This window comes from Halogeometricum sp. S1BR25-6 (genome assembly GCF_031624495.1).
Lineage (GTDB): Archaea > Halobacteriota > Halobacteria > Halobacteriales > Haloferacaceae > Halogeometricum > Halogeometricum salsisoli.
Genome location: NZ_JAMQOP010000001.1, coordinates 385406 through 441196 on the forward strand (window position 1 = coordinate 385406; position 55791 = coordinate 441196).

Sequence of the window (55791 nt, forward strand, 5' to 3'; positions counted from 1 at the left end):
ACGAGTTCGGCCACTCGCTGGTGGCGATGCGCTACGGCTACGAGATAGAGTCCATCACGCTGTGGCTTCTCGGCGGCGTCGCCAGCTTCGTGGAGATGCCGGAGGACTGGAAACAGGAGTTCGTCATCGCCCTCGCGGGACCCCTCGTGAGCGTCGCCGTCGGCGCGCTCTCACTCGTCGGGTTTCTCGCGCTTCCCGCCTCGCAGGGGCCCGTGAAGTTCGTCCTCGGCTACCTCGCGCTGACGAACGTCATGCTAGCGGCGTTCAACATGCTCCCCGGCTTCCCGATGGACGGCGGGCGCGTCCTCCGGGCGCTCCTCGCCCGCACCCGCTCGCACGCGCGAGCGACGCAACTCGCCGCCGAGGTGGGCAAGGCGTTCGCGTTCCTCCTCGGCATCGTCGGTCTGTTCACCTTCCAACTCCTGCTCGTCGCCCTCGCCTTCTTCATCTACATGGGCGCCTCCTCGGAGGCCCAGCAGACGGTGATGAAGGCCGCCTTCGAGGACGTGACTGTCCGGGACATCATGACCGACCGGGACCGACTCGACGTCGTCGACGTGCGGACGAGCGTCGCGGAACTGCTCGACCGGATGTTCCGCGAGCGACACACCGGCTATCCGGTGCTGAAGAACGGTCATCTCGCGGGAATGGTGACGCTCAACGACGCTCGGTCGGTGAACGAGGTCGAACGCGACGCCTACCTCGTCGGGGACGTGATGTCGGACGAACTCACCACCATCGGCCCCGACGCGGGCGCGATGGACGCCATCACGGTCATGCAGGCGAACGGCGTCGGCCGACTCCCCGTCGTCGACGAGAGCGGCGAACTCGTCGGACTCATCTCGCGCTCCGACCTCGTCACCGCGCTCAACATCATCCAGTCGCGCGGGTCGCTCCCGGCGGTCCGACGCGGCGACCAGACCGAGGTGGTCGACCCCCGGTAACCGTCGACTCCCGGCGTTCTACTTCGCGCCCTCGACGCCTTCTTCGTCGATTTCGGTCCCGGCCTCGACCAACTCCCGACCCGCGTTCTCGACCAGCCACGACGACGCCTCGGCCAGCACCGACGGGTCCGTCGCGGTGAGTTTGATGCGCGTTCGGGTCCCCTCGCGGTTGGGGTAACTGCCGACCCGGATGTTGAAGCGCGTCGCCGCCTCCGCGAGGGGGTCGGCCATCGCGCCCTCCGGTTCGGGCGTGTAGAACGTCTTCGTCGCCACGGTGCCGCCGAAGTCGTCGGCGACGTTGCCGAAGACGGCCCGCATCTCCTCGGGGATGCCGGGGAGGACGTAGACGTTCTCGGCGACGCACCCCGGTGCGAGACCCTCGGGGTTCGGAACCGACGTCGCTCCCGCGGGCATGGAGGCGTACCACGGCACTTCGAGGTCGAAGTCGATGTCGGGTCGGCGTTCGAGGATTCGCTCGATGGTCGCCTCCACGTCGGCGGCGGCGACGGGGTTCACCTCCAACTCGCGGTCGAGTCCGGCGGCGACGCCGTCCATCGTCAGGTCGTCCGGCGTCCCGCCGAGGCCGCCGGTGACGAGGACGGCGTCGAACGCCGCCGCCCACTCGCGGACCGTCTCGGCGATGACGGACTCCACGTCGGGGACCGTGAGCACGCGACCCACCTCCGCGCCGCGTTCGGTCAGTTCGCGCGCCAACCACGTCGCGTTGGTGTTCTCGATGTCGCCGGCGAGCAGTTCGTTGCCGACGGTCACGATGGCGACGTTCATATCCCGGCTACGAAGGCCGGACGGATAGCCCTACTGCGAGACGGCGTGGCGAACGCCTCCCGGCCTCTCCGCTTTCGACGACGGCGTTTCCGTCGCTCCGAGTGAAAATCTCATATAACAGTGCCGTCAACGTCGCCCATGAACCGGTGGTCACTCGGTCTGCGCACTCAACCGGAGACGGTAGCCGACGCCGAGTTACGAGTCGAGGGGACACTTCCCGGGTGGTTGGATGGGTCGTTCGTTCTGAACGGTCCGGGGCGGTTTGACGTCGACGGTCGGCCGTTCGCGTACTGGTTCGACCCGTTCGCGATGCTCCGACTGCTCGACGTGAGCGGTCCCGACGGAACCGTGCGCTACACCAACCGGTACGTCGACTCGCAGGACTATCGGTGGGCGCTCGACCGCGGCGGCGTCCGCACCGCGTTCCCGGGCACGCCCCCCGACCGGTCCCCGCTCGTTCGCTTCGGCCAACTGCTGACCGGGCGGTTCACCGACAACACCTCCATCGGCACCGTCCGCGTCGGGGGCGAGTGGGTGGCCGTCACCGAATCCCCGTGGGGGCACGTCATCGACCCCGAGACGCTGGAGACGGGCGAGCGTATCGACCTCACGCGCGGCCTCCCCGTCGACGCGACGCTCGGGCACGTCCACGCCGACCCCGAGACCGACGATTTCTGGGGACTCGGACTCTCCTACGGGCCGAAGACGGGGTACGTGGTGTTCAAGCGTCCCGCGAACACGCGCGTCCCGACGATGGTCGCGCACCTGCCGTTCCGGGACATCCCCTACGTCCACTCGTTCTCGCTGACGGAGCGGTACGTCGTGGTTCCGGCCGTTCCGTACGGTCCGAACCCCGTCTCCCTCCTCGCCGGGTCGCTGTTCGACTCGACGACGTTCATCGAATCCTTCGAACGGCGCGACGACCCGACCCGCTTTCACGTCGTCGACAGACGGACGGGGGACGTCGTCGCGACGCCCGAGACGGACCCGCTCTTCGTCTACCACCACGCCAACGCCTTCGAGGACGGCGACGAGGTGGTCGTCGACGCCGTCGTCTACCCCGACGACCGGGCGATAACCGGTCTCTACCTCGACAACCTCCGCTCGGGCGACCCGGACGTTCCTCCGGGCCGTCTGGTCCGCTTTCGACTCCCGTTGGACGGGCGAGACGCCGTCTCCAGCGAGTTGCTCCACGACGGCCCCGTTGAGTTCCCCACTATCAACTACCCCGGCTACAACGGCCGCCCCTACCGCTACGTCTACCTCGCGGAGATGAACGACGGGCCGTTCCCCACAGGACTCCTGAAGTTCGACCTCGAGACGCGGACGGAGACGGCGTGGACGCCCGCGGCCGCCGACGGCGGCGACGCCTATCCCAGCGAGGCGACGTTCGTCCCTCGCCCCGACGGGACCGGTGAGGACGACGGCGTCCTGTTGACGCTGATGCTCGACCCGGCGGCCGAGCGGTCGGTGCTCGTCGTGGTGGACGCCGAGACGATGACCGAACTGACGCGGGCGACGCTCCCGCACTGGACGCCGTACCCCTTCCACGGGCAGTTCTACGACCGCGAGAACCCGACGCGGACGATGCACTGAGGTCGAACGCCGGACGCGGCGCTCCGACGAGAAGTAGACGTACTGGAACGGAAACTGTGCAAAGAGAACCCGAACTCCGTCGGGCGTTCGACGATTTCCACCGGCCGAGCGGCGTCTGCCATGGACACGATTTTGGTATACGTGCCGCTCGGTCGCGGGTCGTCGTTCTCGCCGTAGCGAGAATGCGTGTTGGTGGTCGTCGCGCGAGGGCTTTCCCCCGAACCCCCCGACGACGACCTGTGAAGGGCCGCAGCAGGGACCGATACCGATCGACTCGCTATTCTGCCTGTCGTGACGAACTTGTGCTATCCGATCGCCCACCCGTCCCGGTCCCCCCCGGGACCGTCGTGGCTTCCCCCCTTAGGGTTCGATCGGAATCGAGACGGTCGACTGGATCCACGCGCTTTCGTTGTCGTGGTCCTGGATGACGACGACCGTTTCGTCGTCAGACTCGTACTCGATGTACTGATACTCCCCGTTCGTTTCCCCCTCGTCTGCCGAGTTTGTTGGTGTCTTCATCGTTTGTGTCGACCTCCCCACCGTCTCTGTGGCACGTCGTTCGACACTCTCACCAATGGGGTATGGTCATATACCGGTACTGCCTATCTGTATAGCTATCCGGAACGACCGGTACTATAATGCGTAGAACGTCCGCTCCTAATAGTATAATTGAGCTACAGTCACTAAAGTATTACTATACACTAAAATTACACTTCTTGGGCAGGTATCAACCGGGGTAGCCACCTGTCGGATAGAGGGAGGGAACCTCACATATCCTTCTGCTGGCCGAACACTCGGCGTCTTATTTTTGTACAGTCATACAGTTATCTCTTCAGAATCGCACGAAATAATCGGCAAGATTCAACTCGAATAACTGTCATTTGTTAACTGGTGTCATACTATGAACTCCGACCGACGGACGTTCCTGCACGGTCTCGGTGTCGCCACCGCGGGAAGTATCGCCCTTAGTTCCACCACGGCGGCGAAGAGAGGTGGATTTCCGCCTTCCGGCACGACCGCGTGGGGAGAGTCCTACGAAATCGGCGAGGGAGAGATCAGCACCTTCTCGACGGTGACCCCGTCGGGAAATCCGAAGTATGTGGGCATCCACCTCTCCGACGGCGCTCTCGCTGACCTCCCGTACGCGGATGCCTTCGAGGACGGTGAGGTCGAAGACGGTGTACAGAATCACGGCTTCTGGTCGCTGCCGTTCGATCTCGACTTTCCGGACGACGTGCCGGCACCGTTCGAGTACGCCGGTCTCGGGTGGAACCCCCAGGGTCACACGCCCAAGGACGTCTACACGAAACCTCACTTCGACGTCCACTTCTACTTCGAGAACCGGAACACCATCGGCGATATCGGAATCAATCCCGAGACCGGCGAGCCGTACGTTATCGACGCCGAGGACATCGCGGACGGTCAGATTCCCGACGGATACTCCCTGCTCGAGGGCGGACTCGTCGTCCCCACCATGGGCGCCCACCTCGCCCCGACAGACGCTCCCGAACTCGACGACGAGGAGTGGTTGGAGACGCTCATCTGGGGTGTGGCCGACGTCGACGGCGACGACGCGTACGAACTCAACTTCATCGAACCGATGGTCACTGTCGACTACCTCGAGAACCACCTCCGCGGCGTCGTGCGTGATGCGGTCGCTCAACCGGACGCTTATCCGCAGGACGGTCACTATCCGACCAGATACGAGATTCGTGATCTCGGGGGCGGCGGCGACGTCATCGCGCTGACCGACTTTGCGGAACGGCGGGCGTAGCGGCGCCTCAATCGTTTTTCCGCCTTTAACCGTTATTCGGCCGGGCGGTCAACGACCAATGGGGGCCGAAGAGAGAATCGAACCTCACTCGCTCACTGCGTTCGCTCGCTGGTCCATCTCGCCGTACGGACTTTCCGCTCCTCACTTCGTTCGCAGACAGAAAGGTCCGGGTGCGAGAATCGAACCCGCGTCTCAGCCTCCACAAGGCGGGTTCAAAATCTGACCATATATGCTTAGGTCTGTCTCTCCCACAGATGAGATTCTGTAGGCTGCTGAACGAGACTTATCCGCGTATACGTTATAATCCCGCGGTCGACTGAGCATATATGTATCGGCCTACGATTGCGCCGCTTCTATGACCTCATCGTCGACATCAAGGAAAGCTTCCCCTTTTGGCCCAAGTCGATATATCGCAGACTGAGGTGAATCTTTGACCACCCAACCTTTGTCCTGCATCTCACGTAAGACTCGACGTACTGTGTGCCTCTCGGGGGGCTGGAAGTGCAGCTCTCGCAGCTTAAATTTACCACGATTAACGAGCATAGTTAGAACCTCGTCCCAAGCGTCGTCACGAAGGGTCATTAGCTGCGTTTAGGTTACGTCCGGTATTATCGTTTATTGAACCATCGTCGCACTCCCGGAGTGTCTGTTTGGACATACCGCAGCGCTGTCTCAACACGGTTAATCCGTAACTGTGTCATCAGTGCACTAATTCCTGATTCATTTGCGATGTGAGTACCAACCCCCCGTCTTATCATGTACCAGCCATTCTCGCGATTCTCTACATCAATACCTGCTTCTCGCTGTAGAGGTATCATGACGCTACGTCTGAGCGTACTCTTGTTGTAAGGATTGCCCCTGTTGTTCAGCCAGATTTCTTCTCGCTCTTGCTTTTCGCCGTTTTCGTCTTCACAGTAGTACTCTGAACGCTCTGCTCGCTCTTCGAGCCAATGATTGAGCACCCGTACAGTATCTCGGGACAGCTCACATCGCCAGTTGTTTTTCCCGTCTTTGGTGTCCTCTGTATGAGGTATGCTGAGGAAGGCGTCATCGGGGTCCTCAATATTGAGCCACGACATTTTCGACTCCCTGATTTCGTTCGGTCGGAATCCAACGTCGCAACTGACGTAGACGAGACTTGGTATTAACCACGAATCTGCCCCATCCCAATCTTCATCTCTCAGTTCGTACTTCGGTTTTCCAAGCCTCTGAGAGAGATGCACTGCCCATTCCTCGGCCTCCTCTGGGGACAGGCTCTCTTCAGATGGAACAGTGTGTATCTTCAACGAGGCTGACTTGAGCCTCTTCAGCTCTGTTGGCGTGTTCCAATCTGTGAACTTCGAATTCTTCTTCTGCTCGTTGATTCTCTTGTAAATCTTCTCACTCTTCGGGATACTCCACTCTATACTCTGGTATTTGAGAATGAGAGCAACGTTGTTAACTGTCCTTCTATTTGTACTAAGCTGGTTATCATTCTGTAAGAGCTCGAACCAATACTCATTGAGGTGGCTCTTGCTGAACTTGGTGGTAAAGCTGTACTTCCCGTAGAACCACTCACAGAACCGGTCAACACGATTGATTATATCTCGCATTGAATTCGGCGAGTAACCTTCTCGGAAGTAAGGTTCTTTACCCCGGTCGTAGGCCCAACACGCAAAGTCAAGCCGCCACTGTTTGAACAGCTCTAACTCTTTGCGATTGAGATTTTTCCTTATCTCTTCACGGACTGGGGGAAGCCCCAGTTCTTCTTCGGTGTATTCCGGCACCGGAACATCCTCGAACGGATTGTCTTCGTCAAACGGGTTCTCTTCGTCGAATGGATTGTCTTTGTCGACTGCCATCTGTTTCTTACCTCACCACTGCGATGAGGCCTGACCAAATATGCTTTACTATCTACCCCGCGACTATATAGATGGCGTTTTCATGACTCTGGAGGCTTGTGAACGCGCTATACAAAATCTACTGTATTTTAAAACCACTCATATTTGCATGGGTGGGGGTACTGAACCTCGGGTCAACTGTGTGATGGCTGGGTAACACAGCGACGACATTTTGCCAGATGCCACTGTCAGTGACAGTATGACTGGAAAGAGTGGGAAGAGCCCTGAAGAGATAGCTGAGATTACTGGCGGAGATATCGAGGAGATTCGCGCAGCGTTTGAGTCTGTCCGGATAATTCGAGCTCCGGAAAATACGGATACTGAGGACATTGCAACCCATGTCCGCTCAATAGCCGCTCGGAACGACCTGACTCTCGACAAGGTCATTGTCTACGGCTCGGTCGCTCGGCAGGAGGCAACTTCTGAGAGCGATGTTGACCTCGTCGTTGTCTCTGCTGACTTTGTTGATGTGGGTTTTCACGAGCGCGCAGGCGGCATCTACTGGGAATGGGATACTGACCGCTATCCGGTTCCGGACCTTATCGCACTGACGCCGGAAGAATTCGAGCAACGGAGGATGCGGGAAGGAGATGTGGTTCAAATTGCCGCTCAACAGGGACTACACTTCTGAATCGCCCATCTGAAATTTCGTGTTCTTTCAGTAGACGCTTCAAGTGGTCGTGGGCACTGAGGCTCTCAACCCTTTCATCCATCACCTGTTCCGAATATCTCTTCAAGTTCTCTGGTCGAATACCCGTACTTCTGGTTGCTTTCGCGGGCGAGTCGAATTGATTCGATTTGCTTCTGGGTCTCGGTTTTGCCGTCAGTCATGTGCGTCAAGCTCTGTTAGGATTTCGTCGATACTGTGGGATATATGTCTTCTTTCGTTCACTCAGTTCGGGATGTGTACGCGAGCAGATGCTGTTGAAGACGAATGCTATCATAGTCCAATGGCTCTGTCGATGATAGTTTGTTGAGGCCGTGCTGAATAGAGAGCGCGAATCGGTCAGCGGTTCCGCGCTCGACGTGACCGAACTGAATCGCTCAGTAGAGAGGGTGTATTGAGCAACAGGGCTTGAAAGAGAAACTATATTTATCCAAGAATTCTTATACTTTATACTATGGAAATTGACTATCGGGATGGGGTTACTATCGCGGCTTCCTCGATGGGTATGTTGCTCGGGGCGCTTGTTGCGTTCGCTTTCGAGTCCGAGCTTGTTCTTGTCTGGATGGTTGCAGGGCTTGTTGCTGGTGCAGGTATTAGCGCGTATCTCTTTTACATCGACGAAAAGTCTCTCTAACCAACTTGCATCCTCTAGTCAGCACAAATACAGACATCACTGAGACCAGATAAAACGTTCAGCGATAGATTCGCACGTCCCTATTGAACGGCTATTTCGCAAACAACGGCGTGAAACCAATCCAGTCGTGTGCTGAATACACCCTCTGTAGTCAGCACGCAACTTCTATCAGTATTTGAGGGTTTCAACAGAGCCGCTTTGTAGTACCCAGAGAAAACGCTAAGGTGCAGTGAGGTTGGGGCCGTTACAGCGGAAATGCGCGCTCATCATCGGGTAGATTCGAGTCAGTTGGAACCCAACTGGAGACCATGCAAAACGCCTCGAATACTCCACAGTTCATGGATACTGCTCAGAGCTTCTTTGCCGTTGGAGAGTTGCTAAGCAAGTCCGACCTCCCTCGCTTGTATACTGACTTGCTGATTAACTCGCCAACGACACTCGCTGCTTCACAAGAGAGATTAGAGCTCTCAGAGAACACTACTCGCAGTTGCGCGACGACACTGTTCGAGATTGGTCTTGCTGAGCAGACAGAGGGCGAGTGGACTGTATCTACTGTAAGCGGCAGTTGGACTATAGAGGCTACTATCGAGATTGGGCCAGTCGTTATCGCGGCCTACGGCGCAACGAACGTCGATGATGACCTCGGTCGCTATACCGACCGTCACGGACGAGCAGCTCTCATTCCGGCTGTCCAAGCGACTGTCGATTATCTCAAAGGTGACCTGACGCGCCGGGGAGCGGCAGAGAAACTCGGTGTTTCGACGGTAGAAGGGATTGCAGTCACACAGGCAATTGAGCCAATTGTGGCTGTGGTACGGGACGTTGACCCGCTATTCAGAGACGTTTTGTTCGAGGTCGACGTGCATGAGCGAGCGCTTGATAAAGCACCGTACCACGTTGTGAACTGAGATAGTTCGCGAAACGCGTACGTCGGTAGTCTTCCGACGAACTCAAAGCTTGAACAGGCTTCAACGCGTATTTCTTGGAACAACTTCCCTCAGGAATGGCATTAAGATGTTTTCAGGGTCAATGTACCCTTCGACGAGCGTCCCAGTGCGAGGCTGGTTGCATGCTGATGTTAGTGTGTAGGAGTTGTTCTCCAGAGTGGCACCGATAATGCGTGCATAGAGTTCTCCCACCGTGACCCTTGCCGAGTTGTCTGGTTCGAATAGAATTTCTGCTGTCTCAAGCCTACAGCTGGTAAACGTAGTCGTTTGGGAATCTATCTCGTAGTTGGTTTGCAACTTCTTTCTCAGCTCTCATCGCTTCTTGGAATGATGGCCACCACGATACGTCAAGCAACCGTACAGGGCGGAAGACCGTCGTGAAATGTGCTCCCGCGTTACCGGGTGAGTTCAGATGCTGATTGAGACGATTCAGTAGGTTGACCGTCATTCCGACGTAGATGAGCCTGTTCGCCTCATCCACGTGGCCCTCCCAAGGCTTGCCAACTCGTCCGAGATAGTTCAACGCAGTCTGCCTGTACGATGAATTCTTGAGACACTCCAGCACGTATACCGCATCTGTTCTAGGCTCTCCTGTACAGAAAGGGAGGCATTCGGCAACGATAGTAGAGGGACTGGTCTCGTGAATGAATGGTGCGGGGACTCCTGACTCTTCATAGCTGTCTGAAGGAATGCGGTTGACCACATCTTGGACGAGGTCAGTGAGAGCCTCACGCCGGTGAGACGGAACAATTGGGGACCCATCGGCGCAGTAGTGCATATGTATCTTTGTTCCTAACTGTATCTCTGTATGATAAGTATTCTGCTCACTCCGACCTCTGTCTGGTGTCTACAGACTCCAACTGGAGTAAACGTCTGAGCTTAGCTCTTTGTGTTATCTGACAGGAAGCCAGTCAACAGTGGCTACGGCAGGCCACTCGTGCTTGTTCGAGGTACGAAGTCAAATTCTCGCGGTTGTACTACGCAGCTACTCAGCAAGTAGACCGTTTGACCGTAGGCTGCCGAAAAATTGAGCCCGGTTAGTTCAGTTCGCGTCTGCCCCGAGGACGCCCGTACCGGTTGCCGTCGCGCCTTGGTTCGCCGCGCTGACCGTGACCTGCGTTTTTTCCATCAGCACCGCCGGATGGTCGTTGGCGATACGCTGGAGTCCGGCGTATCCGACATTCTCTTCGGGCCACGTGGTCGGGTCGCCATTCGCATCGTAGAACGGGTAGCCGTCCTCGCCGTTCATCGCGAGCGGGTCGGCGTTCACGCTGTCGTCGTTGTGGCGGAGCGACACCGTAAATCGCAGACCGATGTGCGACTCCACTGTACTCCCGTCGTCGCTGCTGTCAAGGAGCGACGTGCCTCCAGCAGGACCGTAGGTGCCGTTCAGGAAGTTCCCACCACCGCTGACGCTGATGCCGCTGAGGTACTGTCCGGGGTTCTCTTGCCCTTGACTGTCCACGTCATCATTGCTCTCGGGGAGCCCCGCATATTCGGGTCGCCCGTGTTCGTCAGAGAACAGCATGATGGGCGGAATTTCCGAATCGGGGATGGACGTGCCTTTGAAGTAGTCGCCACTCCGATTCGTCAGTTCCGACGACCGACTGTACACGGGAGCCCTCCCGCTGTTGGGGTACGCACCGTGCGTTCCAGAGTCCGTGAGCGTCTCGGGGTAGTACTCGTTGTTGAACAGCCACGGCGTCTCTCGGAATACGGGGACGTAGCTGTCGTCGAGAAGCGGGTAGCCACCGTAGTCGTTCCCGAGTGCGTCGTAGATATCCTGCCGCAGGCCATCTATCTCAGCTTCCCAGTCGGGGTGGACTACACCGCCCGGTCCCTGTTCGAGACGTGCTTCGACGAGGACACGCAGTTTATCGACAGACTGGTCGAAGCCGTCCCACGTAACGCGCAGCTTCGGCTTGATGAAGACGTTCGAGATGTTACCCGTGTCGTTGGGGACGACACCCGCGTCGTCGCTGTCGATAGTGAGCTCAGACGTAGCCGCGCTCGCGGAGAGCGACCCAACACCGATACCTGCAGTTGCGATTCCAGCCGCACCGATTCCTTTGATGAAAGTTCGTCGTTCCATGTGTTTTCAGATTCGGACCCTCACCACCCCGTCACCCCAAACCGAGTGAGTGTGGCGGATGTCCGATATATCCCGATAAGAGGTTGTCAGTATAGTTACAAGCAGAATCACGAAGCTCATCGCACGAATTAAGCACTCTTAACGAGTAATTGAGCGGTTCTGGGTAATCTTGGCAATGCGGTTAACTACGAGCTTCACTCTATCAGGGACAACCATACCACAACCATCTAGACTTCCAAACTTCACCCGCACTCCATAATCAGCACTCCCACAACAAAACATCAAAAAGGGTTTCAATAGGGTCAAGCATGGACTCGGGATGCTCAACGACTAATAGATGATTCACTCAGAAATCCTATTATCGGGAGTCAATTGATGGGGTAGGCGAATTCTGTTCGATGTGTCGCGAACGTCGTAATGTGTAGTAGTAACTGAATCAAACCAGCAGATACAGATTCGAGAGAGCACCAGATACTTCTCAGGTATCCTCGTAGAACTCTTGCGTGAGGTCTACGCCAGCGCGTGACCTTTCTCGAAACTCGGCTCGCTTTGTTTCCATTACCTCCTTCGGTACGTCGCATTCGTGCAGAAGATAGCGAAGCGTTGCGACCTCGTAATAGATGTCCTCTAGCACGAAATCGGACATCCTCTGATACTTATTAGCAATGTCTTCAACCTCACCTCTGAGCTCTTCTAGTTGCCCTCTGAGAGCAGACAGTGATTCCGCGAAATCATCGAACTGCTCTTCATCAAGGACAATCTGCGCGGTTTCGTCTTTGTCGTCGTCGAAGAAACCGTGATAGATTGTATCATGGGCGTATTGAGTTAGCTCCATGATTTTCGGCGGGTTGGCGTAAGCAGTCGTCTCATCATATCCTGCGAGTTCCACAAGCCCGGCTCGTACGAGAATGCCATCTGAGCGAATTCTCTGTTCGACCTTGTGTTTCGGTAGACCCGTTTCACGTCGAATGACAGCAGAGTTCGCTTGGCGACGACGGTTGAGTACCTGAAGAATTGCTACCGAGGCACTATCGTAATCAGAGGCCGTCAATTTGGATGGGTCAGATGGGACGTTTGTCTTATTCGCCTTCATAATTTTCAATCGGTGAACAACTGCAAAGATATTGTCCGCACCATTGTGCGTGGTATGTCTGGTACCTTGCACCGCCAACATAGAGACGCAGTATAGAACAGCATATAATGAGCTCCTCGACTTCCCTCTGTGGGGGCACCCCCGTCTAGAAGAGAAGTCACACGTTATGGACTGGTCTCTCTACCGGTTCAACATCTCTGGATGCTACGATGACAAATACGATTATTGGTGTGCGACTCAAGAAACTAATATGGACTCGGACGACCGTGTGGAGGCGACAACCGAAGACGCCAACGTTCGGTCAAATACAGTCCGACCGTGGCGGTATTCTCTCTTCCAGATACTCCGACGCTGGTTCGGAGGAGAAAACTAGTTCTCATTAGTGGCGCTCCCGCTGGTACCACAGTTTGACACCCAGCACGGTGACCGTGGTCTAAGCAAGTGGATTCTGCTCCCGGGAACCGAATGACTGGAACAACAGCAGCCCGAGAGACACAGACATAGCAAACAGAGTAATGGCTGTCACGAGTTTGCCAGTCAAGGCACCAGACATAGCAGAGAGACTCAGACTAACCGTGAGAGCGGCAGTAGCAACGATGAGCATAGAGATTGGTCCCCTATTATCCATACTGGAGAGGACGAACTCCCCACCAAAAATATCGACGACAGAGGGAATCCGTTATTGATGTAGAGCTCACGCCACACAACTAGTCTGGCGCTTCCAAAGACAGGCCGCGGCACGAATCTATAGAGTTGGATTGAGCGCGAGAATTTTGAGGATGGCTCTGTTGAATCCCTCAGATACGGACAAGAGTTGTGTGCTGAATATAGAGGCTGTATGCAGCACGACGAGTTCGTTTATTTCAGGGGCTTCGTTCTGGACTATCCGTTAGGAAGTTCGTGCGAATCTCTCATGCACTTCTGTCAGTTTGCATTTCTCACCCAAATCTACTGAAGTTCACTTGCTCCGGGCCTGTCGTGACTGGCTCTCCGTCAGTAAGACAGGGTGAATCAACGCCTCGGTCGAACTGACCGTTTGAATTCCCATCGTGATACAGCACGACCTCTACGGTGTGTTCGCCCGAATAATTCGCGTTCAGGTGGATTCCCGCTCCGTCGGTTTCAACACCATCACCGTCCGTATTGTTTTCGTACTTAGCTCCCTCTGGAGAGCCATCGATGTGCGCGACCACGAGGAAACTGGTGTTTGGAGGGACGTAGTAGCCGACACGGACGAGATTCTGGTCCCAAGCCCCCGGTGGTTGAGATTGACCCCAAAACCCGACCCAAAGGTCATCTCCGCAGGGTACTCCGCCCGACGTTAGATTGAGCGAGGGTACCGGGGTACTGGCCGGTGATTCGGTGGTTTTGGTGGGTGGTTCTGTCGTAGGTGGTTCGGTAGGGGACGTGGCTGGACTATTCGTGGAGACACAGCCAGCGGTTACCACGATTACGACCAACACCACAAGGAGAGCAAGACGCATATCGGTAAACTTGACTTGCAGACGAAATGATAAATGCTTTGTCTGTACCTATCGCTCTGTTCCCTCCCCAACCCACAACTGGGGAGTGACCGATACGCGCTCTCTATTCAGCACGGTCTCAACAAACTATCATCAGTAGAGGGTTTCAACAGAGCTGTGAGGACGAGAGTCAAGGTCACTTATTCCCCTCCTGTTGAAGATTGAGTGCTGCGCGGGCAAACACAAGATTTCTCCGCGTTGTTTCGTCTGGTTCGTCCATCGCCTCCATCTCGTGAACTCGCTCCAGCAGGACCTCGCGGTCGTCAACGCGGTCTAAGATGTCACGAGCCTGCTCGTCGACCACTGACTCCCAGTTTCGCGTCCACTCGTCTTCGTCAACGTGGTCAATAAACCCCTCCTCCTCCATCTTAGTGAGATGCTCCTCGGTCTTTGACTCAGAGACGTGGGCTGTCGCTGCGATGTCTGAGAGAGGTCGCGGTTCGTACGAGCGACGCATCACCTCGCGGACGCGGTCGTACGGTGTAGTCTCGTCAACCCATTCCGAAATGACCTGCTCGTTCACGTCCATTTGAGTAGAAATCAACCGCGTGGATAATTAGCATGGGGGTGGCTTGTGAAGGTGAAGTGTTGTTCTTCGTTGAAGTCGTCAAATCCCAGCCGAGGTTTAGCTGGGGACGAATCCGACACTACCATTCACTCATTGACGCTACCGTGCAAAATCATACTGTAGATGGTGTCGAACCCGCCTGTTCGGTGGGTAACGATACTGTTCTGGAGGATTTCCCGTAGGTCTTCTACGTAGTTCGGCACGGCTTGCAAACCCTCAACATCAATGTCGAAGGCATATCGATTGCCGTCAAAAGTGTTCTCTTCAAGGGACTTCCTGACTTGATTCGCCCGCCGCTGATTGCTCATCCTGTTTTCACGCACTAATACCCAGATGTCAATATCACTACGGCGGTCAGCTTCTCCATGGGATACACTCCCGTAGAGGACAACGGCAAGGACACCATTGAGTTCCTCTATCAGTGCTTCTGTCGCAGCCTCTACCGGAGCATGAAACTCTGACTGAGGGATTTGGAGATAGGGACTATCTGGAATGGTCAATCGGTTCCGATTGATTTGTACGAGACGACGCGAACCATCGCGCTCCTCAACAACAAGGTCGTTATTTGAGAGGCAATCGACTGCTTTGGTAATTGTCGGTCGTGTGTAGTTGACTGCTTCAGCGATGCCTGTCATTGAGAACGATTCGTTGTGATGTCGGGCTAAATAGAGAAGAATGTCATCAGCGGCTTTTCCTCTGAATAATCGACTATCTTGAAGAGGAATATCAACCGCTATTTGAGCCCCATTACTGGAGTTGTCGTTCGTATCTGTTTCCATTGTAAAGCGAGTCCACACAGAAGATTTTAAAGTTTATATGTATCAGAGCGGCTCTGTTGAAATCCGCTGCCGGTGATAGTTTGTTGAGGCCGTGCTGAATAGAGGGCGCGAATCAGTCACGGGCTCAATACCCAGTCTGAGAAAATTGCATCACTCAGAACAGGGCGCGTATCTTGCATGGAAATCTCCAAAATTAATCAACTCAGATTGGAAACATAGCAGATATAAAGAATACAACTGTAATAGTTCGAGGTTGTACGAATTGATATTTTCACAGACATTCTTAAGTGTCTACCCTAATGTTCTCTCGGTAATGGGTCCGAAAGTGGAGGGAGAGGACTTTGAAAAACTCATTACACATACTGTCGATATATTAACTGTATTAGATGGTGAGGGCGTCATCCAGTATGAAAGTCCGTCTGTCGAGCGTGTTATCGGCTATAAACCGGATGAGCTTGAGGGCGAAAATGTATTTGAGTACATACATCCCGACGACCGACAGAAAACCATCGAGACGTTCTATGAGGTAACTGAAGCAGATGTAGGTTACACTACTGGGGGCGTCGAATTACGATTTCGACACAAGGACGGGTCGTGGATTTGGTTTGAGGCCCGAGGGAGTAATCAGACGGCGAGTGTGCTTGAGGGGTACGTGATTTCTTCTCGTGATATTTCTACCCGGAAGGAGTATGAACAACAACTAAAGCGAGAACGAGACCGTCTTGACCGATTTGCCGGTGTTGTCTCTCACGACCTCCGTAATCCTTTGAATGTGGTCCAAGGACGATTAGAACTTGCTCAAGAAGACTGTGAGAGTGAGCACCTTGATAAGATGAAAGGGTCTGTCGATAGAATGGATGAGTTGATTGATGACCTTTTAGCATTATCACGAGAGAGTGAGTCCGAACCAATCTTAGACGCTGTGAGCATCCACGAAATAAGTGAGAAGTGCTGGCAGAATCTTTGTACCAAAGGGGCGACCCTCAATATCGAGACAGGAGAGAACATCATAGCTGATGAAAGCCAATTAAAGCAGGTGATTGAAAATCTCTTCCGCAATGCGATTGAACACGGGGGAGAAGACATAACAATCACAATAGGTGTGTTAGATAATGGGTTCTACGTCGAGGATAACGGTCGGGGTATCCCTGAAGACGCCCGTGACTACCTTCTCGAATTCGGATTCTCAACGGAGACTGACGGGACCGGATTCGGTCTCAGTATCGTGAACGAAATCATTGAGAACCACAACTGGGCCCTGAATGTTGCGGAAGGGAGGGAGGGTGGTGCGAGGTTTGAACTTAGAAACGTTACGTTCGCCTAATGATAGGCCGACAAATGAGTAACAGCAATTGGGACGACCATCGTCGGATTTGTCGGCCTCACGGCTGGTTGAGTCCTTCGTCATCGCTTCCGTCGTCATGCTCGGCGCACTTGTCGTTGGATTCTTAATGTTTACTGGCTCCTCAATGAAGATGTCGCGTGCGACTGAACGACCCACCCTACAAGCTATCCAAATAGGATGCTGATTGACATGAACCACGTGACTATTAGATGAGACATCCGTAATTCGGGAGTTGTCGTTTTAGAGATTCTTGCGATTGGCCACTGATTGGTTATCAGTATTTTGGGGAGGAAGCGTAACGTTCGCACCTCCCTGCTGAACGGCTGTTTACAACCAAAGGGACGAAACGAACAGCAATGACGTGCTGCATACACCCTCTGTATCTTGCACACCACCACTGACAGTGGTTGAGGAGTTAGCTGACCGCCTGCAGAATACAATCCAGCAAGTAGCAGTGGGGGGTCTGCACATGAAGCGGAAGTCCGCAACAATCTCTCGTCACAATAGAACGGATTTCTATCCAACCGGAACGGGCAACAAAATAGACCCGGCTATTTACTACCGAGTGACCGAGTATGAGCATGGCGACAGATATCGCTATAGCGACCGACAAGGACCACGCCGATATTCTCGCAGATGTCGTCGGCCACCCGGCAGGAGCACCGACTGTCGAAGAACTCGACTATATGTGCCCAAACTTCGACGCAGAAGAGATTCGTCGCCATCTGAGTACGCTTCAACGCGCGGGTATCGTTCAAATTAGCGAACTTGAGTCGGTCTCTTCGCCTTCAGGTTCCCCGACTCAATTCGTCAAGCTGACCAATGACGCGCGTGAGCGACTCAACGCCGAGGGTTTGTTCCCTCAGGAAGCGTGGCAGCGACAATACACCGCCGTTGAGAAGCCACCTCGAATCAAAGAGCTTGAAGCGTTACCACGGCCCCAGTCGTGACTTTCCTCCGTACAAATTCTGGCCTCGTCCTCCCACTAAGACCTCGTTACGGGTCGCTCTCGTGACTGCACCGTTGGAGATGAAGCTTCTCGCGTATCTCCCGTGCTGAGACCTTAGTCCCACACTTTTCACACCGATAGAACTCATCTGATTCGTGTTGATATACGAGGGAACCATCAGTCAGTTCCCGTGGCCATGTTGTCATAAGAGACCAGAGACAGGCAAACTGCAATGGTTTTATTCAGGACAAAATCTCTGGACCAAAATGTCTACTTCAAATATGCACCCGTAGAAAAGAGGACTGAAAATCAATGACTCTGCGTGATGAGGCTTGGAACACCGTTCTAGAGCAGATTGTCCGAACTGGAAAATTCAAAATCACAGACCTCCCATTCAGAGAAAATGAGCGAAGCACTGTCAGACGAGTTCTCAAAGAAGCCGAAGCATTTGACTGGCTAACAAGAGACTCCTGTGGGAGCTCTATCTGGCGGGCAGGTCCCAAAGCCGAGATGCTGATGAATCTCAGCGAGCACAAACTGGAACAAGCACGGCAGTAAATGAACATCAAGAGACGGAGCGCCGAAGCTGCGCTGAACATCCCACCTCCCGGCAAACACGAAAATAGCCGACTGAAAAGTTTGATAGAGAGAGAGTATCTCTCATTGGAAACCGCAACCTTCCAGTTTAATGAGATTCCGACATCCGAATTTGCGCGTGCTCGTCGAGCAGTGGCCGGGTCTGTCGTACTGACTCCCCTCCACGCCGACCTGAAGGCAGTGGCGACATGGTATCTACAGCGACAAGGCGTCTCCAACATCGCTTATGAACCCTGCTACCCCGGTAGTTCTCGACGTGCAGACGTTGCAGAAATCTCACAAGGATTTTACGCCGAAGTAGGACAGGTTGAGGACTTATCGCGGGTCTATGAGCAGTTGGGCATAGATGTCGTGATGCGCGGGAGCTCTGTTTCCTCGGTTCTCAGGAGATATCCCACCGACGAAGACCCAACCGATGACGTGAACGCCATCCTGTCCATTCCGTTTCCAGTGGCTGATTCCTACGCCCGAGCATGGACACTCGACGAGCTCTCAGTTCATACCTTTACTCGGGGAGCGAAGGTTCCGACAACCCCAAATCGGCGAAATCCGTGGTGGGGAAAAGAATCTATCTGAGACCTCTGCCCGAAAGGAAGACCATACGGTCAGATACGGAACTGGCAACTGAGCGACCGAGATATGTTCTTCTCGCCCGCCGCGACCGACGGCGTGGACCTACCGGGCGACGAGTGCCGCTGGCAGGCGCTCGTGAAGGTACCCTACCCGCAACCGAGCGACCCGCGGGTACGATTCCTCTTAGACGAACATAGCGCGTGGAACTGGTACTACGAGATAACGTCGCAGGACGTACAGCAGGCCGTTGGACGCGGCGTACGAAGCATGGAAGACGAGTGCTCTTTCTACGTCCTTGACGCGTCGTTCTTCGACGTACTCGGTCGTGCGTCCGTTCCGAGTTGGTTTGAGGAGGCAATTGTCGAAACATAGCATACTGCTACTTCCCCGAGCGCCACCTTACGTCAATAAGTCTATTAGCATACTGTGTGAACGGTTTCTTAAATTGGGAATATTCGACATTACGGTAGAGAATATCGGAGGCAGCGTCGAAGGAATGCGTAGTATAGTCAAGCATCCGCATGTGGTTCTCTCGTTCGTTCCGCCGATTCTATCTGCATACGTCTATTATGAAAGCCAGTATTCACCAGTCCTAACATGGGGTCTATCATCTGTTACCTATCCTGCGTATATTATTGTCATGGAGTATCGAGTAGACCAACAAGCTACTCGCATGAGCGTCGGAGAACTGAGCGTTACATTCTCGACGCTTGCTAGAGTCTTCAATATTATATCTATTATATTCAGAGGAATTTGGATGATTTCCATATTACTAACTACGATTGTATTATTTCAACATGTTGGCTCAGAATCTCCATTTCTAGTCGGTGTCTTGTTCTTTTCAGCGTTCTTCACAGCATACGTTATAATTGACCAGATTGCATATTTATCGTTACTTGCAGCACCCCAGAATGACGAGTAGAGTCTTCAGAACCTATATATTCAGTCGAAAGACACTCTCCCGGTACTTCCTCTCTATCCGGTCGTAGTGCGGATGTAGATACTCGTCCATCGCCGCTCGGTCCTTCATCTTCTCGACCCTGTCGCCCCGCATATACTGAATCTCCTCGTACTCGAACGCGTCCACGTCGAACCGCCAGAACGACGTGAAGAAGTGACGCCCGAAGCGCGACGTAACCGGCCGGTACTCCGCCGTCTCCTCGTACTCCGACTGGAAGTGGCGCTTCCAGACCTGATTGATAGCGTCCTTATCCTCATGCTCGTGCATGGTTTCCGAGAGAACCCACAGCTTCCCATCAGAGGCCCGGACGAACAGGTAGTCACAGGCATCCGTCGCACTTCGTCATTGACTAGGTGTACCACCGGAACCTCCCTTGAACTCAATCTGGATGAGGAAGCGCCCCCGTCTAACTGTAATACTCAGGCGAGTAGATAGTCACGAGTCGAGCTGCTGGAACCACTGAGCGAGTTCCTGCTGAAACTGCTCGAACCAGTGGAGGTCGTTATGGAGAACATCATACACAACATCGTGGTCAATATCTCCATATCGGTGTGCGAGGATATTCCGAAACCCGATGGCCTCTTCCATTCTCCCTTGTGTTTCGGGCGAGAGGATGTCCGCATTCCCAAGGGCTTGCATCTCCTGTTTCGCCGTTCCACTCGGAGAAAGGTCCTCTTCCGAGCGGATGTGCTGAGCAAGGTCGATGCATGCTTGGACGAGGTTCATCAACGTTCGTTCGACGGCTCGTTGCATGACCACGTCCTTGACGTACTCTTCCTTCGACATCCCACGCATCTGCTTCAGGTCGTCAGTGTACTGGTTGATATACCGTAGCTTGTCTACAATGACATCGTCATCAACCATCTACGTATCTCCACGAGCTAGTCGGTCGATGAATTCTCGGCGTTCCCGTTCTCGGTCAGCTGCAGTAGCCTTGTACTCCTGCTTTACTTGTTCTTGGTACGACTTGACTGCCTGTTCATCGCCAACGAGAACGATACCGTCTTGGAGCGCAGCGTGAGCAACTGGCGTTGGGAGTGAGCTGATATCGCTCACGTCGACGAAACCTTCGGCGTACTCCTGCAGATGAGCATCGATACGGTTGCGAAGACGGAACCGTTCGTGGGCGTCCATATCATCGGGAAATTGGAGGGCAATATCCACATCGGATGAATCATGGGCTGTCCCTCGGGCGTGTGAGCCGAACAGTAAAGCAAAGACAATCCCCGTCTGGACGAGATACTCACTCATCTCCTTGGTATTCACGCCTTCAACGGTTGGCTCGCCCCCACTCGACATACAAGGATGTTCGAGAGCCGCCATTAATACATTTGCGTCCACTTCCAGCTAGAATACGTTATTGCGTCTCGGTGGCCCAGTATCGGCTATTCCAGTATGGGGCAACCTATCCATCTCGCGCTAACAGTTGTATCTCAATTCTTCTTGAAACATTGAATCAGGACTCGGACCAATTGTTAAAGACGAATCAATTTTTCGCTGAAAGTTACTCCTGTCTTCCGGACAAGGCGTCGCGTGTCGCAGGTGTTGTTGTGATTTCTTCCTGTATCCGCTCTTCTCCTTTCCACTTGATATACTGATACCAGATTTCACTAGCGTCTGGTGTCGTCTGATTAAGCTCTCGACGGTCATCACTGAGCCGACTGAACTCCGCTTTCACTTCTTCATCGCTTAGCTCAGATGAGGTAACCGTAATCATCAGAAAATCTCGGTACTCGTCGAATAGTGAATGGTAGCGGCGAGCAGACCGTCGAAATTCTTCTGCTCTGTCTTCCAAATGAGTGCCTCTGCGATAACCAGTGACCGCTGCAATGAGTAGTGCCGGGAAGGCAATGTACTGGTTGGGCATGACTTCCCAAAAGCTATTAGCGAGAATAAGAGCAGCAGCCGCGAACATCACTCCATCTAATACCCGAGATAGGGTTCGGTAGAAATTGGCCGCTGCGAAGTGCTGTTTGTACGTGTAGCAAATTGAATCGGCCTTGTTTTCTGCTCGGTGGCGTAGCTTACCTCTGAGGTCCTCCATCAGTCTACGTCCTCCCCGAGTGCCTCCCCATATTTCTCATTCGCTCCTTCTGTGTCTCCACTCTGTCGGCACTTTTTCGCCTCGCGCATCTTCCTTCGAGCTGTCTTGGCCTTTCTGATAGCTTCCCTTCGGTTCGACTGGTCCATGCTCGAATCCAATCGGTCGCCGTTAACTGGGTCTCGCGTACCACGGGATACTCGACGAGGGAGTTCTTCGACGAACCCTTCAACTAATTCTTCCGTTGAGGCATTCTTGTCTGGATGGTTGTGGACGTAGTCATACGCCATCACCTCCATATGATATGAGCTGACAGGGATACTGCGGTTCTCACGGAGTTTTTTCGCAACTCGCGAAACCTTCTGGAGCCGCCCACCACGCGCATTGTCGACTGCTTCAAACCTCTGTTTGTACCCTCTCGGGTTCGTCCGAACCCATGAACGACCCTTACTGTAGGTATCCGGAATTTTGTAGCCACCGGCTCCGTCGCTGAACGCGGGTGCGACCTCTACAGTAAAATCACTGAATTGAACGCTTACAACGTTACGGTCAATACTGACTTTTGAATTTGGATACTTTTTCTCCAGCACTCGCTTCACCGCGCGTAAGCAGTTCCTCGACCCGTTCTCCCCTTGTTCCCACTCGCCATGTTTCTCACGGCTCAAAACAACCATTACGTCTGTATCTGAGTCTTCAGAGAGAGGACCAACCATAGTCCCGCGCGTAAAGGACCCGAACTGGTGGCTCTCTACGATTTCTATTTCCTCATCTAATATTTGTTCAAGACGTTGTCGTCGTTCGTCGATTGTCTTGCCCTGCCGGTTTGTTGGTCCTACTGCATCAGCGTAGTCATCCAAAGAAGTCTGCTCAGAGGAATCACCGGTAGACTGGTCTCTTGACTGATTTCCCGGATGGTTCGGAGGAGCGATTCCGGACCCCATCACACCCACCCCCGTACATGCTCAAACGCATGGAGGGGCTGCTGTCCAATACACAAAGTTGAATCGACCTGTTGACTCCAAAGGTCGTAGTTCCTTGCTGCCTCCTGAACTGAAACAACACGTGGGTTTGAGTTGCGCAGCCAGCGCTGACCGGCGAGGCCGGTCACACACGGAGGGAAATTCGATACTAGGTTCTCTGACTGGAAACCAATCAACATCATATCTTCGGGTTCGTATTCAATCGAAATCCGCTGGATACGCTCTAGGAGCTCCTTGTAACGGTATCCGTAGGTGAAATACTGTACGCAGTAGTATGCGACTCTCGTACAGCTGAGGTCGTCAAACGCGTCATAGCATAGCCCTCGTTCATACTCCGTCTCACCTTTGACTAACGGGACTACCTCAACACCAGCATCTCGAAACTTGGGGATAATATCCAAGAGGTCAGCGACGTACGCTCGTACCGTCTCAATGCGTTGTACACGCGCATCAAGGTCGTAAACTGGGCGGTCACAAGGAACAATTGCGTCAGCGCCAAGACGCTTCGCTAACGCTAATTCTCGTTCAGGGAACCACTCCTCCAACTGTTCATCGGGAATCGTCGAGGATAGAATGACCTTCGCTTTCAGTTCGCTTAGGTCGATACCATTCTGGTCTAAGCGACGAGCATTAGGATAGCTAATCATCACAGCATCAATTGTTTGTGAGGCATCACTGAGTTCGAGATGCTCAGATTTCGATTCTATCCGAGGAATTGCTCCTCTCAGATACTTACCTCCCATCTATGTGCTCCCTCTGTCGCTTCTCTTTCGTCATTTGGCGTTGGTCATCCTATCAATTGAGGCGATAGTAAATATATTGTACTAGAAACAACGCGGCTCGTTGTGATATTAGCACCACTAAACCGAGTTTTGATATACAACCTTCATAGTGGTTGTATAGATGGTGAACGGCTATGGACTCGACGAGTCACTTCAGACGATAATGGGATGGGGAAAGTACGAAGCATCTGCATACCGAGTCCTCGTTCGGTACGGCCCCTTAGAAGCCTCTGACGTGGTGGTCCGTGCAGAGATTCCCAATGGTCGTGTCTATGACGTTTTGAACCAGCTCTACAGCCAAGATGCGGTCATCAAGCAAGGTGTTCAACCTACTAAATGGGACGCTCAGAATCCCCGAAAGCTCATCGAGCCAAATCAGCGAAAGTTCGAGGATATGGCTGTGGAGGCTATCGAAGCTCTGGAACCAGCATATGACTTGAATCTGGAGTCACAATCCCATCCAGCGTGGATAACGACGGGAATCGGTGACACATCGACGAAGGCTCGTGAACTCTTCGAGAGAACAGAGAGCAGACTTTGGATTCTCGAACGAACGTTTTGGCTCTCACCACAAGATAGAGAAATCATTCAGTCTAAAGCAGAGAATGGAGCTGATGTTAGAATCCTTGGATGGAGCGGCCGTCCAGAGGTTCAAGAACTCGCTGAACAAATGCCTGCAGCTAAAATCCGTGAAGCTGAGGAGGTCGATACGTCATTCTATCTCAGTGATGATGGAGCGGTTCTAATCAATCTGAACCAAGGTGATACTGCGATGATTTTCCATGATAGTAGTACGGCAAAGATTTTCACTGAGCACTTCAAATCCTTATATAATTCAGCGAGTGAGGTGCACCCAGATGCATAGGAAACTGCTCCCAATGGTACTATTGGATGCGTGCGGAGGAGACGAAATTGAGGGACGTACACGTCTGCAAAAGTTGGTTTTTCTCATGGAGCAGGAACTTGGCGAACAATTAGATGTGCTGCTTGACGGCTCTGATTACAATTTCATTGCCTACGATTACGGACCGTTCTCGAAGCAGTTGTATGACGACTTAGAGTATCTTGACGATGCTGGACTCATCGAGATGGAAGAGGAAGATATGGCGAACGGGAAAATAAAATTCACCTACCGACCTACTGACAAGGGGCAGAAGTGGGTCCAGCATCAACTGTCTGACCAGAATGCGCAAGAAGCACAGTCCTTGGCAGAGGACCTGAAGTCGGAATACAACGGTATGTTACTCTCTGACCTCATTGACGAGGTATACGCAGAATATCCGAAATTCGCTGAGAATAGCGTCTGGTAAGGCAGATACTTTTCCCGAGTTGGTGGGTGAACTAGCTTTTGATTCTAGTCTTGAGCAAGTGTCAATTAGAACCAAGTCATTCTTCAGACTTGATTTGTGAAGTAGCAGAGCCTGCTACTCAAAGTCGTCTGCAGCGTGTTCTGCTACCGATGACCATCGATTGAGTTGTAGATAGCCGACTTTTGGGGCTCGCAGAGACCCTGATACCCTTTAGAGAAGAATCGAATTTCGAGATAAAACTTCGCCAAACTCAAACAGATTTGCCTGAGGTTCAGAGTTCTTGTAGTGATAGCTGATACGTGCAGTTGGTCCAGCATAGTAGGCGGGAACTGCAGCGGATGAGTCGCTGATGGGGCTGTGCAAGTGTCCCAAGAGAAGGAGGTCCGGGCTAAGACGAGAGGCTACAGTGTGAAGAACCGTATCTAACGTACAATCGGGCCCGGGATTTGAGTACGGAGGAGAGACAGTTTGGTGTAAACAAAGAACCGAATACTGAGAGCCGTCTGGAATGAACTGGATATCGGGGTTACTCCACCACTCTGATGTTCGGTAATCTAATCCGTACAAATTCACACTGCCTACACTACGTCCTTTGATAGTACCCTCCAAGGAATATGCCAAGCCAGCATCGCTGAGCTTCCGAAGTCGAGCTTTCCCCTTTGTTGGTTCGTGATTGCCCAAGACGTAGAAAAACGTAATTGCTCCAGAATTGAGCAATCTCAATCCCTCCTCAAGCACGTTCAAATCTTCGTTGCTGACAGCATGGTCAAAAATGTCCCCCGTGTGAATGACCGCGTCAACGTCGTGTTTGACTGCGGCTTCAATTACATTGTAAAATCGCGACCGACAGTTCACCTCATCAGACCACTGTACCATCTTCCCACCTGACTCCGGACGACGTTGATACCCCAGATGAGAATCCGAGACGTGGAGTAGGCGCGTAACCGTTGGCTGGACAGATTCAACTGTAGAAATTGAAATAGTCTGAAGCTGGGTTGTCTTCCCCGGCCATGATTTGACCTTGAATCGGTTTAAACGAACCTGCGCCCCCGGTGAGATGCCGTCGGCTAACTTACGATGTTTCTCCCATACCAGTACGGGAATTTCGTTTCCTTTTGAGTCCTCAACATCAAACCAGAAGGCTCGCTTTGGTTTTGAAGCAGGTCTCTGAGAGACAACCTGAACAGAGATATCCACGTGTTCATCGTGGCGTAAGTCTTCTTTGGTAGTCGGCATATGAGATTCAAACACTATATGTGTATTTCAACATTCCGTACAGTAAGAACTATGGACAAAAAGGTCCGCTACCAATTCAAGGCCGTAGTTCTCCTCACTAAATCAACGAAGAGGGATAGTATCCCTCTAGTCGGTAACTCCTTCTTACGCTACTTCCGTTGAACTTTGTCGCATTTCGGGCACATGGTGAATTGGGACCCAAGCGCAATCCCAGCTGCTGCGCCCGCAATAGCGAGCGGACCCGTGGCTGCAATGGCTGTTCCAAACATAGCGAGACCACCACTAGTACCCGCGACCCCGCCCAAACCAGCGCCTCCTGCACCTAACGCCGTTTCTGATAGCTTCCCGGGTTTGAAGCTGTGTCCGCATTCTGAGCACTTCGTTTTCGTTTCACCCATGCGAGTTCATAACACCTATCTATAATAAAGATATTCATTTTGAAAATACAGTATTTATTATGTTTTTGAGAGGATAGCCAGATGACTATTATTGGATTATAAGGCTCACTTCTACTGCTAGTATTCTCTACTCTCAATTCGTCATTACCAAAATCAACAGTTCTGAGTAAGCTACCCAAAAGCAGGTGAGGTTATATACAGATACATTTTACTCAAACTATGACTGCGACTGCCGTCTATCTCCGCGTCTCTACACGGAAACAATCTACTGAACGACAACGACGCGAAATTGAAGACTACCTCAACGGTGACGTGTTCTCTGAAGCTGAAGTCTACGTCGACGTAGCAAGTGGAGCTAATGACTCTCGTCCGGACTTCCAGCGTTTGAGAGAGGATGTCGAGATGGGCGACATCAATCACGTTGTGACCTACGGGATGAGCCGTCTGTCTCGACGACTCACTACGACAGCAGATTTCATCGACCTGTGCGTCAAGCACGAAGTTGCGCTTACGACTACGAACGACGGGTTCCCCAATCTGAGTGGTGAGGGGAATATGGGGGACGCCCTCATCGGCAAACTCTTCGGCTGGTTGATGGAGTTTGAGCTCCAGATGATTCGTGAGCGTGTTCAATCCGGAGTCAATCGAGCAATTGAGGCCGGGAAGTGGGTCGGTCGTCCTCCGTATGGCTTCGTGACTGATAACGATGGATACCTCGTCATAGACATGGAGAATTACCTTGCGATGCAGATGGCAGTGGAGACGGTGCTACTCAACCCAGAGCAATCAGTGAATAGTATTGCTCGTGCATACGGGGTTCCCCAGTCAAGCCTTGACCGCATCTACAAGGACGAAGAACGCCGCAAACTCTACCTATACGGTGATTCCGACGACGAGCGGCTTTCTACGGCTGTTGGAGAAACGACTAATCGTAAGAGCGAACTGAGCGACCTAAAGGAGCGTCTCGCAGAACTCGAAGCCAAGGTTACTGCCGACGAGTAGAAACCATCCCGCTTTGCAACTTGCTCGACTGAGCTCATTTCAGTTGCCGCCGGGCACTGATATCCGTCGACGAGCAACGTTAGGAGTTATTGTGCTTATGCCCTCAACGACTGCACCCGAGAAGGCTAGCCAGCGAGCCCAGAATGTACTTGATGCTCGTGGGTTCCAGTTGTCAAAATAGCATACGTCGTATTCCCGTTCAATCAGGAACTGCTATATACACCCGAAACCTACGTTTTGCACAGTAGAGACGCTGAAGCGGGAACCGAGGCCCGTTCAGGAACGGTGCACTACCAACCTACCTGTGTTGGCAGGTCGGATTTGTGGAAAATTGGTAGTAAACCACCGATTTAGCTCCTCCACTGAAGAAGGACAATCAAAACCTAGCCGAACCCTCTCTGTACTTCGTTATTAGACTTCCTCGGTTAGTGTACCGTCTACTACCTACAGGGTGTCCCATAGGGTCACGCTGTCAGTTAGCCCGGATACCCACCTGCCAACATTGGTAGGTGAGATTTCTGTTGGCTTCGTGCTCCTCTTGTTACCTCTTCAGCTCAATCAATGATACTGATATCCGCTAAAACTCAAGCTAAAAAATACAGCCAGCCGTTACTTCCGAGCAACCGCGTGTGTTGCGCTCATCGGCTGGGGTTCTTCAACGAACATTTGTCCGATGTCTAGATAGATACCATCACCGCTCCGCTCGATTCGAACGCGGAACTCCAAGTCGTCAACGAATCGACCATCAAGGATGAACTGCACAGCATCCATCGACCCGAGCGACCGACTCTTACGGAGTGTCTGCCGAAGGTCACCAAGAATCGCCTCTCGCTCGTCCTCTGCGGAGTCGTAAAGCAGGTCGGTGAGTCCAGTAACCGAGACCGGTGTCTCCACGTCTTCGTTGGCGGCGACCCGCCTAAAGAATTCCAGCGCGGCTAGTTCGCTCTCGGTTTCAGCAACCGACTCCGTCACGAGGTTGTATCCCGGTTGAAGCATGGTCAGAACTGGCTGAGATTCATTTCCATCACGTGTTCGTAGCGCTCGTCGCCGGTAACCTCGGACATGAACTCGGCGAGTTCTTGTCGGTCATCGCTCTTCCAGTCCTTGAGGTACTCGGTTGTGTTCTGGTCGGTCTTATACAGATGATAGAGATACTGAACCTTATCGATGTCCAGTAGAGCCTCTCCATCGCTACCATTCTTGTTGAGCTTCCGTTCGATGAAGCGAACCCGTTCGTCCGCGGGGACGGGTTCCTTCTTGTCGCGCGGCCCCTTCACGAGTTTCTCGTCTTCGAGGTCGCTGACGTTCAGGTTCTTACCGAGCAGAGTCTTGTTCAGGTCGTCGAAAGACTCGCTCCCTCGTTGGCAGAACGCGGCGTACGCCTGCGTGAGTGAGTCGATACTCACTGGAAGATTCACCGACCCTTCGAGAACCTGCTCGATGACCGAGTCGACAGTATCGAGTGCTTCGTCGATGCCGACCTCCTCGCCGTCGGAGTACACGTTCGGGTAGTGCTTCGAGTAGTAGTACAGACACTTGCCACGAAGGATGACACCAAGGTCCGCCTGTGCGAGGTCATCGTGTCGCTTCCGTTCTTCAGTAATGATATTCTGAAGCTCAAAAAAGAGGTTCTGTCTAAGTTCTTTGAGAGTAGTCTCTTCAGATGAGCGCTCCTTGTTTGTGAATATTAAGATATCATATTCAGAATTATCAAGATTAGTTATGTGCATATTATTGTCTCGCTCTGATTGTACGGGATATGCACCAGTGATAGTGAATCCACTTTCTATGATAGATTCCAAAATCACCGACCAAGCCTCATTTTCGTTGTGATGATATGTGAAGACCATTTCACCATCCTGCTTGAGGACGCGGTAACACTCGCTAAACACATTCGTCATCGACTTAATGAAGAAGTCCTCGCCCTTCCCTGCACTCCTATTAGAGACGATTTCACGCGCTTTCGGGACAAGTTCTGGTTGAAACTCTTCAAAGTCTTGTTTGAGCCCCTCGCGGAGCCATACATAAAAGAAATCTGAAAGCTCCGAGTATTGAACGTTATCGTAATATGGAGGGTCAGTGATTACATAATCAACACTCTCGTCTTCCTCTTTTAGACGTTCTGAAGTTTTGTTATATAGATTAATAAGTCTATCTTCAGAAACGGACTCACCTAGAATCTCGTATTTATTCACAGAGCTATTTTCCTTGACTTTTTCGAAGGGATTCTCTGCATACTCCTTAGCATCAGCAACGATTCGCACGAATTTTTTAAAAGAGCCATATGCCTCAAACGTAGTTAGCGGATTACATTCAACAGGTTGAACTTTGGTGACGTAGGCATGGCGCTCAAACGTACTAGTTGCCCTTCCTCCGATATACTCCCACCTACACAATTTCGAATTATACTCGACTAATCGGGAAACAGCCGTTACAAGGAATTCACGCGTCGGTTGGTGGTCGATACTTTTTATTTCTTCGAGCAGTTTTCCGTGTACCAATAAATGCCGAGGTGTGAAAAGGTCGGAGAACTGGTCATAGTTATAATTCAGGAGAGTGTTTGTTTTGTCTCCCTCTGGAACCGGTTGTTCTGGTATGGGAAGTTGGGTTTTCTGTTGGTTGAGGGCTTCCGTGGCTTCTTCAATTCGTTTCCGGTCATCTGAGTCAGGTTCTTTGAAGGCTGTCTTCCCATTACGTTTCTTATATTGGATAGCAAATGCCTCAAACTTCGGCATTTCGTCAATCCGATTCAGGGTCTCTGTGACATCGTGTTTGTGACCATTAGAGCAGGTGTACTTGCCTCGTCCGTATGGCCCATCGGTTGGGTCAAAGGTATGACTACAGTTCGGACAAGTCTCTTCATCTCTTATATCATGGTTGAGTGCAAAGATACGGTCGTCGCAGTCTTGGTTTGGGCAGTAGACTATCGCTGGCATAGTCTTTTTGTTTTTTGCGAGCTTGTATCTACCGAATAGTTGAACTTCTTCGTCACATGTCAGGCAAGGAATTTTCTGTGTTTGGAGTATGTATTTGCTCTCACATATGGCTCCTGTATCTGGGTCTTCGGTCTCATACAGATGACCGATGTCGTCTCGTACTGCTTGGAGAACTTCTTCGGCCTTGTTTTTCACACGAGACGTATCAACCTCATCAATGGATTTCTTTGAGGTCCACCAAGCAACTGGATTTAGCTCGTAACCAATGGTTTGAGCACCTAGCCGATTTAGTTCAACAAGTGTGGTACCTCCTCCCGCAAATGGGTCTAGTATTACCTTATCTTCAAATTCTGAGCCTTGATTTTGAAGATACCTTCCACTATAGTTCCCGCCCGGAGACTGGGTGAGGATGTCATCTTTGTCGGTATTCTCATCAGTAAGGCAGGCAAGGCCCAGAATTCGAAAAGTGCAGCCCGGGCGTCGGGCCCACCATTTATGAATTGAATATATCGGACGGTAGACATCACGGCGATATGTTTCTTTCTCGGCCAAATTGTCCATCAGGTTCAAAGGAAGTTTTTCCCAAGTTTCCATCTTTAGTTACCTCCGGTTGCGTTCGTCTCAACGTATAATAGGGGGGTCATACATTCAGGAAGACTAAACCCGCCGTGCATGATTTTCTTAGTATCACCGGGTTTCGTCCACTTATAATGTCCACGTACAACGTAGTGGTCACTCACTCGTTCAATGATGTTCGCCTGCTCAAGAATCTGGAATGCTTGGCTGTTCGAGACCTCGGCTAAGCGGCCACTGAACTTGCCCTTTAGCGACTTTTTCAGCTCGTCTGAGAGGGTGTATGGAGAGGCTCCGAGATGATTGACGTATCCGTGGTCACTCGTCACGAGGAACTTGGTGTGGACACTCTCATGGACGATGTCCTCCAGAAGACCCTTCGCATCTTCATAGATGTTCTCAACCTCCTCGGTTGAGTAGTTACCTTTGAGTGCCGCTTCAAGTCGATTGTCGGGGTGCCGCGTCCAGACGTACTCCGGCGACGTACCGGGTAGTTGTGGTACGTCAAGGTCACCGATATAGCGGTAGTCGTCACGATTGACCGTGGACGGACTCTGCGCGTTGAACCACTCTCGGCAGATGAACTGCGTCTCACTTGGGAGTCGTTCGATTGGTGCCCATCCTAATGACACGTTCCAGTCGTGTTCGTCTGCGAGTTCCCGTTCGAGGCGGAATCCCTCGCGGAGACTGAGTGCATCCATGATGACACCACAGCCATCTTCGAGCGACGTAATGGGGTGATTCCCCATTTGGTCGGCAAGTTCGTCGTAGAGCGGTGGATACAGCTTGGCGAGTTCACGTTCGAGCAGCCGAGTTCGGTACTCCGCCCCGCCAAGTTCCCGCTCGCCGAGTGCATTCTCAGTACCCCAAATTCGACGGAGGCATTCGAAGACCCCGTCAAAGATGTTCTCCTCGGTCAGGAGGGCATCGAACTCTGACTGTCCGTAGAGTCCGTCAGTCACCTTTGTTCACCTTCAACTTAACTGAGAGCGAAGCGTGCTCGGGGACGTTCAAGTCCATCATGAGCCCTAAGAAGGATTGTCCGTTCATTGACTCGTCAAGTACGAATGTGAACGTCTGTTTAAGCGAAACCTGCTGGTCGAGGACACTCATGCTGATACCGTAGTCCGCGAGTTCATCTGCAGTCAACGACCCATCGACCGTGATTTCTGCCTCGTGGATTTCCCACTCTAACCCAAGTTCGCGCTCCAACGTGTCGATGATATCCGGCTTGTTGTCAGCGTCCAGCGTCCCCATAATTGGGTGGGGACGAATTGTCGGCCCACTCTCTTCCTCGATACCGAACGCATCAAGCATATCCTCCGTGTTCAGGCCGTCAACCGAGACTTTCCCTTCACGAACGTCGCCCGCACTGAACTCGAAGCCACACTCGCTACACTCGGAGCCTTCTAATTCAGCGCCACACTGCGGGCATTCGAACGCGGCCGAAGCTTCGTCCTTCTCTTTGGTTTCTGCATCGGACTTGGTTGTCGCACCCGTCGACGTAGTGCCTCCGTTGCTGGCCTTTGAGGATTTAGAGGGTGCCCCGGTAGTGTCGATAGTGATAGTCGACTCGTCATCGTTGTCTTCCTCCTCTTCGATGTACTGCTCGTGCAGGAGAGTCGTATCGCTCCCGAGGCTCCCGACGCGCTTCTCGAAGTAGTTGCCTACTTGGATGACCCCATCACGACAGAGCGAGTCGATGGCGTCTTCTAGTTCGTCTTCACTGGTCAGCGTGGTAAACTTCGAATTGCGGTAGAAGTCGTTCTTGAGGTGTTCATATTGAATTCCTGTGGCTCCTGCCTCCTTGACGACGTTCTTGACCTCCGACCGAAGCTGACTGCTGTCTGGCTTGACGACCTTGACCGTCGCCGCGTAGAAATCGATGTTGCCGCTGGTTGGGAGGTCTTGTGGGAACAAGCCGCGCTCTGTCGATGTATAGACTGTCCCGAACTTGTCCCGGACTCGGTCACGGAGGCTTTGGTAGTTCTGCTCGTCAATCTCGTCGAAGCCCTCTGGGAGAACATCTTCCTCACGGGTGAGCTGTTCGCCCGCGATAACTTTCCGCGCGAGTTCGATGATGCCGGTGTTTGTGTCGACGCTCGACCGCTTCTCGGGGGTAACGAGGGCGAGTGTGTTGTTGAACTCCCGGTTCTGCCCCGTAGTGATTTCCTCGAAGTCTTCGTCGTAGTTTTGCTTCGCGCCGAGCGAGACGACAATCTTCAGTGTCTTGTTGTCCGGGATGTCCTGTTCGGTGTTGACTGGGTCGAGAATGTAGACATTATTGTGGTCGTCGAAGAGGTCTTCTCGAACGAGAGACTCCACACGGTGAATCGCGTCGTGTTTGTGGATGTCTTGGGCCTTCTTCTCGATTCGTGCGGCAGGATTCTCGTCTACGTCAAACGCGTACTCGCCGTTGATACGATGAACGTGCCATGCGTGGCCGTAGACCTCCTCAGTGAATATCTGGATGATTCGGTGAGCGTTGACCCCCTTTCGCATCGTGCCCATCAGCATCTGACGCTTGTTCGCGCCTTCCTCGCCCGCGCGTGCGAGACTGTGGAGCAGAACTATATTGAGTAGTTCCTCGTGGAATTCGTCGAACGTTCCGTCGGGCTTCTGGAGTCGGTGGTAGTCGTTGACGTACTTCCCGACTAACTCACTGTCGATGTATTGGAAGCGGTCGGTGTAAGCGAATACGTCCACATCCCCGGAGAGGATGAAATCCACCTCGGAGAAGTTGTCTCGAAGAATTTCGGTCAGGAAGCGGAGGAGCCCACGTGCGTCCGAACTGATTCGCTGTTCAGAGTACTTCTCCATGAGGAGATTCAGCAAGAGCGGATGGAATGGATAGTAGCGCTCAATACGCTCCTGCATATCGTGGTAGTCGTCAAGTTGTATCTGGTCGTTCTGACGGTACACGTCAGTGTACTCCTTCGCCAGAGCAGAGACCCCGTCCGCGTCGTCAACAGAACCAATGAGACGGTGGAGGATGAAGTCGATTTTCTCGTCGCGCCGGGACGAGAGGTCGTGTGTGAACGGATTCGTTCGCTGAGTAATCGCCTGTATCTCTTCGTCCTTGTAGAGGAGTGAGACGAAGACGCTCAGAGGAGTATCGTCACGCCCAGCCGCTTCGAGCAGGTTCTGGAGGAACGCGAGGTTATCCTCTTCGTATTCGGTACGGCTGGCCATCCCGAACCAACGCTCAAGCTCGTCAATGAGGACGAGCGTTGGTTTATCTTCGAGCGTGTTCCTTATCTCGTGAACTTGCGGGAGGTCGGCACCATCGGCCCATTCGTCGATACCAAGATAATCGCCCACTGCTTCTGACAGTCGGTCGTAGTTCTTGTCCAGATTGAACATCTGGAGCGCCGCTGTTCGCGTCTCACTCGGAAGCTCCACGTCAATTCCGCGTTGGTCAAGCCACTGCTGACCAATGTCTGGTGAGTTAAAGAGGTGATAGACGACGAGTTCGATGTGACTCTTCCCACTCCCGTACTCACCACCGACGATTTGACTTCCTTCAGCAAAATCTACATTCCCGCTGAGCTTACGAGCGGTATTCTTGATAATCGCAGTAAGAGTTTTTGTTGGGTAAGTGATGTCAAGGATTCGTTCTGCGTCTTGCTCTGGTGAGTCGCGTTCGTCGTAGAGGTTGTAGAGCGAAACCTCGTCAAGTAGACCAGCCGGGTCTATTCTCCCATCAGGCGCTTGAATCTCTTCACTAGGAGTGACATAGTCGGCGATGACGCCCTCAGTCATCGAATTCCCCCATGGAGTAGATTCCGCAAGTTGAACGCATTTCCTCACCCTTTCAGAGGTAGTGACATATATGTTATGAAGAAACCACTTCGAAGAAAATCGAAGCTCTGTCTCTCCGTCTTTCCAGAGGCTAAGAATTCACGAATCCGGTTTTCACGAGTCGCAGCCTATGCACTAACTCAGTCTTCATCACCGTCATCTCCTCGTAACTCATTGTCCTCGTCCTCAAACTCTCTCTTGGCGACCCGCCAGCAATAATCGCAGACAATCCCAGCGCAGTCGCGGACCAACTGCTGACCGCACTTGGGGCAATTACCCGCTTCCGGGGCAGGGATAGTTCCCTCCCAAGTCTCGTTGTTCATTGTGCGTCACCTGTGTTTAGGACGTTGTCGAGCCAGTCGCGCATCGGAATTGAATATCCCCGGGTTTCACCAACCGCGAAGGGAACAACGTCAACGTCGGTGCCATAGGCTCCGCGACGCTCGTCAGCGAGATGCTCTGCTTCGGTCTTCTCAATGTAGATTCCAAGGAAGTCGTATTCGCTAAGGACGAGCCAGACGCCGTCTGTCTGTTCTTCCTGTGCTTGTTCTGTGTTTTGTTTCATGTGTTTTAGCATCTCCCGTTTGGATTTTGAGACTGGGCGGAGGTCAGTCGGAATCCTGAATCGGGACTCGAACCCGAATCATCGTGCAACCGGCTCAGAGAAACGCTCGTTCGTACTCGTCTTCACTCACTACCAGCACCCTAACGAGATGTGGAGTCGTCCGCATAATGTCAATCGTCTCGTCAGAGAGCTTCTGACTCGTCTCGTCAGAGAGCTTCTGACGGATAACCTCAGTGAGCTCCTCATCTGACATTCGGACCATATCTTGCCTTTCAAGGTCATACTCAGACGCCGAGGGAAGTTCCCCCGACATCCTATCATATTGATTTGAGTACCGTAGGTGAGTTAGATATTCCTCAAGACCGCTTTTCACTGAAATTTTAATATCGCTCTGAATCTCCTCTCGGATTTGGGTGATAGCATTATCTATAGCGTCTACAGCATATTGTCCGTACCCGACTGTATAGCGCAAATCCGACATTTTGTCGTAATCGCCATCTACTAATATCTTATCGTTGTTGGGAAGATAACCAGTTTCATGCAGGATATGTGATACAACTGCTTTTGCATCTGCTTCAACGCGTTCTGAAGTAGTGGCGAACCGACGACTAGTGTCAACAAGAATTCTTGGTGCTTCTGTACGGTCGTTATCGTCCGTGTTTGGTGCCATAACCGCCAAGACGGGAAGAAAGTATATATTCTTTTCGGCTATACTATGGTAATAGTCCCAGAATACAGTAGGGTGGATGGTAGTGGTCCCAGAATACAGTAATAGATATGTTCATAGGCACAATAGAGATAGGCAGATACCACGAACCATAGAACATGACAGCATCACAGAAAGCAACTAAAGATGCCGTAGAACAGCTCATCAAACACAAGAAACTCCAAATCAAGGACTTACCCGGACGCGGAACCGACTACAAAGACGACACTATCCGCGCAGTCCTACGCGACCTCGAAGCAGATAGCTGGGTCGTCCGACGAACAAAAAACAGTCAAATCTGGTACATCGGCAAAGACCTCGTTGACCTCATGTGGGCCAACTCACAGCCCGTGGCAATCCCCGAAGAAGCACTTGAGCTCTACGAAAACGAGGAAGAAGGCGACTCTCAATAGAACGGTCAGCCTTGTTTAGACGCTCCAGATAGCGTCCGTTGGTGGCTCTGTGGGTTGAACAGAATCTGTTCGTGAGAGCTGCTCTCCTCGATTTCGTCGGTTGGCAAATAGCTGTAGAGGACGAACTGAACCGCGTCTAAACAAGGCTGAGAGGGTATATTCAGCACGGGGGTCCGTTTATTCAATCTCACCTACGCTGAACTAACTGCTGGGTAGAGAGGCTGTTCTGAGCGGTTGATTCAGAGAAGATTCAGCGAATCAAATGAGTCGAATACCCTCTGACTCAGCTGCCTTGATGAGACTGTTTGGCCGTTCTCTATACTCGTCATACTCCTCAGGAGTGTAGCAGATGTCGTGAAAAGCCCCGTATTCCTCGTAGTCCCAGAGCTCTCTGAATGGGGTCCCTCGATGAGCCCCGGGGACGCCCTCAAAATCAGCGGAGACGACGATGACATCAATGTCGCTGGTCGCATCATGTTCCTCCCGAGCGACTGAACCAAAGACGATTGCGCGGTCAATATCTATGTCAACTTCGTCAAGGACATAGCGCAGCTGGTCGAGGAGGTCATCTCGGTCAACCCGGTCCATGCTCATTTAGGAGACACCCCTGTTTCCGGAGCTCTTTGTTCTACTGAGAGACGCCAAATCGCTCGAACCATTCATCACTCGCTTCCACAGCTTCGCTATCTGACCGTTGATGAAGTTTCAGTGCTTCCACAAGGGCTCGCAGAGCGTCTTCCCGGGTATCTCCTTGTGAGGCAACGTTGGAGGGCACATGACGGGCGCAGTACCCAAATCCTTCTGCGTAGGTGAGTTCTACTATCTCTACATCTTCTCTCATTGCTTCTATTGTGCCAGTCTGGGAGTATAGATGTGTGCGCGACCACTATTTTGAGAATATGCACAGAAACTCTCGTGGGAACCTTTGCAGGAACACTCCGAGCAATCTTCTGGGGAATATTTGCAGAAATCTTCTAAACAATGGGGTAGACAAGCGTCGTCTACCCCCCATGTCCATGTTACGACAAAAGACCGAGTAGCTCAGCTTCGCTTCTACTACTCTCCTCAAAATAGACTTCCATCTCAGTAATAGTAGGTAGGGGGTGGGGGTATATATGTCTATCTCTTGAGGGAGAATGTCGGGTTAACGAGAAATAAAACCCGAAGGCTAAGATATCCTCTGAGGTACTTGTATATACCAACGCTTCTGCTCGAATAGGCCGTAGGTAGACAAAAATCTTCGAGAGAGGTAGACGACGTTTGTCTACCCAAAACCTGATAAAAGTAGTCAGTTCTTGTCCGAGATATTCGCTCTCAGCTCTTCTTGCGACCACACAGCGTTGTTGTAGTCATCAGTATCGATGTGGACGATATTCACTCCCCGGTCATTCTTGGTATGCTTTGCTTTGCCATCCCAAAGGTCCGCGAATTTTTTCATCGCACGGGCAATCTGTCGAGGGGTGAGTTGGTCCCCCTTCGAGAGGTCAGAGCCCGGTTGTTCTATCTCTCGTTGTGATACAAGGGACTTGAGCGAGTGATTGTCCATAGCCAGCGTATGGCCAGTTGGTGTGCGCGTCCCGCTAAGGTCGTGCATCAGTTCTGCGAGGATGACTGCACGAGATTTACTCGTTCCCGGAGAGGGCCGTTCCTCCAGACCACAGAGGATACGTTCCATTTGGGAGAGTTCAACTTCGACTTCAATTCCTACTCCAGTTGTGAGCAATGCTTCAAGAGAGGCGATGCGGGATTCGATATCCTGCTCTTCGTCACCCCACCATTCATCGTACTTCTTTGTACGCCTACCATCGTAGCCATGGATACCGAGTCCTTCTTCAAGTCCGGTTACTCGCTGTGCAAGTTGAGACATACGGCGTTCTTGGTCCGAACGATTGTGGTCGACTTTCTTCTCCAGTTCGTCAAGCCGTTCCATCAACTCATTGAGAGAGGCCCCACTGTCAATCGCTGTTGAGGGCTGTCCTATCTGTTCTTTGCTCATTGCTCATCACCATCTGATTCCTCAAATCCGTCAAATCGAACTTCGGTAGTCTTGAACGTGGTCAGTTTCTCTGACGCATAGCACGCGTGCGTTTCATCGCTTTCCTTAACGAGCCATCCGTCTTCTCGGAGACCTCGGAGGACTCGGGCTGCTATCTCTTCGCTGTACTTCCCGTTGAGGTCTGTTGTGTCTACGTGTTCCTGCCTGTAAAGCAGCGAAAAACAGCCAGATATCATACCAGTCATTAGCGACATATCAATAATATTGGCACAACCGAATAAATGGATTATGCAAGGATGGCTCTGTTGAAATCCTCAGCCGCTGATAGTTTGCTGAGGCCGTGCTGAATAGAGGGCGCAAATCGGTCACGGACTCGGAACCTACTGTAAGAGAATCGCGTCGCTCAGAATAGGCGTTCAACGGACCATTCGGCACAGGAAAATAATAGCGACTCTGGAGAATCTCTATATAGTTGCAATATCTAAGATATTATTCAATGACAGGTGAAGCCACTCAACGACTTGCTATTCTACTAGGCGTGATTGCTTGCTTCGGACAAATCCGCATCTACGGGCAGGGATTTGGTAGGGTCTGGCCGTACACTGTCCTAATCTGGCTCTCAGTGATTATTGGAATCTATGGATTCTATTTGTCGCTTCAAGAGCCGGTTGCTTGAGGAACCTTCTAACCCCGAACTCAATAAGCAAGCGCTACTGAGTAGCTGTTTCAGCAGGAAAAGTATCGAACTCAGAAGATTCAATAGAGCCAGTCGCTCAACCGCTAAAGCGCGAGCGAAGGCGTGAGAGGAATCCGGGACGAGCCACTGTTGCTGTATCCTCACCAAGCCACTCGTAGAACTCGTCAGGTGTCTTTATCACCAAGTCCAGCCCTCGTTTTTCGACACGGACCGTCATCGGAGGGTCGCGTTTGTAGGTGTGTATCTCATAGCTCATCGACTCGTCAAAGGAAATCACGAGCGTATCCTTTTCTTCGGAGAGCTCAACGTCGTCACGTTCCAGCAAATCGTGCCAGCGTGAGCGGCCTGTGTCGTGAATACGCTCAGCAGGCTCATGAGGGAAGTACTCGGGAGGGTTGCGTTCGGCACGGTCGTAGAGTGCGAGCATCGTTTCGCGCACCTCTGCGAGTGTGTCGTCGTCTTCAGCAAGTCGCAAGTCGTGGGCAAGATACGCGTGGCCGAACCATGAGAACAGCGGGTTGTGCTTAGAAATGAGTTCGTTGACCTGTGCCTCCCCGCGCCGCGAGGTTTGGAAGTTCACGTCGAAGTGCAGAATCTTCGCGCGGTTTCGGAACCATTGGTTGGGACGCTTGTCGTTTGAGATGAACGCGAACATTGGGTACGGTGATTCATCCGTCCAGCCCTTCCAGAAATTGCGTAGCGTATCGAGACTGTGGACCTTCTGCTTAGTGATATCGTCCACTACGACGGGGAAAGTAGTGTGCGCAGAGCGCATATTCCGCACGTTGCGTTTGCCGATTTCGTCAGCGTCCACCGCTGATTCGACGCGTCCCGCGCTAATCATTCCGAGTGCGAACTCGGTGAACGTTCCCTTGCCGCCATTAGATTCACCATAGACGTAGAGATAGGGTAATGCCTTGTCAAGGTCCACGTCGTGCGAACGGTAAAATCGCGCCTGCCGGTTCGCGAATGGAGCCCAAAAGAACCACAGCAGTGCTTCCATCATGTGTGCCTTGACCGCTGTCGGGTTATTCGAGTTACCGTGGTTGTCTACTGTTTCAAAATACGCCTCCATATCAGCGAGCGCATCGTTGATGAGGGTGGTATCGGCAGGAGGTGGGCTCGTCATGCTGTAGACCTGCCCATCGTGATGGAATTTCAGACGGTCTTCGGCGTCATTGAGCTTCATCGTCGGCACCGAGAAGACCTCCTTCGTATAGCGATGGAATGCCGAAGGTGTGAGGTTCAGCGTGTCATTCGAGACGGTCGCATCAAAGTCCTTCATCTTCGACACCGTGTCGACTGTGGTGGCGTCATAGCCACGTAGCGAGAGATTGATTTGGGCTTTGGGAGCGTCCGAAATAGGAGAATCAGATTCTTCCTCACTATCAGAGTCCGCGTCTGTATCTACGGCGCTACCATCCTCGGGGAGTTCAGCCTCTGAGCCGTCATCGAGCACGAGATTAACCGTCTCAACCTCCGAGTCGATATGGTCGGCGAGTTTACCGTGAATCTCCCCGAGTTCATCAGTCGTTCCGACCTTTCCCTCGGTGTAGAGGTTAATGACTTTCTCGCGGTCATCACCTGACAACTCGATTCGCTCGGTGAGGTCTTCAAGGAAGGGTCCCTTGTTGTTGTATGCGCGATGCTCTTCGTATAGGCCCATGAACTCCGTGTGAAGAGTACTCCCTTTCGCGGTGTCGTAGACGACACCCATATTCGTCTGGTTCGACCACGCGTTCTTTGAGAGATTAGGTGAACCTACGATGATGCGAACCCGTACTTCAGAATCGGCAGGCTTGTCATTTGAACTGCTGTCGCCGTAATCTGCGAGTGACACAGACTCGTCGGCGGCAGAAACAGTGGTATCTGGTTTGGCCTCGTACTCGATAAGATAGAGTTTCGAGTGGACCTCCTTGGTCTCGCAGAGATAGATGACCAACCGTCCCTCACAGCGCAGACGTTCGAGGCGGTCAGCGGTTTCTGGTTTGTCGATAAGGCGCTCGCGATAGTCGTCTACGTCACCAACCACGACTTCCAGTACCTCAAGGTCACCAAGCTCGTCAAATAATTTGAGAACAAATTCTGGAGAGTCACAGTACGTGACTACGTGCATTCGAGTTGCGTCGGTGAAGTTTTCAGAAAATGACCGCCAGCTTTTGAATATCTCTGCGTGGCACGAGTCATCTGCTTCAGTAGCGAGTGGCATCTCAAAGCCCATTACCCAGTACAGACGAAATTAAAGCTAATAAACATATCACATGCACCCGTGCGATATGAGATTGATGAAAAATCCGTACGATTGGTCAGCCATTCAACATCTCAGCTGTCAGAGAGCATCTCTTCGGGAGCGCAGTCACCGCAATAGACGACTTGGCCGAACGATTGGTCGCTCTTCTTGTCGGTTCGGTCGGTCCGCTTATAGGATGCAACGATGACAGTGCCATAGGTGCGATGCACAGCACCGCAAACATCGCAGGTCAACGGACCCAACTCGAACCCGTCGTCACTTAATTCGTCCCAATCGGCGTCTGTCCACTGAACAGCGTCTGGAACTGCCCATTCTTTGTTCGTCTGCTTCGCGTGGTCTGCATTCTCCTGATACGCTTCGGCTAGTTCTTGGTCATCTGGGCCCGACTGCATCCGCTCAGTCGCTTCGTCGAATGAGAGTCGGTCACTGTTCTCGTCCCCAGTTTCGTCGTCCTCTAAAACTGTTTGTTGAGCACTCTTGTTGACTGAGTCGGAGAGGTTGTCTACGTTGTTGCTGGTGGAGAGGCTATCTTCTCCGAGGCCAGTCCCATCCTTGCTGTCACCTTCGTTGAGACGCAGGGCTTGCTTGACCTCTGCTGGGAGCTCTGGACGTGGAGCCGCTTCGTAGCCAAGGATTATGGCGGGCTTCTCCATTTTCTGATAGATTGCTTGAACGAGAGGATAGCCCTTGAGATAGTTGTTCTCGCCGAGGAGTCGAATCCCTGAAGGAGTGAATCCGTAGAACTCGGATGGGCCCACAAGGTTCTCATCGTTGAGCGAGTAGACTGCTAGGATGTTTTTCTCGATGAGGGTTTGAAGTTCGTCTTCTACGTTATCCCGGCTGGTATCTGCAACGAAGTGGTTGATTTCTTCAACTGTTGCGAGGTGCTTTGGATGGCCCAGTACCATCTGGACGATACTGTGCGGAACAGACTCGCGGAGATAGTTTCGCAAGGCATCCTCGTCGTAGTCTAAGTCGGTCATGGGTAGCCCTCACCCGATTCTGCGTTGCTACGGTACTTACGAGCCAGTTCGTCGTCAGTTACTGGCTGGACTCTCTCGTTCGATATCTCAAAGGCTGCGACCCGCGATATACGGTTCCACTGCTCCTCGTCGATGATATTCCTCGCCTCAGCGCGGGAAATCTCACCGTAGAAGAACTGTTTGTAGACGCCCACGAGATGCTCTATATTCTCGGAGTCTGTGTCGGTCATGGGTTAGCCTCTGGTTCTTCTTCTACGCCGTCTCCGTCTTCGTCAATGATGTCGGCTTGAGCAATCAAATATCTTCCAACTCTTCGGGCTTCGTCCGGGTCGAGTCTAACTCCAAGAGCGATGGACCCATGGCTCATCATGGATTCTAAGCCGAGTCGAAGGTGCACACCATGAACGACCTCAAGTTTGGTGCGGACGTTACGACCAGTTTCGACTTCCGCAAATCCACCTTCGTTGTTGCTGGGAAATTCTATCTCCATTTCACTGGTCCTCCTGCGCTAAGGTCGCTTGGGCGGTCAGATATTCGCCGACTTGTTGGGCTTCTTCGGGGTTGAGGTTGATTCCGAGACGGAGTCGTCCATGGTGCATTTGGGCCAACAGGTCAATGCGGATTCCGTTGTCGTTGATAATCCGGAACGTCGTATCAATATGACCGCCGCTCTCTAGTTCGGCGAACCCACCGTGGTCGTTATCGGGAAATTTGATTTCCATCATTGGTCTTCGTTCTCTCGGATAGTACCTGATTGGAAGCTGAGATATTGACCAAATCGCTTGGCTTTGTTAGGGTTGAGTCCGACGCCAAAGGAGATGCGTCCTGTGCTGGATTGAGGCATCATAGAGATGCGGACTTTGGATTGCGCAGAGCGGAAGGCCTCTAGTTTGTTGCAGGCGGTGGGTCCTGAGTCTAGTTCTACCCACTTGCTCTCGTCTTCAACGATGAGTTCCATGATAGTGGTATCTCGACTCCCCTATTCAAGGGTAGAGTATAATTCAGAATATCAGTTATTGACATTTTACACGTCGACATCCGCCATGGAATAGTTAGATTTCCAGACGAAATGTGGGGGGGGGGGGTCGGAACCACTGGAAATCTCTCACTTAATCCACCCTGTTTGGGTATGGAATTTAGAAGACCAGAGCATTTCTGGTCGGGTCTGGTTGCTTATAAGCTACCGTCCGTCGATTCAGGCTTGAGTCGATTTGCAGGGTGTTCGAATGTCTCAGCCTTAGAAGGCTGAAGCGATGGCTCAGAGTGCTGAAATCGGAGGAGGTCCGGGTGCGAGAATCGAACCCGCGTCTCAGCCTCCACAAGGCTGAAGGATAGTCCACTACCCTAACCCGGACACGCAGTTACTGGTACCCTCGTGTGACTAAAATACGTTACGACTCCGCGGAGGCGTGCGAGAGAAGCGCACGCCGCCGCCCACCGGGACGCTTTTTGCGACGACCGGACTAGAACCGGCAACTGTGGCCATCACGGACAAGATCTACCTCAAAAACCACCGCGAAATCGTCTCGCAACTGGACGTGAACATCCCGAAGGGGGCGTTCAAGGGTGCGACGATGGACGTACTTTACTCGGGCGAAGGCCTCTCAAAGGTGGACGCCGCGACGCGCGACAGACTCCTCGACTTCGCGAAGGACTTCTTGGACCCCGAGAACCCCGACGACCTCTACACCGGCTACCCCGAACGGCAGTTCGTAACGTACGTCCTCGAACTCCGCGCGCAGGGCCTCGGCCCGGACGCCATCGTCGACGTGATGGGCGACGAGTACATGCTGTACGCCTACCCCGGCGACGTGCTCTCCTTCCTCGACGACGCCGTGCGGACGCTCGAAGCCGTCGAGACGCTCTCGAACGTCGAGGGCAACGACGAGATGGAGCGGAAGGCGCGGGACGCGAAGCGGGCGCTCAGCGGCTGAGAACGCAGGAACGAGCGCGAGGACGAAATCCCCGCGATTCGGCTACCCCAGACGGAACGACGGTTCGTCGGCCTCGCCGTCCAAGTCTTCCAGTTGGATGACGTCTTCCTCCTCGTCTTCGAGTTGTTCGCGGAGGTAGTTGACGTAGCGTTTGTGCTCTTCGAGTTGTTCGCGGAGGTGGTCCGCCTCCAGTTCGAGACGCTCGTGCTCGCGGACGAAGCTCTTCGGAACCCGAACCTTCGGCGGGAACGACTCCTCTTCCTCGGCGCCCATCGCTTCGAGTTCGTGGTCCGGTACGACCTGCACCTGACCGTCGTGGGCAACGAGGGTGTCTACGTAGTCGCGGAAGACGGCCGACAGCGAGATGTCCCGCTCCTCGGCTATCTCCCGAAGCGTCTCGAACGCGTCCTCGTTGACGCGGAACGAGATGGTCTTGTTCTTGTTGCCCATGCTGCTCGAAAGTTGTCGCTCGGAGATACTTAATGCTTCGTCAGACGACTACCGCGGCGAAAAATCGGAGCTGACCGGCCCGCGCGGGCGTCGGTCTACGCGTTCGGTTCCGGCGAGGCGGTGTCCGTATCGGTGCCCGAACTCTCGGAGTCGGACCCCTCGGACTCTTCGGACCCGCCGAGTTCGTCGCCGCCGGCCTCTTCGAGGCTCTGCAGGGCGGAGACGGCGGCCGTCTTGTAGCGGTCGACGGGGAGGTCGTACTCCTCGCGGGCCATGCGCCCGTACTCGTTGCCCTCCTCCTCGAACCGTTCGATGCGCTCGACCGTTCGCTGCGCCGTCTCGACCACCCAGCGGTCCCGCGTCTCGGCGTCGACGACGCTGATGGACTCGGGGCGTACGGAGACGTTGACGTTGCCGTCGTCCGTCTCGTACGTCCGCGGCTTGCCGACGACGGAGACGTACGCCGGCGGTTCGAGGTCGCGGAGCGCGCTCGCTGCCTCGGGTTGGTACTGCCCGGCGTAGACGAAGAACGTCCCCGTCGGGTCGACGATGCGGCCCCGCCAGTACTCGTTGTCCTCGCCCACGTCCTCCTTCTCGGTGAGGGTGCCGACGAGGAAGACGCGGTTGGCCTTCTCCCCCGAGGGGAGGAGCAGGTACACCGGCGCCCGTTCGTCGTCGGACTCCTTGAACGTGTAGCTGGCGTCGTTGAACTCTTCGGCGAATACTCGTCGGGCGACCTCTCGGGAGGGGACTTCGTTGGAACTCATTTAGATCGACCTCGCTTCGATGAGGACTGCTTCGGCATCGGCCGGTCCGTTCAGCCGTTCGGTGTCGTCGGCGAGCACGTACCGCCCCAGCTCGGGGCCGGAGACGCGGTAGTACCTCCCGATGAGGTCCGTGCGCATCTCGTCGACGACCACGGTGGTGTCCAAGGCGTCCATCGCCATCTCCTGGGCCTCTTCCAAGGAGATGCCGGTCAGTTCTTCGGTCATGTCGCGGCCGAAGATGACCTCGTGGACGGCATCGCCGTCGTCGAGGACGCCCTTGATGCGGAGGTCGAACTCGCCCTCGACGTTGCCGTGCTCGTTACAGCGGCCGTTCTGGAGGACGCGCGTACAGCCCTCCTCGGGGCAGCGCTTGATGAGGCCGCTCCCGGACTGGATGTCCACGAGCGCGCCCTCGACGGTGGTGGCGTCGTCGCCGACTTCGATGTCCTCGTCGAGTTCTTCGATGCTGGTCGTCCGGTTGAGCTTCACCGAGAAGTTGCCCTGGTACTCGTCGGTGACGACGTTGCCGAGGCGGTACACCTTCCCCTCCTCGATTTCGGGGAGGTCGGAGGTGGTGAAGGAGACGAACTTCATCCGCCCGGACTCGTCGCCGAGGAGGCCCACCTGCGAGATGGACTCGCTTCGGGGCTCCCACAGTTCGACGACTTTCGCGGTCACGTCGACCCACTGCTCGTCCTGGTCGATGTCCGCGAGGTGGACCTCCTCGTTCCCGCCGCGGCCGAGTTCGTCGCGGTCGAGGCCCGCCTCGTCGAGGTAGCTGTTGACGACGGAGCGGCGCGCCTCGTCGACGGGCACCCGGTACTCGTCGACGAGGTTCTGCAGTCGCTCCTCGACGTCGTCGGCGTCGATATCCAAGTGGTCTGAAAACTGGTCGGCAATCTCCTCCGCGTGGTTTCGCAGGTCTGACATGGTTTCACTCGCCTCCGCCTTGGTTTCCATTGGGAGGCGTACGTCGGTTGGTTCGCTATGGTTAATAAGGTTACGTGCGGGACGAAACTGAAAACGCACTCTGTGCGCTCCCTACCGCCACAATTCGGCACTCTCCACGATCCTGATTCCGGCCACCAACGGACCTATAGCCTCGGCGCGCCACCGCTCGGTAAGCGATGGACGACCGATTCGAACGCTTCGTCCGCGACCAGTTCCGCGCCGCCGGTCGGCAGTACGCCCGCGCGAAACGAGCGTACGACGACGGCAGAGACGCCTCGCAGTCCGCCCACCCCGACCTGCCGCGCGACGAGGAGGGGCGCGTCCGTCTGGTCTGTCGGCGCCACGCCGAACGCCGCGCCGTCGGTCTCGACGAGTCAGGACTCCCGGCCTGCTTCGAGGCCGACCACCCCGACTGCGAAGGCTGCGCCGAGGACGTCCGGAGCGGGGTCGTCGAGACGTGGTGAGCGACTCTCGGCGACCGGTCGTCGCCCTCGTCCTCGCCGGCGGCACCGGTTCCCGGCTCTACCCCGCGAGTCGCGCGGACCGACCCAAGCAGTTCCTCCCGCTTCTCGGCGAGGGGTCGCTGCTCTCGCGGACGGTCGAACGCGCCCGCGAGGCGGCCGACGAAGTGGTCGTCTCCACCCGCCCGGCGTTCGCCGACGAGATACCCGCCCACGCCCCCGACGCCGAGGTGGTCGTCGAACCCGCCGCGCGGGACACCGGTCCGGCCCTCGTCTACGCCACTCATCGCGTTCAGGAGCTATACGGCGACTGCGTCGTCGTCGCCCTCCCCAGCGACCACCGGGTCGAAGGCGACTTCGCCGACGTGATGCGTCGCGGCGCGCGCGTCGCCGCCGACACGGGGTCGCTCGTCACGTTCGGCGTCGAACCGACCCGGCCGGACACCGGGTACGGCTACATCGAACCCGGCGAGTTCGAGGGCGGGAGTGAGAGAGAGGGCGAGACCGACTACGCGCCCGTCGCGGCGTTCCACGAGAAACCGGACGCCGAGACGGCCGAGGCGTACGTCGACGCCGGCCACTACTGGAACGCGGGCATCTTCGCGTGGACGCCCGCGGCGCTCCTCGATGCGGCCCGCGACACGCCGCTCTCCGGTCTCGTCGCCGCCCTCGACGCCGGCGACGATGCCGAGGCCGCCTTCGAGGACGTCCCGGAGGTGAGCATCGACTACGGCGTGATGGAACGCGCCGACGACGCCGTCGTCGTCCCCGCGACGTTCGAGTGGGACGACCTGGGCTCGTGGGACGCCCTCGAACGCGTGTTGGACCCCGACGAGGACGGCTCCGTCGTCGCCGGCGACGCGACGCTCCGGTCGGTCGACGCCGCGGACAACGTCGTCGCCGGCGACGACAAGCACGTCTCGCTCGTCGGCGTCTCCGACCTCGCGGTGGTCGCGTGGGACGACCGGGTCCTCGTCGTGCCGAAGTCGCGCGCGCAGGACGTGCGCGCCCTCGCGAACGAGTTGAAGTCGCGCGGCGAGTTCTGAGCGCGCCCGTTTTCGCCTCGACTACTCCGCGGACCGCCGGATGCGGAGGTTCCCTTCGGTGGTGACGCCCACGAGGAGCGACGAGCGTACCTCCCGGCCCCGGACGGCGTCGCCGGCGGCGTCGGCGACGGTCTTCATCAGGTCCGGCGCGGTGTGGCCCACCTTCACGCCCGCTTCGTCGCAGGCGTCGTAGACGAGTTTCGGCACGTCGTACAGGTCCGACCCCTCCTCGACGACCACTTGAACCGGGGCCGTCAGCGCCTCCGCGAACGCGACAGTCTCGCGCGCCTTCTCGACGTTCCGTCGCGCGCTTGACTCGACGCTGGAGACGTTCGCGCGCGAGGTGCCGAGGTGCTCGGCGATCGTCGACTGGCGGACGCCGCGTTCGCGGAGGGCCAACACCTCGGCCTGCCGGCGCGTGAGGACGCTCGTCTCGGGGTCGAACCCCGTCTCGCCGAGGACGCCCGCGGCGTCGACGTCCCCGTCGGCGTTCGTCTCGGCGTCGGCATCGGTGTCGATGTTGCCGTCTCCCTCGCCATCGCGGTCCGCGTCGTGCATACGCTCCGCTACCGGTGCGGGTCGCAAAAAAACTACAGACGGATGTGACTGTCCGTTGGGTGGTGCGGCGCGGCGGTTCGGCGCGTCTAGCTCCCCCAGAAGTTGTCTCGGCTTCCGAGGGCCGTCGGCCGCTTGGGGCCGCTTCCTTTGTCGTTGTCGTCGTCCTCATCGTCGGTTCCGTCCCCGTCACCGTCGCCGCCTCTGCCCGCCGCGTCGGCGTCTCCATCCTCCTCGTCGGGGTCGGTCGGCAGGCGCTCGACCACCTTCTTCGATTTGGCGTGGTTCGACTTCACCCGGTCGATGCGGACGACGGCGCGCGTGGTCGGCAGGAGGCCGTCGACGAGGACGATGAAGCCGTCCTCCGTCCGCCCGACGCCGGCGCCGCTCTCGTGGATGTCGTCGACGGTGACCACGACGTCCTCGCCCGGTTTGACGGGCTGCTGTTTCAGGTCGCGGATCGGCTGTTCGTAGCTGTTACACCACTCTGCCCCCGCCCGGTCCCCGTAGTACTGACATCCCATCCCGTTGATACGCTCTGAGTACCGCGGGCACTCGTCCGCCAGTGGACAGTCTGACATACGAGAGGCTACTCTATCGCTCGTCTAAACGCTTCCGGGTGCATCTCCGACGCAGTGCCGACCCCTGCGAGGCCCCCGATGTCTCCCGTCGCCGGACGCAACGCTTTCCCGCGCCTGTTCCCGACTTCGACTATGAGCCGCCGCGTCCCGGAGTTCGCTCTGCTCATCGGCGTCGTTCTCGGCCTCTCGGCGGTCGTGTTCGGCCTCCTCTTCGGGCTGAGCCTCCTCGACGTCGTCGTTCTCGCCGCCGTCGGCACGTACCCGTTCGCCGCGTTCGGCCTCCTCCGCGACGACGACCCCGCCGCCGTGGTCCCCGCGCGGTGGATTCTCGCCGGCGGCGTCCTCTGGGCGTTCCTCGGCGTCATCGGCGTCCTCGCGGCCGACCCCTCGCCCTCCGCGCTGGTTCCCGCCGCCTTCGCGGGCCTCGTTCTCGTCCTCCCGCCGGCGGCCTACGCCGTCCGCCACGGGGCGAACGTGAACCCGCTCCCCCCGCGAGCGACGCTCGCCGCGGGCATCGCCGTCGGCGTCGGACTCCTCGCTCTCGGCCTCGTCACTGTCCAACCGGTGTTGGGGACCGTCAGCGCCGTCCTCGCCGCCGTCGCCGCCGGTCTGTACGCGACGGCCCGCGGCGTCCGACTCGCCGAACGCACCCGGCGCGCGGGCGTCGCTGCGGGGGCGCTTCTCGGCGTCGCAGTCGTCGCCCTCGGCGTCGTCCGCGGCGACGAACTCACGAACTGGGTGCTGGCCGGCGTCGCCGTGGCGTTCGCGCCGAGTCTGTACGTCGTGCTGTCGCGGAATCGGAGTCGGCGAGGACGACGGCGGACGCGGTGAAAAACCAAAACGGAGAACGCTACGCCAGCGGTGTCCGCTCGACCACGGTGCCATCCCAGCTTTTGCGTCGCTCGCGTTCGCTCGCTCGCAAAAGCTGGACCAAAAATGAAGAACGCTACGCCAGCGGTGTCCGCTCGACCACGGTGCCGTCGACGGTGGGGTACTGCTCGACGATTTCGCCCTCCGGCGCGTCGCCGTCCTCGACCATCTCTTCGAGGAGCCACCACGCCACCTCGACGTGGTCGGACTTGACGGTGTAGAACTCCTCGGGCACGCCGAGGGCGTCTAACTCCTCCGCCGTCACCCACGTCTTCCCGTAGACGAGCGTCCCGTCGTCGGTCACCTCGTCGAACGGGCGGCGGATGTTCTCGGCCATGCGCTTCAGCCGATTTCTGTGTTGTGCGGCGTCCTTGAACACGGAGGTGCAGAAGTAGACGCGCTCGTGGTCGGCCATCTCCTCTAAGATAGCGTCCTTCGAGCCGTCGACGGCCGACATGTGGCCCTCCTGCAGTTCGTACCCCTCTTCCTGCATTCTTCGATAGTTGCCGTCGGACATCTCGAACTCGTTGACGTTGCAGAAGTCGGCGGCGCCCTCGTCGAGGAACTCCAAGAACTCCTCCTCGGCGCGGATGCCGGGAATCTCGAAGGCGGGCGTCAGCCCCTCCTCGCGGGCGACGTAGAGGATGTCCTCCCACTCGGTGCCGTGCAGGTCGCCCCACATCTCGTACGGTGGGTGGAAGCGAATCTCGTCCAGTCCCGCCTCGGAGAGTCGGCGCATGTTCTCGCGGCCGCCCGTGATGCCGGTGTACAGGTGGGTGTGGTGGTCCTCGCCGAACTCGTTTTTCAGCAGTTCGAGGTAGCGACAGGTCTTGTCGAGGGCCTCCTGCGGCTCGCCGCCCGTGATGGACGTCCCCAGCGCCTCCATCCGTTTGGCCTCGGCGATGACGTCGTCGTCGGACTCCACTTTCCGCTCGTTCGCGTACACGTCCGTGACGTTCTTGCGGTTCTCGCCGAGGGGACAGTAGAAGCAATCGCGCTGGTCGCAGTAGCCGTAGACGAACAGCACCATCTTCCCTCCCATGGCGCACTGCTCGCAGCCCTTCGATATCATTCGTTGCGAACACGGTACACGTCCCACGGGCAAAAACGGTGCGAAACGCGGCTCGTCCGTGGTGTTCGCTCTCACCGCACGCGACCAACCGAGGCCGTCGGGACCGAAGACCGCCGGTTCCGACGGCGGCCGGGCGGTGCGACCGTCGCCGTCGGAGCCCTCCCCGAAAACAAATATAGCCCGACGGCATACGGTCGCACGATGCTGTTGGTCCTCTGCGTCGACCTCGACGACGACCTCGGCCGCAAGACGAGGTTCGACACGCCCGTCGTCGGCCGGGACCGCGTCGAGGCGGCCGCGGTGGCGCTCGCGACCGCCGATCCGGAGGACTCCGACTCGAACGTCCTGTTTCAGGGCGTCCACGAGCACGACGCGCTGTCGGCGGACCCCGAGGTCGGCCAGCAGGTGGAAGTCGCCGCCGTCACCGGCATGGAGGGCAGCGACGTGCAGGCCAACCGCGCCATCGGCGAGGAGATAGACCGCGTCCTCGCGGGGCTTTCGACCGGCGAGAACGTCAGCGCCATCGTCATCACCGACGGCGCGCAGGACGAGTCGGTGCTGCCGGTCATCCGCTCGCGCGTCCCCATCGACAGCGTGCGCCGGGTCGTCGTCCGGCAGGCGCAGGACCTCGAATCCATCTACTACACGATGAAGCAGGTTCTCGCCGACCCCGAGACGCGCGGCACCATCCTCGTCCCCCTCGGTATCCTGCTTCTCATCTACCCGTTTCTCACCATCGCCAGCGCCTTCGACATCCCCGGTGCGGCCGTCCTCGGCGTCATCTCGGCGCTGCTCGGTCTCTACACCCTGTTCCGCGGGCTCGGACTGGAGACGGTCGTCGACGACGCGGTGGGTCGCGGGCGCGACATCCTCTACGAGGGGCGCGTCACGCTCATCACCTACGTCGCCGCCCTCGCGCTGATGACCGTCGGCGGGTTCCGCGGCGTGGCGCTGGTGAACGAGCTTCCGGACCCGGGGTTACCGCTCGTCCTCGCGCTCTTCGTCCACGGCGCCGTCCAGTGGTTCGCCGCCGCCGGCGTCACCTCCAGTCTCGGGCAGGTGACCGACGAGTATCTCGCGGAGCGGTTCAAGTGGCGCTACCTCAACGCGCCGTTCTACGTCGTCGCCATCGCCATCGTGCTGTACGTCGTCTCGGGGTTCTTCCTCAACGTCAACGGCGTGGCCGGCGTCCCCGGCGTCCGGACGTTCTCCGCGGCGGACTTCGCCGTCGGCCTCACGGTGGGAACGCTCCTCGGCGTGTTCAGCACGCTCGCGTTCGCCATCGCGGAGTCGCGGTTCCCCACGAGCGTCGAACCGACGCGCGGGTGACGGCGACCGGTCGCTCGGTCGTTCGACCCGACCCGCTCACCGCTCGCGGACGACGACGAACTCCGCGAGGTCGCGGAGGTAGCCGATGGAGTCCGTCTCCTCCACCTCCGTCGCGTCGAGGGCGTCGAGCGCCTGGTCGGACTGCTCGCGCGCCCGTTGGTTCGCCTCCGCCGGCGTGAGGTCCGTCACCTGCACGACGGAGGGGCGGTCCATCACCTCGTCCTGTCCGGTGGGTTTGCCGAGTTCGTCCGCGTCGGCCGTCGCGTCCAGCACGTCGTCGCGTATCTGGAATGCGACCCCCACGCGCTCGGCGTACTCGCCGAACGCCTCGACGGTGAAGGGGTCCGCCCCGGCCGCGACGGCGCCGAGTTCGGCCGCCGCCCGGAACAGCGCGCCGGTCTTCCGCCGCGCGAGTTCCATGTACTCGCGTTCGTTCGACGGGCGGGCGACCAGTTCCGTCGCCTCGCCCTCGCCGAGTTCGACCATCGACTCGGCGACCACCTGCATCGCCTGGTCGTTCACCGAGAGGAGGGCGAACGCCTCGCCGAGAAGGCCGTCGGAGGCGATGAGGGCCGGGCCGTAGCCGTACTCCGCCCACGCGCTCGGCGTACCGCGCCGGATGTCCGACCGGTCGATGATGTCGTCGACGACCAGCGAGGCGTTGTGGACCAACTCGACGGCGACGGCGAAATCCACCGCCGCGTCGGCGTCGCCGCCGCAGGCCTCGCAGGCGAGAATCGTCACCGCGGGACGGACGCGTTTGCCGCCGGCGAGGGCGACGTGCGCGAGTTCCTCCGACAGTTCGGGCGGGTCGACCGCTTCGATGACCTCGGTGAGGCGCTCGTCGACCATCGAGACCCGACGCTCCAGATACTCCATTGTCGAAGGTCAGGATGCAGCGACAAAAGAGGTTCCGGAACCGAACGTTTCGGCCCTCCCGTTCGGACGGGAATCGGGGACGGGAACGTTCGGCCGGAACACTGGTGAGTCGCGCCGACACTGGGTAGGGCAGAACGCTCGTGCGCGAACTGCAGAACGTGGAGGGATTCCACCCACGAGACCTCTCGAAGCGCCAGCGACTGCTCGTCGTCTACGCGTTCGGCCTCGTCGCCGTCGTCCTCGTCTACACCTACCTCTACAACGTCGGGATGCGGACGCTCGAAGGCCGCCCGCAGTCGATGTTCCGCTCGTTCAACGCGGTCATCGCGACGCTCACGACGACCGGGTTCGGGTCGGACGCGCCGTGGACGAACCCGCTCATGCTCAGCCTCCTGGGAGCGATGCAGGTGACCGGCGTCGTCGTCGGGTTCGTGACGCTCCGCGTCCTCGTCATCCCCCTCTTCGAGCGGGCGCCGCTCGAACTCGACGACCGCCTCTCCTCGAAGGACGGCCACGTCGTCGTCGCGGAGTACGGGCGCGACACCGACCTCCTCCTCGACGAGTTGGAGGCGCTGGAGACCGGATACGTCCTCCTCGAATCCGACCAGGACGAGGCCAAACGGCTCTCCGACGAGGGGTACCAGGCCATCCACGGCGACCCCGAGAAGCCCTCGGACCTCCGACGGGCGTCCGTCGAGGACGCCGCCTTCCTCGTCGCCGACGCGGGCGACCGGACCGCGGGCGTCGTCCTGACGGCGCTGGAACTGAACGAGGACCTCCGCGTCGTCGGCTTCTCGGAGTCCCCCCGCCACGAACGGGCGTTCGCGCAACTCGGCGTCGACAGGTGCATCTCCCCGCACGCCCTCGTCGGCCGTCGACTCGCGCAGAAGGCGACGACGCCGGTCGTGGTCGACCCGCCGGCCGACGGCGGAACCGAGGCGGGAGCGGATGGCAACGCGGACGAGGATGCGCTCGTCGTCCGCGAACTTCTCGTCGGTCAGGAGGGCCCCCTCTGCGGCGTCCGCCTCGGAGACTCTCCCCTCGCCGACCGCTCCGAGGTGACCGCCGTCGCGGGGTGGTTCGACGGCGAACTCAGAGTCCCCCTCTCGCCGGACGACGAACTCGCGGCCAACACGGTGCTGGTCGTCGCCGGCCCGCCGGACGCCGTCGCGGCGGCGACGGGCGACTTCCCGGCCTCGGACGCCCGCGGGACGCGCGGGACGTCGCGGTCGGGCGCACTCGTCGTCGGCCGCGGCGAGGGGGGACGGGCGGCCGCCGACGTCTTCTCGGGCGTCCCGGTCACGACCGTCGACCGCGCGGCGGCGGCGGACCCGGACGTGGTCGGCGACGCGACGGACCCCGAGACGTTCCGCGAGGCGGGTATCTCGGACGCCTCGACGGTCGTCGTCACCGTCGGCGACGACTCCACCGCGCTCCTGACCGCGGCGACGGCCCGGTCGCTCTCGGACGACGCGGAGATACTCGTCCGGATGACGGACGCGGGGAAAGTGTCGGCGGCGGCGCGGGCGGGCACCGACTACGCCCTCTCGGCGCAACGGGCCTGCGCCCGGGTGGTCGCCGCGGAGGTTCGCGGCGAACGGGTGGTCGACCCCGCCGGGCAGATTCGGCTCGTTCGCGCCGGTGAGGACTCCTTCGTCGGCGAGTCGCTCGCCGACTTGCGAGGCGGCGACGACGGGCGGACCGTCGTCGGCGTCGTCCGCGACGGGGCCGTCGAGACGGACGGAGAGAGCGCCGTCGCTCCCGGAGATTACGTTCTCGTCGTCGAGGGCGACGGAGCGGGGACGAACCCCGAGTGACCGGGAGTGGCGGCAGTATCGAAGGCTATACTACCGTTTTCCGGACGCTCACGAGTTCGTGTCCGCAAAAATCTGGACCAAAAAACCGCGCCGATACTCGACTACTCGAACTCCTCGATGAGTTCGGGAACCACGTCGAACAGGTCGCCGACGACGCCGTAGTCCGCGATGTCGAAGATGGGGGCGTTCGGGTCGTTGTTGATGGCGACGATGGTCTCGGAGCCTTTCATCCCGGCGACGTGCTGGACCGCCCCGGAGATGCCGATGGCGATGTACACTTTCGGCGTGACGACCTTGCCCGACTGGCCGACCTGCCGGTTCTTCGGAAGCCAACCGTTGTCGACGATGGGTCGCGAGGAGGAGAGCGTCGCGCCGAGAGCGTCGGCGAGTCGTTCGACGAGTTCGACGTTCTCCTCCTCCTCGATGCCGCGCCCGACGGAGACGAGCACCTCGGCGTCCGCGATGTCGACGTCGCCGCCGGCCACCTCCTCGAAGCCGGTGACCTCGGAGTTGACCGCCGACTCGTCCACCTCGAACTCGAACGGGGTCACCTCGGCGTCGCCGATGGCCTCCGTCGTTACCCACTCGCCGGGGCGAATCGTCGTGACGGTCCGCTCGGCGTCGACTTCGACGGTGGTCTCCACCTTCGACCCGTACATCTCGCGCGTGACGGTGAGGCCGCCGTCGTACTCGATGCCGAC

General features: G+C 56.0%; 59 protein-coding genes and 1 tRNA gene (2 of these 60 only partly in view). 20 read left to right on the forward strand and 40 right to left on the reverse strand.

The genetic code is table 11. From position 1 onward, the window contains the following. Positions 1-944, forward strand: the 3' portion of a protein-coding gene (locus NDI76_RS01995) for a M50 family metallopeptidase (protein ID WP_310922314.1). 235 nt of this gene lie to the left of the window's left edge; the window shows 944 of its 1179 coding nt (coding positions 236-1179); its start codon lies off the left edge, out of view; its stop codon occupies positions 942-944. An 18-nt stretch (positions 945-962) separates the two neighbouring features. On the opposite strand, the gene NDI76_RS02000 is transcribed toward NDI76_RS01995, so the two are convergent. Next, entirely contained in the window at positions 963-1730 is a 768-nt protein-coding gene (locus tag NDI76_RS02000; protein ID WP_310922315.1) for a competence/damage-inducible protein A, read from the reverse strand. Positions 1731-1868: 138 nt separating this feature from the next. Here NDI76_RS02000 and NDI76_RS02005 point away from each other — a divergent pair, with 138 nt between their 5' ends. Then, the gene (locus NDI76_RS02005; RefSeq protein ID WP_310922317.1) at positions 1869-3326 is read left to right on the forward strand and encodes a carotenoid oxygenase family protein; all 1458 of its coding nucleotides are present in this window, start codon (positions 1869-1871) and stop codon (positions 3324-3326) included. A gap of 360 nt (positions 3327-3686) precedes the next feature. On the opposite strand, the gene NDI76_RS02010 is transcribed toward NDI76_RS02005, so the two are convergent. Beyond that, positions 3687-3845: a DUF7331 family protein gene (locus NDI76_RS02010; RefSeq protein ID WP_310922318.1), complete on the reverse strand. Its 159-nt coding sequence runs from the start codon at positions 3843-3845 to the stop codon at positions 3687-3689. Between the two features lie 382 nt (positions 3846-4227). Here NDI76_RS02010 and NDI76_RS02015 point away from each other — a divergent pair, with 382 nt between their 5' ends. Next, positions 4228-5100 (forward strand): hypothetical protein, encoded by an 873-nt coding sequence (locus tag NDI76_RS02015; protein ID WP_310922319.1) that lies wholly within the window; start codon positions 4228-4230, stop codon positions 5098-5100. A gap of 608 nt (positions 5101-5708) precedes the next feature. Here NDI76_RS02015 and NDI76_RS02020 read toward each other — a convergent pair. Beyond that, positions 5709-6941, reverse strand: coding sequence for a hypothetical protein (locus NDI76_RS02020; protein WP_310922320.1), 1233 nt, complete (start codon positions 6939-6941; stop codon positions 5709-5711). Between the two features lie 238 nt (positions 6942-7179). Here NDI76_RS02020 and NDI76_RS02025 point away from each other — a divergent pair, with 238 nt between their 5' ends. Then, positions 7180-7611: a nucleotidyltransferase domain-containing protein gene (locus tag NDI76_RS02025; RefSeq protein WP_310922321.1), complete on the forward strand. Its 432-nt coding sequence runs from the start codon at positions 7180-7182 to the stop codon at positions 7609-7611. A gap of 74 nt (positions 7612-7685) precedes the next feature. Here NDI76_RS02025 and NDI76_RS02030 read toward each other — a convergent pair whose 3' ends face one another. Beyond that, entirely contained in the window at positions 7686-7811 is a 126-nt protein-coding gene (locus tag NDI76_RS02030; protein ID WP_310922323.1) for a hypothetical protein, read from the reverse strand. Between the two features lie 290 nt (positions 7812-8101). Here NDI76_RS02030 and NDI76_RS02035 point away from each other — a divergent pair, with 290 nt between their 5' ends. After that, the gene (locus tag NDI76_RS02035) at positions 8102-8281 is read left to right on the forward strand and encodes a hypothetical protein (RefSeq protein ID WP_310922325.1); all 180 of its coding nucleotides are present in this window, start codon (positions 8102-8104) and stop codon (positions 8279-8281) included. 308 nt (positions 8282-8589) lie between these two features. Beyond that, positions 8590-9189 carry a DUF7437 domain-containing protein gene (locus NDI76_RS02040; protein ID WP_310922328.1) on the forward strand — a complete coding sequence of 200 codons (600 nt, stop codon included), beginning with the start codon at positions 8590-8592 and terminating at the stop codon, positions 9187-9189. Positions 9190-9472: 283 nt separating this feature from the next. Here NDI76_RS02040 and NDI76_RS22550 read toward each other — a convergent pair whose 3' ends face one another. The 5 genes from NDI76_RS22550 to NDI76_RS02060 all read right to left on the reverse strand — a co-directional run bounded on the left by NDI76_RS22550 (position 9473) and on the right by NDI76_RS02060 (position 15283). Next, positions 9473-10006: a GIY-YIG nuclease family protein gene (locus NDI76_RS22550; RefSeq protein ID WP_425498313.1), complete on the reverse strand. Its 534-nt coding sequence runs from the start codon at positions 10004-10006 to the stop codon at positions 9473-9475. Positions 10007-10270: 264 nt separating this feature from the next. Continuing rightward, entirely contained in the window at positions 10271-11320 is a 1050-nt protein-coding gene (locus NDI76_RS02045) for a hypothetical protein (protein ID WP_310922329.1), read from the reverse strand. Positions 11321-11798: 478 nt separating this feature from the next. Continuing rightward, the gene (locus tag NDI76_RS02050) at positions 11799-12413 is read right to left on the reverse strand and encodes a hypothetical protein (protein WP_310922330.1); all 615 of its coding nucleotides are present in this window, start codon (positions 12411-12413) and stop codon (positions 11799-11801) included. A 1659-nt stretch (positions 12414-14072) separates the two neighbouring features. Continuing rightward, on the reverse strand, positions 14073-14465 hold the full coding sequence (locus tag NDI76_RS02055) for a DUF7342 family protein (RefSeq protein ID WP_310922331.1): 393 nt from the start codon (positions 14463-14465) through the stop codon (positions 14073-14075). Between the two features lie 125 nt (positions 14466-14590). Then, the gene (locus tag NDI76_RS02060) at positions 14591-15283 is read right to left on the reverse strand and encodes a nucleotidyltransferase domain-containing protein (protein ID WP_310922333.1); all 693 of its coding nucleotides are present in this window, start codon (positions 15281-15283) and stop codon (positions 14591-14593) included. A 313-nt stretch (positions 15284-15596) separates the two neighbouring features. Between NDI76_RS02060 and NDI76_RS02065 the strand changes: the two genes are divergently transcribed. The 4 genes from NDI76_RS02065 (at position 15597) to NDI76_RS02080 (ending at position 19119) form a co-directional block, all read left to right on the forward strand. Continuing rightward, a complete protein-coding gene (locus NDI76_RS02065) occupies positions 15597-16607 on the forward strand; it encodes a two-component system sensor histidine kinase NtrB (protein ID WP_310922335.1) in 1011 nt (336 codons plus the stop codon). A gap of 596 nt (positions 16608-17203) precedes the next feature. Next, positions 17204-17578, forward strand: a complete 375-nt coding sequence (locus tag NDI76_RS02070; RefSeq protein WP_310922338.1) for an ArsR family transcriptional regulator — start codon at positions 17204-17206, stop codon at positions 17576-17578. Between the two features lie 557 nt (positions 17579-18135). Continuing rightward, a complete protein-coding gene (locus tag NDI76_RS02075; protein WP_310922339.1) occupies positions 18136-18750 on the forward strand; it encodes a hypothetical protein in 615 nt (204 codons plus the stop codon). 63 nt (positions 18751-18813) lie between these two features. After that, positions 18814-19119 (forward strand): helicase C-terminal domain-containing protein, encoded by a 306-nt coding sequence (locus tag NDI76_RS02080; RefSeq protein WP_310922340.1) that lies wholly within the window; start codon positions 18814-18816, stop codon positions 19117-19119. 562 nt (positions 19120-19681) lie between these two features. On the opposite strand, the gene NDI76_RS02085 is transcribed toward NDI76_RS02080, so the two are convergent. The 6 genes from NDI76_RS02085 to NDI76_RS02110 form a co-directional block, all read right to left on the reverse strand. Beyond that, positions 19682-19975 carry a hypothetical protein gene (locus tag NDI76_RS02085; protein ID WP_310922341.1) on the reverse strand — a complete coding sequence of 98 codons (294 nt, stop codon included), beginning with the start codon at positions 19973-19975 and terminating at the stop codon, positions 19682-19684. A 168-nt stretch (positions 19976-20143) separates the two neighbouring features. Beyond that, positions 20144-20572, reverse strand: coding sequence for a type VII toxin-antitoxin system HepT family RNase toxin (gene hepT, locus NDI76_RS02090; RefSeq protein ID WP_310922342.1), 429 nt, complete (start codon positions 20570-20572; stop codon positions 20144-20146). Beyond that, complete coding sequence (gene mntA, locus NDI76_RS02095; RefSeq protein WP_310922344.1) at positions 20573-21007, reverse strand: type VII toxin-antitoxin system MntA family adenylyltransferase antitoxin; 435 nt, start codon at positions 21005-21007, stop codon at positions 20573-20575. It abuts the gene before it with no gap. 205 nt (positions 21008-21212) lie between these two features. Beyond that, complete coding sequence (locus tag NDI76_RS02100; protein ID WP_310922345.1) at positions 21213-21752, reverse strand: SLATT domain-containing protein; 540 nt, start codon at positions 21750-21752, stop codon at positions 21213-21215. After that, a complete protein-coding gene (locus tag NDI76_RS02105) occupies positions 21752-22690 on the reverse strand; it encodes a CBASS oligonucleotide cyclase (protein WP_310922346.1) in 939 nt (312 codons plus the stop codon). Before NDI76_RS02105 ends, NDI76_RS02100 begins: the two co-directional genes overlap by 1 nt. Continuing rightward, positions 22690-23472: an apurinic/apyrimidinic endonuclease family protein gene (locus NDI76_RS02110; RefSeq protein ID WP_310922348.1), complete on the reverse strand. Its 783-nt coding sequence runs from the start codon at positions 23470-23472 to the stop codon at positions 22690-22692. The genes NDI76_RS02105 and NDI76_RS02110 overlap by 1 nt, the downstream gene beginning before the upstream one ends. Positions 23473-23632: 160 nt before the next feature. Between NDI76_RS02110 and NDI76_RS02115 the strand changes: the two genes are divergently transcribed. Both NDI76_RS02115 and NDI76_RS02120 read left to right on the forward strand, forming a co-directional pair. After that, a complete protein-coding gene (locus NDI76_RS02115; RefSeq protein ID WP_310922349.1) occupies positions 23633-24376 on the forward strand; it encodes a TrmB family transcriptional regulator in 744 nt (247 codons plus the stop codon). Then, positions 24369-24821: a hypothetical protein gene (locus NDI76_RS02120; RefSeq protein WP_310922351.1), complete on the forward strand. Its 453-nt coding sequence runs from the start codon at positions 24369-24371 to the stop codon at positions 24819-24821. The genes NDI76_RS02115 and NDI76_RS02120 overlap by 8 nt, the downstream gene beginning before the upstream one ends. Positions 24822-25031: 210 nt before the next feature. Here the strand turns inward: NDI76_RS02120 and NDI76_RS02125 are convergent, their stop codons facing one another. Next, positions 25032-26057, reverse strand: a complete 1026-nt coding sequence (locus NDI76_RS02125; protein WP_310922353.1) for a metallophosphoesterase family protein — start codon at positions 26055-26057, stop codon at positions 25032-25034. 617 nt (positions 26058-26674) lie between these two features. Here NDI76_RS02125 and NDI76_RS02130 point away from each other — a divergent pair. Beyond that, on the forward strand, positions 26675-27457 hold the full coding sequence (locus tag NDI76_RS02130; protein ID WP_310922354.1) for a recombinase family protein: 783 nt from the start codon (positions 26675-26677) through the stop codon (positions 27455-27457). A 609-nt stretch (positions 27458-28066) separates the two neighbouring features. Here the strand turns inward: NDI76_RS02130 and NDI76_RS02135 are convergent. From NDI76_RS02135 to NDI76_RS02160, 6 genes are all read right to left on the reverse strand, one after another. Continuing rightward, positions 28067-28453, reverse strand: coding sequence for a DUF8076 family protein (locus tag NDI76_RS02135; RefSeq protein ID WP_310922355.1), 387 nt, complete (start codon positions 28451-28453; stop codon positions 28067-28069). Between the two features lie 2 nt (positions 28454-28455). Further along, a complete protein-coding gene (locus NDI76_RS02140) occupies positions 28456-30987 on the reverse strand; it encodes a DUF1156 domain-containing protein (RefSeq protein ID WP_310922356.1) in 2532 nt (843 codons plus the stop codon). A gap of 2 nt (positions 30988-30989) precedes the next feature. Beyond that, positions 30990-31928, reverse strand: coding sequence for a PglZ domain-containing protein (locus NDI76_RS02145; protein WP_310922357.1), 939 nt, complete (start codon positions 31926-31928; stop codon positions 30990-30992). Next, positions 31921-34728: a DUF499 domain-containing protein gene (locus NDI76_RS02150; RefSeq protein WP_310922358.1), complete on the reverse strand. Its 2808-nt coding sequence runs from the start codon at positions 34726-34728 to the stop codon at positions 31921-31923. The genes NDI76_RS02145 and NDI76_RS02150 overlap by 8 nt, the downstream gene beginning before the upstream one ends. A gap of 358 nt (positions 34729-35086) precedes the next feature. After that, on the reverse strand, positions 35087-35332 hold the full coding sequence (locus NDI76_RS02155) for a hypothetical protein (RefSeq protein WP_310922359.1): 246 nt from the start codon (positions 35330-35332) through the stop codon (positions 35087-35089). A gap of 94 nt (positions 35333-35426) precedes the next feature. Continuing rightward, complete coding sequence (locus NDI76_RS02160; RefSeq protein WP_310922360.1) at positions 35427-36002, reverse strand: hypothetical protein; 576 nt, start codon at positions 36000-36002, stop codon at positions 35427-35429. Positions 36003-36157: 155 nt separating this feature from the next. On the opposite strand from NDI76_RS02160, the gene NDI76_RS02165 reads away from it, so the two are divergent. Continuing rightward, positions 36158-36451: a hypothetical protein gene (locus tag NDI76_RS02165; RefSeq protein ID WP_310922361.1), complete on the forward strand. Its 294-nt coding sequence runs from the start codon at positions 36158-36160 to the stop codon at positions 36449-36451. A gap of 258 nt (positions 36452-36709) precedes the next feature. On the opposite strand, the gene NDI76_RS02170 is transcribed toward NDI76_RS02165, so the two are convergent. From NDI76_RS02170 to NDI76_RS02210, 10 genes are all read right to left on the reverse strand, one after another. Continuing rightward, positions 36710-37045 carry a nucleotidyltransferase domain-containing protein gene (locus tag NDI76_RS02170; protein ID WP_310922362.1) on the reverse strand — a complete coding sequence of 112 codons (336 nt, stop codon included), beginning with the start codon at positions 37043-37045 and terminating at the stop codon, positions 36710-36712. 34 nt (positions 37046-37079) lie between these two features. Further along, positions 37080-37292 carry a type II toxin-antitoxin system HicB family antitoxin gene (locus NDI76_RS22555; protein ID WP_425498315.1) on the reverse strand — a complete coding sequence of 71 codons (213 nt, stop codon included), beginning with the start codon at positions 37290-37292 and terminating at the stop codon, positions 37080-37082. Positions 37293-37739: 447 nt separating this feature from the next. Further along, on the reverse strand, positions 37740-38447 hold the full coding sequence (locus NDI76_RS02175) for a hypothetical protein (protein WP_310922363.1): 708 nt from the start codon (positions 38445-38447) through the stop codon (positions 37740-37742). After that, on the reverse strand, positions 38444-38701 hold the full coding sequence (locus NDI76_RS02180) for a hypothetical protein (protein ID WP_310922364.1): 258 nt from the start codon (positions 38699-38701) through the stop codon (positions 38444-38446). Before NDI76_RS02180 ends, NDI76_RS02175 begins: the two co-directional genes overlap by 4 nt. 519 nt (positions 38702-39220) lie before the next feature. Further along, entirely contained in the window at positions 39221-41365 is a 2145-nt protein-coding gene (locus NDI76_RS02185; protein ID WP_310922365.1) for a tyrosyl-DNA phosphodiesterase, read from the reverse strand. A 101-nt stretch (positions 41366-41466) separates the two neighbouring features. Next, positions 41467-42378 (reverse strand): hypothetical protein, encoded by a 912-nt coding sequence (locus NDI76_RS02190; protein ID WP_310922366.1) that lies wholly within the window; start codon positions 42376-42378, stop codon positions 41467-41469. Beyond that, positions 42375-42608: a hypothetical protein gene (locus tag NDI76_RS02195; RefSeq protein ID WP_310922367.1), complete on the reverse strand. Its 234-nt coding sequence runs from the start codon at positions 42606-42608 to the stop codon at positions 42375-42377. Before NDI76_RS02195 ends, NDI76_RS02190 begins: the two co-directional genes overlap by 4 nt. Beyond that, positions 42605-42868 carry a hypothetical protein gene (locus NDI76_RS02200; protein ID WP_310922369.1) on the reverse strand — a complete coding sequence of 88 codons (264 nt, stop codon included), beginning with the start codon at positions 42866-42868 and terminating at the stop codon, positions 42605-42607. The genes NDI76_RS02195 and NDI76_RS02200 overlap by 4 nt, the downstream gene beginning before the upstream one ends. Before the next feature lies 1 nt (position 42869). Beyond that, positions 42870-43100, reverse strand: a complete 231-nt coding sequence (locus NDI76_RS02205) for a hypothetical protein (RefSeq protein WP_310922370.1) — start codon at positions 43098-43100, stop codon at positions 42870-42872. 559 nt (positions 43101-43659) lie between these two features. Continuing rightward, positions 43660-43732, reverse strand: a tRNA-His gene (locus tag NDI76_RS02210). 124 nt (positions 43733-43856) lie between these two features. On the opposite strand from NDI76_RS02210, the gene NDI76_RS02215 reads away from it, so the two are divergent. Beyond that, a complete protein-coding gene (locus NDI76_RS02215; protein ID WP_310922371.1) occupies positions 43857-44312 on the forward strand; it encodes a DUF5814 domain-containing protein in 456 nt (151 codons plus the stop codon). A 42-nt stretch (positions 44313-44354) separates the two neighbouring features. Here the strand turns inward: NDI76_RS02215 and NDI76_RS02220 are convergent, their stop codons facing one another. The 3 genes from NDI76_RS02220 to NDI76_RS02230 form a co-directional block, all read right to left on the reverse strand. Continuing rightward, positions 44355-44762 carry a DUF8146 domain-containing protein gene (locus tag NDI76_RS02220; protein WP_310922372.1) on the reverse strand — a complete coding sequence of 136 codons (408 nt, stop codon included), beginning with the start codon at positions 44760-44762 and terminating at the stop codon, positions 44355-44357. Positions 44763-44857: 95 nt separating this feature from the next. Then, complete coding sequence (locus tag NDI76_RS02225; RefSeq protein ID WP_310922373.1) at positions 44858-45529, reverse strand: RPA family protein; 672 nt, start codon at positions 45527-45529, stop codon at positions 44858-44860. Then, positions 45530-46459: a replication factor A gene (locus tag NDI76_RS02230; protein WP_310922374.1), complete on the reverse strand. Its 930-nt coding sequence runs from the start codon at positions 46457-46459 to the stop codon at positions 45530-45532. Positions 46460-46656: 197 nt separating this feature from the next. Between NDI76_RS02230 and NDI76_RS02235 the strand changes: the two genes are divergently transcribed. Together NDI76_RS02235 and NDI76_RS02240 are read left to right on the forward strand one after the other, a co-directional pair. Next, a complete protein-coding gene (locus tag NDI76_RS02235; protein ID WP_310922375.1) occupies positions 46657-46944 on the forward strand; it encodes a DUF7091 family protein in 288 nt (95 codons plus the stop codon). After that, complete coding sequence (locus NDI76_RS02240; RefSeq protein ID WP_310922376.1) at positions 46941-47987, forward strand: mannose-1-phosphate guanylyltransferase; 1047 nt, start codon at positions 46941-46943, stop codon at positions 47985-47987. The genes NDI76_RS02235 and NDI76_RS02240 overlap by 4 nt, the downstream gene beginning before the upstream one ends. A gap of 21 nt (positions 47988-48008) precedes the next feature. Here the strand turns inward: NDI76_RS02240 and NDI76_RS02245 are convergent, their stop codons facing one another. Together NDI76_RS02245 and NDI76_RS02250 are read right to left on the reverse strand one after the other, a co-directional pair. After that, the gene (locus NDI76_RS02245) at positions 48009-48545 is read right to left on the reverse strand and encodes a Tfx family DNA-binding protein (protein ID WP_310922377.1); all 537 of its coding nucleotides are present in this window, start codon (positions 48543-48545) and stop codon (positions 48009-48011) included. Positions 48546-48631: 86 nt separating this feature from the next. After that, complete coding sequence (locus NDI76_RS02250) at positions 48632-49123, reverse strand: TRAM domain-containing protein (protein ID WP_310922378.1); 492 nt, start codon at positions 49121-49123, stop codon at positions 48632-48634. Positions 49124-49255: 132 nt separating this feature from the next. On the opposite strand from NDI76_RS02250, the gene NDI76_RS02255 reads away from it, so the two are divergent. Continuing rightward, on the forward strand, positions 49256-49954 hold the full coding sequence (locus NDI76_RS02255) for a hypothetical protein (RefSeq protein ID WP_310922379.1): 699 nt from the start codon (positions 49256-49258) through the stop codon (positions 49952-49954). A 115-nt stretch (positions 49955-50069) separates the two neighbouring features. On the opposite strand, the gene NDI76_RS02260 is transcribed toward NDI76_RS02255, so the two are convergent. Then, entirely contained in the window at positions 50070-51065 is a 996-nt protein-coding gene (locus tag NDI76_RS02260; protein ID WP_310922380.1) for a radical SAM protein, read from the reverse strand. Between the two features lie 201 nt (positions 51066-51266). Here NDI76_RS02260 and NDI76_RS02265 point away from each other — a divergent pair, with 201 nt between their 5' ends. Further along, positions 51267-52394 (forward strand): DUF373 family protein, encoded by a 1128-nt coding sequence (locus tag NDI76_RS02265; protein WP_310922381.1) that lies wholly within the window; start codon positions 51267-51269, stop codon positions 52392-52394. A gap of 36 nt (positions 52395-52430) precedes the next feature. Here NDI76_RS02265 and NDI76_RS02270 read toward each other — a convergent pair whose 3' ends face one another. Then, positions 52431-53273: a polyprenyl synthetase family protein gene (locus NDI76_RS02270; RefSeq protein WP_310922383.1), complete on the reverse strand. Its 843-nt coding sequence runs from the start codon at positions 53271-53273 to the stop codon at positions 52431-52433. Positions 53274-53413: 140 nt separating this feature from the next. On the opposite strand from NDI76_RS02270, the gene NDI76_RS02275 reads away from it, so the two are divergent. Beyond that, on the forward strand, positions 53414-55090 hold the full coding sequence (locus tag NDI76_RS02275; protein ID WP_310922385.1) for a potassium channel family protein: 1677 nt from the start codon (positions 53414-53416) through the stop codon (positions 55088-55090). A 101-nt stretch (positions 55091-55191) separates the two neighbouring features. On the opposite strand, the gene NDI76_RS02280 is transcribed toward NDI76_RS02275, so the two are convergent. Continuing rightward, positions 55192-55791: the 3' portion of an electron transfer flavoprotein subunit alpha/FixB family protein gene (locus NDI76_RS02280; RefSeq protein ID WP_310922386.1), read on the reverse strand. Its footprint extends 357 nt past the window's final position; 600 of the gene's 957 nt are visible here — the last part of the coding sequence; its start codon lies beyond the right edge, outside the window; the stop codon is at positions 55192-55194.

Bases quoted from the DNA above. Each gene is read 5' to 3' on its own strand.
- NDI76_RS02000 (WP_310922315.1), bottom strand. From the start codon at position 1,730: ATGAACGTCGCCATCGTGACCGTCGGCAACGAACTGCTCGCCGGCGAC.
- NDI76_RS02005 (WP_310922317.1), top strand. From the start codon at position 1,869: ATGAACCGGTGGTCACTCGGTCTGCGCACTCAACCGGAGACGGTAGCC.
- NDI76_RS02010 (WP_310922318.1), bottom strand. From the start codon at position 3,845: ATGAAGACACCAACAAACTCGGCAGACGAGGGGGAAACGAACGGGGAG.
- NDI76_RS02015 (WP_310922319.1), top strand. From the start codon at position 4,228: ATGAACTCCGACCGACGGACGTTCCTGCACGGTCTCGGTGTCGCCACC.
- NDI76_RS02020 (WP_310922320.1), bottom strand. From the start codon at position 6,941: ATGGCAGTCGACAAAGACAATCCATTCGACGAAGAGAACCCGTTTGAC.
- NDI76_RS02025 (WP_310922321.1), top strand. From the start codon at position 7,180: ATGACTGGAAAGAGTGGGAAGAGCCCTGAAGAGATAGCTGAGATTACT.
- NDI76_RS02030 (WP_310922323.1), bottom strand. From the start codon at position 7,811: ATGACTGACGGCAAAACCGAGACCCAGAAGCAAATCGAATCAATTCGA.
- NDI76_RS02035 (WP_310922325.1), top strand. From the start codon at position 8,102: ATGGAAATTGACTATCGGGATGGGGTTACTATCGCGGCTTCCTCGATG.
- NDI76_RS02040 (WP_310922328.1), top strand. From the start codon at position 8,590: ATGCAAAACGCCTCGAATACTCCACAGTTCATGGATACTGCTCAGAGC.
- NDI76_RS22550 (WP_425498313.1), bottom strand. From the start codon at position 10,006: ATGCACTACTGCGCCGATGGGTCCCCAATTGTTCCGTCTCACCGGCGT.
- NDI76_RS02045 (WP_310922329.1), bottom strand. From the start codon at position 11,320: ATGGAACGACGAACTTTCATCAAAGGAATCGGTGCGGCTGGAATCGCA.
- NDI76_RS02050 (WP_310922330.1), bottom strand. From the start codon at position 12,413: ATGAAGGCGAATAAGACAAACGTCCCATCTGACCCATCCAAATTGACG.
- NDI76_RS02055 (WP_310922331.1), bottom strand. From the start codon at position 14,465: ATGGACGTGAACGAGCAGGTCATTTCGGAATGGGTTGACGAGACTACA.
- NDI76_RS02060 (WP_310922333.1), bottom strand. From the start codon at position 15,283: ATGGAAACAGATACGAACGACAACTCCAGTAATGGGGCTCAAATAGCG.
- NDI76_RS02065 (WP_310922335.1), top strand. From the start codon at position 15,597: ATGGGTCCGAAAGTGGAGGGAGAGGACTTTGAAAAACTCATTACACAT.
- NDI76_RS02070 (WP_310922338.1), top strand. From the start codon at position 17,204: ATGAGCATGGCGACAGATATCGCTATAGCGACCGACAAGGACCACGCC.
- NDI76_RS02075 (WP_310922339.1), top strand. From the start codon at position 18,136: ATGAACATCAAGAGACGGAGCGCCGAAGCTGCGCTGAACATCCCACCT.
- NDI76_RS02080 (WP_310922340.1), top strand. From the start codon at position 18,814: ATGTTCTTCTCGCCCGCCGCGACCGACGGCGTGGACCTACCGGGCGAC.
- NDI76_RS02085 (WP_310922341.1), bottom strand. From the start codon at position 19,975: ATGCACGAGCATGAGGATAAGGACGCTATCAATCAGGTCTGGAAGCGC.
- hepT (WP_310922342.1), bottom strand. From the start codon at position 20,572: ATGGTTGATGACGATGTCATTGTAGACAAGCTACGGTATATCAACCAG.
- mntA (WP_310922344.1), bottom strand. From the start codon at position 21,007: ATGTCGAGTGGGGGCGAGCCAACCGTTGAAGGCGTGAATACCAAGGAG.
- NDI76_RS02100 (WP_310922345.1), bottom strand. From the start codon at position 21,752: ATGGAGGACCTCAGAGGTAAGCTACGCCACCGAGCAGAAAACAAGGCC.
- NDI76_RS02105 (WP_310922346.1), bottom strand. From the start codon at position 22,690: ATGGGGTCCGGAATCGCTCCTCCGAACCATCCGGGAAATCAGTCAAGA.
- NDI76_RS02110 (WP_310922348.1), bottom strand. From the start codon at position 23,472: ATGGGAGGTAAGTATCTGAGAGGAGCAATTCCTCGGATAGAATCGAAA.
- NDI76_RS02115 (WP_310922349.1), top strand. From the start codon at position 23,633: ATGGTGAACGGCTATGGACTCGACGAGTCACTTCAGACGATAATGGGA.
- NDI76_RS02120 (WP_310922351.1), top strand. From the start codon at position 24,369: ATGCATAGGAAACTGCTCCCAATGGTACTATTGGATGCGTGCGGAGGA.
- NDI76_RS02125 (WP_310922353.1), bottom strand. From the start codon at position 26,057: ATGCCGACTACCAAAGAAGACTTACGCCACGATGAACACGTGGATATC.
- NDI76_RS02130 (WP_310922354.1), top strand. From the start codon at position 26,675: ATGACTGCGACTGCCGTCTATCTCCGCGTCTCTACACGGAAACAATCT.
- NDI76_RS02135 (WP_310922355.1), bottom strand. From the start codon at position 28,453: ATGCTTCAACCGGGATACAACCTCGTGACGGAGTCGGTTGCTGAAACC.
- NDI76_RS02140 (WP_310922356.1), bottom strand. From the start codon at position 30,987: ATGGAAACTTGGGAAAAACTTCCTTTGAACCTGATGGACAATTTGGCC.
- NDI76_RS02150 (WP_310922358.1), bottom strand. From the start codon at position 34,728: ATGACTGAGGGCGTCATCGCCGACTATGTCACTCCTAGTGAAGAGATT.
- NDI76_RS02155 (WP_310922359.1), bottom strand. From the start codon at position 35,332: ATGAAACAAAACACAGAACAAGCACAGGAAGAACAGACAGACGGCGTC.
- NDI76_RS02160 (WP_310922360.1), bottom strand. From the start codon at position 36,002: ATGGCACCAAACACGGACGATAACGACCGTACAGAAGCACCAAGAATT.
- NDI76_RS02165 (WP_310922361.1), top strand. From the start codon at position 36,158: ATGACAGCATCACAGAAAGCAACTAAAGATGCCGTAGAACAGCTCATC.
- NDI76_RS02170 (WP_310922362.1), bottom strand. From the start codon at position 37,045: ATGAGCATGGACCGGGTTGACCGAGATGACCTCCTCGACCAGCTGCGC.
- NDI76_RS22555 (WP_425498315.1), bottom strand. From the start codon at position 37,292: ATGAGAGAAGATGTAGAGATAGTAGAACTCACCTACGCAGAAGGATTT.
- NDI76_RS02175 (WP_310922363.1), bottom strand. From the start codon at position 38,447: ATGAGCAAAGAACAGATAGGACAGCCCTCAACAGCGATTGACAGTGGG.
- NDI76_RS02180 (WP_310922364.1), bottom strand. From the start codon at position 38,701: ATGTCGCTAATGACTGGTATGATATCTGGCTGTTTTTCGCTGCTTTAC.
- NDI76_RS02185 (WP_310922365.1), bottom strand. From the start codon at position 41,365: ATGGGCTTTGAGATGCCACTCGCTACTGAAGCAGATGACTCGTGCCAC.
- NDI76_RS02190 (WP_310922366.1), bottom strand. From the start codon at position 42,378: ATGACCGACTTAGACTACGACGAGGATGCCTTGCGAAACTATCTCCGC.
- NDI76_RS02195 (WP_310922367.1), bottom strand. From the start codon at position 42,608: ATGACCGACACAGACTCCGAGAATATAGAGCATCTCGTGGGCGTCTAC.
- NDI76_RS02200 (WP_310922369.1), bottom strand. From the start codon at position 42,868: ATGGAGATAGAATTTCCCAGCAACAACGAAGGTGGATTTGCGGAAGTC.
- NDI76_RS02205 (WP_310922370.1), bottom strand. From the start codon at position 43,100: ATGGAAATCAAATTTCCCGATAACGACCACGGTGGGTTCGCCGAACTA.
- NDI76_RS02220 (WP_310922372.1), bottom strand. From the start codon at position 44,762: ATGGGCAACAAGAACAAGACCATCTCGTTCCGCGTCAACGAGGACGCG.
- NDI76_RS02225 (WP_310922373.1), bottom strand. From the start codon at position 45,529: ATGAGTTCCAACGAAGTCCCCTCCCGAGAGGTCGCCCGACGAGTATTC.
- NDI76_RS02230 (WP_310922374.1), bottom strand. From the start codon at position 46,459: ATGTCAGACCTGCGAAACCACGCGGAGGAGATTGCCGACCAGTTTTCA.
- NDI76_RS02235 (WP_310922375.1), top strand. From the start codon at position 46,657: ATGGACGACCGATTCGAACGCTTCGTCCGCGACCAGTTCCGCGCCGCC.
- NDI76_RS02245 (WP_310922377.1), bottom strand. From the start codon at position 48,545: ATGCACGACGCGGACCGCGATGGCGAGGGAGACGGCAACATCGACACC.
- NDI76_RS02250 (WP_310922378.1), bottom strand. From the start codon at position 49,123: ATGTCAGACTGTCCACTGGCGGACGAGTGCCCGCGGTACTCAGAGCGT.
- NDI76_RS02255 (WP_310922379.1), top strand. From the start codon at position 49,256: ATGAGCCGCCGCGTCCCGGAGTTCGCTCTGCTCATCGGCGTCGTTCTC.
- NDI76_RS02260 (WP_310922380.1), bottom strand. From the start codon at position 51,065: ATGATATCGAAGGGCTGCGAGCAGTGCGCCATGGGAGGGAAGATGGTG.
- NDI76_RS02265 (WP_310922381.1), top strand. From the start codon at position 51,267: ATGCTGTTGGTCCTCTGCGTCGACCTCGACGACGACCTCGGCCGCAAG.
- NDI76_RS02270 (WP_310922383.1), bottom strand. From the start codon at position 53,273: ATGGAGTATCTGGAGCGTCGGGTCTCGATGGTCGACGAGCGCCTCACC.